Source organism: Brevibacillus sp. FSL K6-6036 (assembly GCF_037964015.1).
Classification (GTDB): domain Bacteria; phylum Bacillota; class Bacilli; order Brevibacillales; family Brevibacillaceae; genus Brevibacillus; species Brevibacillus borstelensis.
Genome location: NZ_CP150173.1, coordinates 3,882,863 through 3,940,533, shown reverse-complemented (window position 1 = coordinate 3,940,533; position 57,671 = coordinate 3,882,863). Strand labels below are relative to the sequence as shown.

Annotated in this window: 35 protein-coding genes and 1 riboswitch (1 of these 36 cut by a window edge); of the genes, 26 read left to right on the top strand and 9 right to left on the bottom strand. The window is 53.8% G+C overall.

Going from position 1 to position 57,671, the window contains the following annotated elements:
* The first annotated feature begins 258 nt into the window (after positions 1 to 258).
* The 7 genes from NST37_RS19580 to NST37_RS19550 all read left to right on the top strand — a co-directional run bounded on the left by NST37_RS19580 (position 259) and on the right by NST37_RS19550 (position 7,292).
* Positions 259 to 1,383, top strand: coding sequence for an MBL fold metallo-hydrolase (locus NST37_RS19580; protein WP_339185676.1), 1,125 nt, complete (start codon positions 259 to 261; stop codon positions 1,381 to 1,383).
* Positions 1,384 to 1,432: 49 nt separating this feature from the next.
* On the top strand, positions 1,433 to 1,663 hold the full coding sequence (locus NST37_RS19575; RefSeq protein ID WP_339185675.1) for a sulfurtransferase TusA family protein: 231 nt from the start codon (positions 1,433 to 1,435) through the stop codon (positions 1,661 to 1,663).
* Positions 1,664 to 1,950: 287 nt separating this feature from the next.
* Positions 1,951 to 2,808 carry a MurR/RpiR family transcriptional regulator gene (locus NST37_RS19570; RefSeq protein WP_003389584.1) on the top strand — a complete coding sequence of 286 codons (858 nt, stop codon included), beginning with the start codon at positions 1,951 to 1,953 and terminating at the stop codon, positions 2,806 to 2,808.
* A 199-nt stretch (positions 2,809 to 3,007) separates the two neighbouring features.
* The gene (locus tag NST37_RS19565) at positions 3,008 to 4,363 is read left to right on the top strand and encodes a sugar ABC transporter substrate-binding protein (protein ID WP_003389583.1); all 1,356 of its coding nucleotides are present in this window, start codon (positions 3,008 to 3,010) and stop codon (positions 4,361 to 4,363) included.
* Between the two features lie 26 nt (positions 4,364 to 4,389).
* Entirely contained in the window at positions 4,390 to 5,355 is a 966-nt protein-coding gene (locus tag NST37_RS19560) for a sugar ABC transporter permease (protein WP_003389582.1), read from the top strand.
* A gap of 19 nt (positions 5,356 to 5,374) precedes the next feature.
* On the top strand, positions 5,375 to 6,193 hold the full coding sequence (locus NST37_RS19555; protein ID WP_003389580.1) for a carbohydrate ABC transporter permease: 819 nt from the start codon (positions 5,375 to 5,377) through the stop codon (positions 6,191 to 6,193).
* 31 nt (positions 6,194 to 6,224) lie between these two features.
* On the top strand, positions 6,225 to 7,292 hold the full coding sequence (locus NST37_RS19550) for a GNAT family N-acetyltransferase (protein WP_171506444.1): 1,068 nt from the start codon (positions 6,225 to 6,227) through the stop codon (positions 7,290 to 7,292).
* Positions 7,293 to 7,399: 107 nt separating this feature from the next.
* Here NST37_RS19550 and NST37_RS19545 read toward each other — a convergent pair whose 3' ends face one another.
* The 8 genes from NST37_RS19545 to NST37_RS19510 form a co-directional block, all read right to left on the bottom strand.
* On the bottom strand, positions 7,400 to 8,134 hold the full coding sequence (locus NST37_RS19545) for an ABC transporter permease (protein ID WP_003389577.1): 735 nt from the start codon (positions 8,132 to 8,134) through the stop codon (positions 7,400 to 7,402).
* Positions 8,135 to 8,137: 3 nt separating this feature from the next.
* A complete protein-coding gene (locus NST37_RS19540) occupies positions 8,138 to 8,851 on the bottom strand; it encodes an ABC transporter permease (protein ID WP_003389576.1) in 714 nt (237 codons plus the stop codon).
* Positions 8,848 to 9,771, bottom strand: a complete 924-nt coding sequence (locus NST37_RS19535) for an ABC transporter ATP-binding protein (RefSeq protein ID WP_024983416.1) — start codon at positions 9,769 to 9,771, stop codon at positions 8,848 to 8,850. The genes NST37_RS19540 and NST37_RS19535 overlap by 4 nt, the downstream gene beginning before the upstream one ends.
* A 64-nt stretch (positions 9,772 to 9,835) precedes the next feature.
* Positions 9,836 to 11,200, bottom strand: a complete 1,365-nt coding sequence (locus NST37_RS19530) for a HAMP domain-containing sensor histidine kinase (protein WP_339185674.1) — start codon at positions 11,198 to 11,200, stop codon at positions 9,836 to 9,838.
* Positions 11,197 to 11,871, bottom strand: a complete 675-nt coding sequence (locus tag NST37_RS19525) for a response regulator transcription factor (protein WP_339186803.1) — start codon at positions 11,869 to 11,871, stop codon at positions 11,197 to 11,199. Before NST37_RS19525 ends, NST37_RS19530 begins: the two co-directional genes overlap by 4 nt.
* 536 nt (positions 11,872 to 12,407) lie before the next feature.
* Positions 12,408 to 13,532, bottom strand: a complete 1,125-nt coding sequence (locus NST37_RS19520) for a M20 family metallopeptidase (protein WP_339185673.1) — start codon at positions 13,530 to 13,532, stop codon at positions 12,408 to 12,410.
* A 24-nt stretch (positions 13,533 to 13,556) separates the two neighbouring features.
* Complete coding sequence (locus NST37_RS19515; RefSeq protein WP_327956316.1) at positions 13,557 to 14,864, bottom strand: hypothetical protein; 1,308 nt, start codon at positions 14,862 to 14,864, stop codon at positions 13,557 to 13,559.
* The gene (locus NST37_RS19510) at positions 14,861 to 16,162 is read right to left on the bottom strand and encodes an amidohydrolase (RefSeq protein WP_327956315.1); all 1,302 of its coding nucleotides are present in this window, start codon (positions 16,160 to 16,162) and stop codon (positions 14,861 to 14,863) included. Before NST37_RS19510 ends, NST37_RS19515 begins: the two co-directional genes overlap by 4 nt.
* 218 nt (positions 16,163 to 16,380) lie before the next feature.
* Between NST37_RS19510 and NST37_RS19505 the strand changes: the two genes are divergently transcribed.
* From NST37_RS19505 to NST37_RS19475, 7 genes are all read left to right on the top strand, one after another.
* Complete coding sequence (locus NST37_RS19505; RefSeq protein WP_339185672.1) at positions 16,381 to 17,730, top strand: M20/M25/M40 family metallo-hydrolase; 1,350 nt, start codon at positions 16,381 to 16,383, stop codon at positions 17,728 to 17,730.
* Between the two features lie 15 nt (positions 17,731 to 17,745).
* Positions 17,746 to 18,948: an amidohydrolase gene (locus tag NST37_RS19500; RefSeq protein ID WP_339185671.1), complete on the top strand. Its 1,203-nt coding sequence runs from the start codon at positions 17,746 to 17,748 to the stop codon at positions 18,946 to 18,948.
* A 41-nt stretch (positions 18,949 to 18,989) separates the two neighbouring features.
* Positions 18,990 to 20,567 carry an ABC transporter substrate-binding protein gene (locus NST37_RS19495; protein WP_339185670.1) on the top strand — a complete coding sequence of 526 codons (1,578 nt, stop codon included), beginning with the start codon at positions 18,990 to 18,992 and terminating at the stop codon, positions 20,565 to 20,567.
* Between the two features lie 110 nt (positions 20,568 to 20,677).
* Entirely contained in the window at positions 20,678 to 21,595 is a 918-nt protein-coding gene (locus NST37_RS19490) for an ABC transporter permease (RefSeq protein ID WP_003389564.1), read from the top strand.
* A gap of 15 nt (positions 21,596 to 21,610) precedes the next feature.
* Positions 21,611 to 22,540 (top strand): ABC transporter permease, encoded by a 930-nt coding sequence (locus NST37_RS19485; protein ID WP_003389563.1) that lies wholly within the window; start codon positions 21,611 to 21,613, stop codon positions 22,538 to 22,540.
* A gap of 16 nt (positions 22,541 to 22,556) precedes the next feature.
* Positions 22,557 to 23,519, top strand: a complete 963-nt coding sequence (locus tag NST37_RS19480; protein ID WP_339185669.1) for an ABC transporter ATP-binding protein — start codon at positions 22,557 to 22,559, stop codon at positions 23,517 to 23,519.
* Between the two features lie 15 nt (positions 23,520 to 23,534).
* Positions 23,535 to 24,515 carry a dipeptide ABC transporter ATP-binding protein gene (locus NST37_RS19475; RefSeq protein ID WP_251237582.1) on the top strand — a complete coding sequence of 327 codons (981 nt, stop codon included), beginning with the start codon at positions 23,535 to 23,537 and terminating at the stop codon, positions 24,513 to 24,515.
* A 272-nt stretch (positions 24,516 to 24,787) separates the two neighbouring features.
* On the opposite strand, the gene NST37_RS19470 is transcribed toward NST37_RS19475, so the two are convergent.
* Complete coding sequence (locus NST37_RS19470) at positions 24,788 to 26,140, bottom strand: hypothetical protein (RefSeq protein ID WP_251237581.1); 1,353 nt, start codon at positions 26,138 to 26,140, stop codon at positions 24,788 to 24,790.
* Positions 26,141 to 26,310: 170 nt separating this feature from the next.
* Positions 26,311 to 26,454, top strand: a riboswitch (cyclic di-AMP (ydaO/yuaA leader).
* A 155-nt stretch (positions 26,455 to 26,609) separates the two neighbouring features.
* Between NST37_RS19470 and NST37_RS19465 the strand changes: the two genes are divergently transcribed.
* The 12 genes from NST37_RS19465 to NST37_RS19410 all read left to right on the top strand — a co-directional run.
* A complete protein-coding gene (locus NST37_RS19465) occupies positions 26,610 to 27,752 on the top strand; it encodes a betaine/proline/choline family ABC transporter ATP-binding protein (RefSeq protein ID WP_039070521.1) in 1,143 nt (380 codons plus the stop codon).
* A complete protein-coding gene (locus tag NST37_RS19460) occupies positions 27,749 to 28,399 on the top strand; it encodes an ABC transporter permease (RefSeq protein WP_003389558.1) in 651 nt (216 codons plus the stop codon). Before NST37_RS19465 ends, NST37_RS19460 begins: the two co-directional genes overlap by 4 nt.
* Positions 28,400 to 28,496: 97 nt before the next feature.
* Positions 28,497 to 29,408, top strand: coding sequence for a glycine betaine ABC transporter substrate-binding protein (locus tag NST37_RS19455; protein WP_197029772.1), 912 nt, complete (start codon positions 28,497 to 28,499; stop codon positions 29,406 to 29,408).
* Positions 29,409 to 30,436: 1,028 nt separating this feature from the next.
* A complete protein-coding gene (gene asnB, locus NST37_RS19450; RefSeq protein WP_024983405.1) occupies positions 30,437 to 32,383 on the top strand; it encodes an asparagine synthase (glutamine-hydrolyzing) in 1,947 nt (648 codons plus the stop codon).
* Positions 32,384 to 32,399: 16 nt separating this feature from the next.
* The gene (locus tag NST37_RS19445; RefSeq protein WP_024983404.1) at positions 32,400 to 33,620 is read left to right on the top strand and encodes an MFS transporter; all 1,221 of its coding nucleotides are present in this window, start codon (positions 32,400 to 32,402) and stop codon (positions 33,618 to 33,620) included.
* A 54-nt stretch (positions 33,621 to 33,674) separates the two neighbouring features.
* Positions 33,675 to 36,053 carry a penicillin acylase family protein gene (locus NST37_RS19440; protein ID WP_339185668.1) on the top strand — a complete coding sequence of 793 codons (2,379 nt, stop codon included), beginning with the start codon at positions 33,675 to 33,677 and terminating at the stop codon, positions 36,051 to 36,053.
* A gap of 85 nt (positions 36,054 to 36,138) precedes the next feature.
* The gene (locus NST37_RS19435) at positions 36,139 to 44,739 is read left to right on the top strand and encodes an amino acid adenylation domain-containing protein (protein WP_339185667.1); all 8,601 of its coding nucleotides are present in this window, start codon (positions 36,139 to 36,141) and stop codon (positions 44,737 to 44,739) included.
* Positions 44,740 to 44,772: 33 nt separating this feature from the next.
* Complete coding sequence (locus tag NST37_RS19430) at positions 44,773 to 55,302, top strand: amino acid adenylation domain-containing protein (protein ID WP_339185666.1); 10,530 nt, start codon at positions 44,773 to 44,775, stop codon at positions 55,300 to 55,302.
* A gap of 46 nt (positions 55,303 to 55,348) precedes the next feature.
* Positions 55,349 to 55,471 (top strand): hypothetical protein, encoded by a 123-nt coding sequence (locus NST37_RS19425; protein WP_265575851.1) that lies wholly within the window; start codon positions 55,349 to 55,351, stop codon positions 55,469 to 55,471.
* A 9-nt stretch (positions 55,472 to 55,480) separates the two neighbouring features.
* Positions 55,481 to 56,431: a kinase gene (locus NST37_RS19420; RefSeq protein WP_227277881.1), complete on the top strand. Its 951-nt coding sequence runs from the start codon at positions 55,481 to 55,483 to the stop codon at positions 56,429 to 56,431.
* Positions 56,409 to 57,461 carry a cysteine synthase family protein gene (locus NST37_RS19415; RefSeq protein WP_243013895.1) on the top strand — a complete coding sequence of 351 codons (1,053 nt, stop codon included), beginning with the start codon at positions 56,409 to 56,411 and terminating at the stop codon, positions 57,459 to 57,461. The genes NST37_RS19420 and NST37_RS19415 overlap by 23 nt, the downstream gene beginning before the upstream one ends.
* Positions 57,436 to 57,671, top strand: partial view of a hypothetical protein gene (locus NST37_RS19410; RefSeq protein ID WP_171506434.1) — the start only. The gene runs 520 nt beyond the window's last position; 236 of the gene's 756 nt are visible here — the first part of the coding sequence; the start codon lies at positions 57,436 to 57,438; its stop codon lies off the right edge, out of view. Before NST37_RS19415 ends, NST37_RS19410 begins: the two co-directional genes overlap by 26 nt.

Here is a 57,671-nt window from a genome sequence, read left to right as displayed (position 1 = left end):
AGCCGTTTCATAGAAGGCTGATTTCCCTGGTGGCTTCTTTCGGCATTTTATATACCTATATGGGTATATGCGTATATAAAGCATGTGATCCTGACCTGCCAAAGCGGGATGAGAAGCAGGCAAGCAGCGAGGATTTTGCTGAAAAACGGGATGAAACAGGCCAGCCATTTGCGCAACAGGCATGTCAGGATGGACAGGAGCAGTGAAAAAGTAGCTTTTGCCTGCATTCAAGCTTAAAACAACCAGGAGGTGATTGATATGTCAGCAGGAGCAATAAACGCAATTCAACTGAACGAAAAGGTGGAGCAGGGTGTTTTCCTGCTCGATGTGCGCAATCCGGAAGATTTTGCGGACTGGAAGATCGAAGGGAAAGAAGTGCGATCTATCAATATCCCGTACTTTGATTTCCTTGACGACAACGAAAATATCTACGGACAGCTTCCCGCTGACGAAGAGATCGTCGTCATTTGCGCCAAGGGCGGAAGCGCCAAAATGGTGGCCGATCTGCTGGACGAGAAAGGCTTTCAGGCGAGCTATCTGGAGCAAGGCATGCAGGAGTGGAGCCAGTTTTACCGCCCGGTGACCGTCATGGAGGAAGACAACCTCAAGCTGATTCAGGTAAATCGGCTGGCAAAGGGCTGCCTGTCCTACATGTTGATCTCAGGAGGCGAAGCGCTGGTCGTCGATCCCAATCGGCATATCGAGGAATACTTGTCGCTAGCCGAGCAGGAAGACGCCGCCATCAAATACGTCCTCGATACGCATCTGCATGCCGACCACATTTCGGGTGGCCATGAGCTGGCCGAAAAAACCGGGGCCGTCTATTACATCTCCTCCAGCGAGATGCAGGGCTCCGAACTCTCTTATGAGCCGCTGGAAAAGCAGGGCATGCTGGAAGTCGGCCGTGCCGAGGCAAAAATTCTCGCTGTTCCTACGCCCGGACATACCCCGGGGAGTGTCTCCGTATTGGTAAACGATCGCTACCTGCTCTCCGGCGATACCATTTTTGTCGGCGGCCTCGGCCGACCCGATCTGGGCGGCAAGGCGGCAGAGTGGGCGCAAGCCTTGTACGACACGGTGTTTACCACAATCGCTTCCCTGCCGGACGACGTGCTGGTGCTGCCGGCTCATTATGCCGAAGCAAGCGAGATTCAGCGGGAGGGATATGTGGGAGCGCCGCTCGGAGAGATCCGCGGAAACAATGAAGTGATGCGGACGGCAAACCGTGATCGATTTGCGGAAAAAGTCGCTCATGCCGTCGGAGCAACGCCTCCCAACTACGAGGAGATCGTCGAAATCAACCGCGGAGCTGCCAGTGCATCTCCGGAAAAGGCGACAGAGCTGGAGATCGGGCCCAATCGCTGCGCCCTTCACCACGGTTAAACCATTGTCAAGAGAACAAAACCAGGAGGCTGCCAAGGAGGTCATATTCATGATAAACGTAGACGTATTTGTAGATGCAAAAGGATTGTCCTGCCCGATGCCAATCGTCAAGGCGAAGAAAGCGATGGATGCGATGGAAAGCGGGCAGGTCATGCAGGTGGAATCCACCGACAAGGGCTCCGTCAACGACTTTCAGGGCTGGGCTCGTTCCAACAGCCATGAGCTGTTGAAAACGGAAGAGGAGGGTGGAGTATATCGGATATTTGTGAGGAAAGGCTGAGGCGAATAAACAATTCGGGGGCCGACTTCCGCCATAGTGGTCGGGGGAAGCCGGCTTTTTGCAGCCTGTTTGTTTCATCGTTGCCGATCCATATTTTCTGTTGATAGCGGAAGTCTGAAAATTATTTTTATGGAGAATAGTTTGTATTGATTTTTTGTTTCAAAGTCGTATAATGATTGTAAAATGGCAAAAGATACCTGCGATGCTCATGATTGGATGAGCTGATTCATACTGGCTGAAATAGGTATCGCTTACAACAACCACTTGTGATAAAGGGTGATGAAGCCGTGCTGAGCGGAGGATTGCTGCGAATCCGTGAATACTTGCAAGATATAAAGCCGTCCGAGCGGAGCGTGGCAGAGTACATCCTGGAGCATCCGCGGGAGGTCATCCGCATGTCGGTCAAGGAGTTGGCGGAGCGGAGCAACGCCAGTCCAGCCGCGATTATCCGCATGTGCAAAAGCATGGGCCTGGAAGGCTTCCCGGAGCTGAAAATACGCATCGCGGCCGATCTGCAGTCCCCTTCCGCCGGAGAGGACGAGTACAAGGAAATCCGTCCTACCGACGACATTCCCACCCTGATCGAATCCGTCACTGCCAATCACATTTTCTCCCTGCGCGAGACGATCAAGGTTCTGGATCCAACTGCCGTCGAGCAGGCGGTTCGGGCCATGTATCGGGCACGCCGGATCGACTTTTTCGGAGTGGGCGCATCCCAGTTGGTCGCTCAGGACGCGCAGCAAAAATTTTTGCGCATCAATAAAATGTCGACGGCACACGCCGATGCCCATCTGCAGATTACTTCCGCTGTCACGCTGACGGACAAAGACGTGGCTGTCGGCATCTCCTATTCCGGGGAGACCCGCCAGGTTTTATCCGCGATCAAAAGGGCGAGGGAAGCGGGAGCAGTCACGATCGGCATTACGAAGTTCGGGCAAAATTCGATGTCGGCGCTGGCAGACATTCACCTGGCCACGGTTTCATCGGAGGCAGACATGCGCAGTGCCGCCACTTCGTCCCGCATTGCCCAACTGGCTGTCATCGACATGCTGTTCATGGGGGTAGCCGCGCAAAGCTATGACAAGGCTGTATCCTCATTGCGAAAGACCCGTCAGGCAGTGCTTGCCGAGTTTCGCACCGATTAGGCAAATCCTATTCAGAATATTGAGACTATATTACCCTGCATATCCGCCGTTCTTTGACTAGCAGATCTGCCGCATTGGCGCTTGTTCAGTCAGCCAGCATACCGTACCCGTGATCCCACTCTATTCGCACTACAGACCGCAGGCAATACCCATACCTTATTGGCAATACATTTTTAATAGATAAATGGAGGGGTCTGCATTGAAACGAAAGAGGAGCTTTTCACTTTTTTTGTCGGCACTCTTGTCTGCCGCCCTGCTGATTACGGCCTGTACCGGTCAGCAGGCAAACACTGGCGATCCGCAGAATGCGAAGAACGATTCTGAGCAGATCGTACTGAAAATGGGGTACTACTCCGATCCTCCCACGCAGAAAAAAATGGAGGAGCTGCTCGCGAAGTTCATGGAGAAGCACCCGAATATCAAGATCACGACAGAAACAGGGCCTCATGCGCAATTTTTCCAAAAGCTGAATACGCAGATAGCAGGCGGCAATGCTCCCGATCTGTGGCTGAGCGACGGGGTGAAGGTGTTTGAATTCGCCGAGCGCGGCGCTGTCAAGGACTTGCGCGAACTGATCGAAAAGGACCTCAGCAAAGAGGAGTACTACGGCATGGACGCCAACAAAGGCCCAGGCGGCGAGGTTTGGGGCGTTCCGCAGGGAATCCAGATCGGGGTGCTCTACTACAACAAAGCCCTTTTTGACAAGGCGGGCCTCAAATACCCGGATGCCAACTGGACGTGGGATCAGGTGAAGGAAGCGGCCGAACTGATGACCATTGACGCTTCCGGAAAAAATGCCAAAGATCCTTCCTTTGATCCAAACAAGGTTTCGGAGTACGGCTTCACCATCTTCAGCAGTCCGGTCGGGGTGAGCCGAGGCTGGTTCCCGCTGATGAAAACGTTCGGCGGCGGCGTGCTGGACAGCAGCCTGCAGAAGGCCGTTCTCGACACGCCTGAAAACAAACAGGCGATCGAGTGGATGGTAGACGGCATGAAGCGGGGGATTTTCCCCGATCCGGTCGACCTGCAAAGCTTCCAGGACCCGTTCAAGCCTTTCCTGAGCGGCGTGTCCGGAATGCAGATCGACATCTACGCCGCGCGGGTAAAAATGCGCGAAGCCGGACTGAACTTCGATGTGGCGCCGATTCCGGCAGGACCTGGGGGCAAACGCTTTGCACCGAGCATCGTCAACTCCTGGGTGATCAGCAAAACGGCCGACGAGAAAAAGACCCAGGCAGCCTGGGAGTGGATCAAGTACTGGGCGACGGACGACGAGGCGCAGAGGGAGTGGGCGTCGCTTGGCGAAGCCATTCCGGTCAAGAAAAAAGTGGCCGAGGAGGTCCTCACTTCCGATACTTCGCTGAACGCGAAGGTTTTCTTGGACAGCATGGAATTCGCCGGTTCCCTCGATGCCAACGCTGTATTTGGCGAATGGCGCAAAGCGTTTGACGAGTCCATGTTCCCAGCGTTTTCCGGCGAGGAGAGCGTCGAGCAAGGCTTGAAAAAGGCCAATGAGGCCGTGCAAAAGGTTCTGGATGGATTCTACAAGAAATAAAAAACGCTTACGGGGGATAGGCAGACATGAATCAAAATACACAACTCACTGGTGAATGGAAAACCGATGAGCGGCCTGTACCAAAGCCCCGAAAACGAAAGCGGCTCGACAGTGAGGGGAGATGGGGGATTTTACTCATCTCCCCGTATCTGATTCACCTGATCGTCTTTGTCGCGTTCACTTCCATCGCATCGCTGTACATCAGCTTTACGGACTATGACATGCTGAATCCTCCCGAGTGGACGGGACTGGCCAACTACAGCAAGATGATCGACGATCCGCTCTTCTGGAAGGCGCTGAAGAACACGCTCTACTTCACGATCCTGCTCGTTCCGATCAAGACAGCGCTCGCTCTGGTGCTGGCTGTCGCGCTGAATCAAAAGCTGAAAGGCTTGAAGCTGTACCGGATCGCTCACTTCATCCCGGTCATCTCGTCCTGGACGGTTATCGCCTACGTAGCCGACTCGATTTTCAATCCGCGCTTCGGCTGGGCCAACAGCCTGCTCGTCAGCCTGGGACTGGAGCCGAAAAACTGGCTGGCCGATGAGCAGCTGGTCATTCCCGTTCTCGTCGCGGTGGCGATATGGAAGGGCGTCGGCTACATGATGGTGCTGTTTCTGGCCGGTTTGCAAAACGTGCCGGGCGACCTCTACGAGGCAGCGGAGATCGACGGAGCCGGACCCTTGCAAAAGTTCTGGCGCATCACAGTGCCCCTGATCTCGGGGACGACCTTTCTCGTGCTGATCCTGAGCACGATCAGCTCGTTCCAGAGCTTTGAACAGATTTACGTCATGACGGCAGGAGCGGTCGATGGCGTGGCAGGCGGTCCCAACAATGCCAGCCTGGTGCTGATGCTGCACCTGTACCGCGAAGGCTTCACCTTCTTCCACATGGGCTACGCATCCGCGATTGCCTGGGTGCTGTTCCTGATCCTGTTTGTCTTTACATTTATGCAAATGAGACTGCAAAAACGCTGGGTCCACTACGATTGAGGAAAGGGGGCAGCCACATATGAGCATACGTAAAATACTCGCCTATGCCGCTATCGGAATCAGTTCGGCCATCATGTTCATTCCCTTCCTGACAGCACTGTTCAACTCCTTGAAAACAGTGGGCCAATTCAACAAGTATCCGCCGGAGCTGTTCCCCGATCCGATCAAGTGGAGCAACTATTCGGAAGTATGGGAACTGGCCAATTTCAGCACCTATACGTTGAACAGTCTGACGGTGTCGGTGCTCTCCATCCTGGGGGCGATCCTGTCCAGCTCGATGGTAGCGTACGCTTTTGCCCGGCTTCAGTTTCCATTCCGGGATACGCTCTTTATGATCGTGCTCGGAACGATGATGATTCCCGGCGTCGTCACGATTATCCCGCAGTTCATCATCTTCAAGCAGCTCGGCATGCTGGATACGCTGATGCCGCTCTGGGTGCTGGAATGGCTGGGACAGCCCTTTGGCATTTTCCTGATGAGGCAGGCGTTTTTGGGAATTCCCCGGGAGTACGAAGAAGCGGCCAAGATCGACGGCTGCAATCCGTTCCAGATTTACTGGCGGGTCGCCCTGCCGATGTGCAAGCCGTCGCTGGCTACGCTCGCGATTTTCACCTTCATGGCGAAATGGAACGAAATCCTCGCTCCCGTCATCTACATCACGACCCGGGAAAAATACACCCTGCCGGTCGGCATTCTGTCGTTAAAGGGGCAGTGGACAGGGGGGAACGACCAGTACCTGGTGGCTGGGGCGTTGATCAGCCTGATCCCGATCCTGATCGTATTTCTGATCGCCGAGAAGTATTTTGTGGAAGGAGCCAGAAGCTCCGGGCTGAAGTAAAAGCTGGCTTCCAAATGAACGGAGGAGCAATATGGAATATCATCCGTGGTCGTCAAAATGGCTGGACGCCGTATGTCAGCTTTGGAATGAGCAGTGCGGCGACCGTTTTCCGATGAGACCCGAGCTGCTTCGGCAGAACAGCCTGGATGATCCGCATCTGCTGCCGGAGGGCTCATGGGTTGCCGTAGAGAAGGAAAACCAGCGCCCGGTCGGCGTCGTCATCGCCAAGAAATGGAGCGAAGCAGATCCTGTCACATGGGGAAAAGGCTCGGGCTGGATACAGGCTCTCCTGGTGGACCGGGCTTGCCGCAGGCAGGGGATTGGCGCAGAGCTGCTGAAGCGGGCGGAGAGTGCGCTCTTTCAGCAGAACGTCGAGAAAATCAGCCTGGGGAGCGATTGGTGGCACTATTTCCCGGGTGTTCCCGACGAGGAACAGGAGACGATGCGCTGGGCAGAGAAACGGGGGTACATCGCCGGGAAGCAGCTGTTTGATTTGATCTCCTCGCCGGAGGAAACAGCGGGTAACCGGTCAGCATCCGGCGTCGGGCAGCCTGCGACAGGCAAGGAACGGCCAGCATCCGGCGTCGAGCAGTCTGTGTCCGGCAAAGAACGGCCTGCGTTCGGCACCGAGCTGCCCACCTTTGCGGAAGTCACGTTTCGGGAAGGCAAGCCCGAGGACCGCGACGCGCTGATGGCCTTTTTCAACAGATGCTTTCCCGGACGGTGGGAATACGAAGCGCTCTGCTATTTCGAAAAAGGGGGGACCGGACGGGAATTTGTCCTCGCGGAGAAAAACGGGGCGATCATCGGCTTTTGCCGGATCAATGATGCCCGTTCGCCCATTATCGCCCAAAATGTGTACTGGGCTCCGCTCTTTGCCGACGAACTGGGCGGGATCGGCCCGCTCGGCATTGATCCGCAGGAGCGAAAGTTCGGATACGGGCGGGCGGTTGTCGAGGCGGGCATATTCTTCCTTCGGCAGCGCGGAATTGAGCGGATTTGCATCGACTGGACCGACCTGGTGGACTTTTACAGAAAGCTGGGCTTTGAGGTGTGGAAGGGGTATCGCAGCTACTCCAAAATCTTGAACGTGGGGTAAAAGAAATCAAGGGGACACTTCCACCCAAGACTCTGCAAGGAAGCCAAGCTGCAGCAAAGCTGCCTCAACAACGGTTGAGGCAGCTTCTTTTTTCTGCGGCACGGTACTCAGATCATTTTACGCTGAAAATAAACGAATCCGGACAGGAAAAACGCGATGAAGCTGCCCAAAATGACGATGAACAGCGTTTCTGGCGGCACGCCCAACACCCCAGGTTCGGCTTGTTGCGCCCCCGAGAGCATGGCAATCATTGGCTGCGCCCACGGGTACCACGGGCCGTATTTCTCGGAGTTGACCAGCAGGATGTTCGGCAGCGTGAAGATGGCGCTTACCGCCATCGGTGCAGCGAAGCTTGACCAGGCCACGGAGACGGCGAGCTGCAGCGCAGCCAGCGGCATGCAAGCCACCCACCCCCCGACGAGGCTGCTGACAAGAATATCCCAGGGAACAGCTGCCGAGTAACCCTTGACCGTTCCGACCGCCAGCAATCCTGCGAGCAGAAGGCATTGGGTCAAGAGCAGCAACCCCATCACCCAAACGAATTTCACCACATAGACGGTACCGCGGGAAACGGGCAGCGCAAGCATCTGCTTCCATCCGCCGCCGACATGCTCGTAGCGGCAGACGAACGCAGACAGTACCCCGGTCAGCAGCGGCAGAAACAACAGGCCGTGAGGGGCCGCCATCATAGTGTACGTCATTCCCCATGCCATCTCTTCCATCTCTGGAGTGATTCGCATCCCCAATCCAAAGATCGTGGACAATGCAGGACTGACGAATACCAGCAGCCAGATCGGCGATTTCCGCAATTTCAGCAGCTCAGATCGGAAAAACCTCCACATGGCCTAACTCACGTCCTTTCGGATGAAATGGATGAGACCGATAACGTAAATGACCAGCCCCAGGAGCAGGCCCGGTCCAGCCGAATAGAAGGGTTCGTTCCACTGATTTTCAAGGTAGAGCCATTTCAGCGGAACCCAATCACCCACCGCTGTCCCGAACAGGCAGAGGACAGAGAAAAGAACGCCTGTCGTCAACGGAATCGCCTGATTTTTGATCGTGATCGAAAGCCAGGTTTGCAGTGCGGCAAAGGGCATCGCCGCAAGGAATGGCAAATACGACTTGACCAGCAGCGTGACAAGCGGAATATCGGTGCCGTATCCGAGGGCGATGCCGAGAACCACTGTGCCGGCTGCCAGCAATGTGCAGGCGCACACCAGAAGCGTGCAGAGCAGGGTGAACTTGCAGGCAAAGACGCACCACTTCGATACGGGCAAGGCCAATGTCTGTTTCCAGGCGTTCGTCTGGTGCTCGATGCCCGCAATCATGGAGGCGACAATCGCAATCCCCATCAGCAGGGTCGGCACCGAAAGCTGGTGCACGTTTCCGATAACCGCCCCCCACAGATCGTCGGCATACCGCTTGGTCAAGTAATCGTACCGGAGGAAAAAATTTAGTGCCTGCAACCCCACAACGCCGAGCGGGCCGAGCGCGATCAGAAGCCAGATCCCTTTGCGGCGGATTTTGAGCCATTCGGATGCCATCACTCCCCGCATCATAAGCTGTCGCCTCCACCGGTCAGCTCGAGGAACATGTCTTCCAGAGAACGCTTCTCCTCTTCCACCCGATACACGGAAATATCGTTGTGCACAAGAAGTTTGACCAGCCGGGCCAGCTGCTCGTCGGATTCGTGAGGCAGCAGCAGCCGATTTGCATCGGTCAGCTCCCATTCCGCCTGGATTCCACTGGCAAGCAGCATCTTCCATGCGGCCTCGCCTTGATCGACGCTTATTCGGATACGGGAGCCCGAGTGCTGCCTGAGCGCTTCGATCGAATCCTGAAAAATCAGCTTGCCCTGGGCGATAATGCCGACCTGCGTGGCCATCTGCTCTACCTCGGACAATAGGTGGCTTGATACCAGAACGGTCATGCCAAGCTGCTTCGGCATGCTCTTGATCAATTCGCGCATCTCCAAAATGCCGGAGGGGTCCAGGCCATTCGTCGGCTCATCCAAAATGAGCAGCTCCGGCGAGCCAAGCAGCGCCGTCGCGATGCCGAGCCGCTGCTTCATCCCGAGGGAAAAGCCCTTGACCGGCCGCTTCGCTTCCTTCGTAAGCCGCACGACCGACAACACCTCGTCGATCCGGGATCGCGGCACATCCAGGATGCAGCGTACCGCCTCCAAATTTTCATAGGCCGTCAGGTGTCCGTAGTAGGACGGATATTCGACCAGCGATCCGACGCGCCGCAGCACCGACAGCCTGTCCTTTTGCAGATCGCGTCCAAAGATCCGCACGGTGCCGCGAGTCGGCCGGATCAGGCCGAGCAGCATCCGGATCGTCGTTGTCTTTCCCGCGCCGTTCGGCCCGAGAAAGCCGTAGATTTCACCTTGGCCGATCCGCAGGTCCAGCCGATCGACGGCCATTTTATTTCCCAGCTTCTTTGTCAATTGATTGGTTTCGATTACGGCTTCGCTCATGACAGTTCATCACCTCAATACCGGATTGTAGCGGTGCGAGGTTAAATCCAGGGGAGAGCGAAGGTTAAATTTCGTTTAAGCGCAAGCCGGCAATGGCCATTCGAGTTCCACCACAGTCGCTTTTGACCTCCCACTTGAGCTGCATTTCTTTCAGCATCAGCTGCACGATCGTCAGGCCGATCCCGGCTCCCTGGTTCAGCGACTTGCCGTTCATGCCAGGCCCCCGGTCCTCAAGGCGAATGGCTGCCTGTCCGCCCTCCGGCTCGAGCCTGACGGAAAGATAGCGGCCGGTCCGTGCATGCCGGAGTACATTTTGCAGGAGATTGTCCAGAATGCGTTCGATCCACATCGGGTCGACCCGGTATACGACAGCCGATTCCGGAAGCTCCAGCTCCACGGTAAAGCCCTTTCTTTCAAAGGCGGGGTACCAATGAGCCAATATCGTCCGCAGCAGCCGGACCATGTCGGTTGGCTCCGGACGATACGGGTATTTGCCGGCTGACAGCAGCGTATAGGAGAGCAGGTTGTCGATCAGCTCAGCCAAATAACCGATCTTGTGGTCGATCAGCTCGACTGATTGCATCCCTTGCTCACTGAGGTTTTCTTGTTTGAGACTGTAGGCATGGCTTCGGATGGATGTCAGCGGCGTACGCAAATCGTGCGACAGGTTGGCGATGAGCTGTCGCCGCAGCTGCTCTTCTTCCTGCTCCCGTTTCCGGCCGAGCTCAAGCTGCCTGATCATCGCGTTGAACGCCTGCTCCAGCCTCCCGATTTCGTCCGGATTGTTCACCTCGATCGACTTCGGAATCCCGTTTTCGGTCGGAGACGTCATTGCTACCTCCAATCCGAGCAACCGTTTGCGCAGCCGATAGATAAAGATCCAGGAAATGAACAAAAACAGGCAGAGAATGACCAGAGCGACGGCGATAAAGAGATGGTCCCGTTTTTCCGAGAGCTGCTCGCTGCTCGTCTGGATCACGGAACGGTCGACCTGAAAAACCATAAAGCCTTTGTCCCGACTGTTTCCGATAAAGGCCACCGTCGTGAATGGATCGGCATCGTAGTGCTCCTTCATGAACTGAATCGTATAGGACGGTGTCCACTGATTGGGGATTCCCAAGTCCTTTGGAAGCGCAAGCCGCGTCTTTCCCTGCGCATCGACCCAGAACACGGAAGCCTGCTCGTATTTTTCCTTCAGCTCGGTCAGTCTCCGGCTGATTGCTTCGTCATCGGCACCGGCAAGCTGCTTGGCTTCCTGATGCCACATCTGCTCCAGCCAGACCCCGTTTCGATACATGTTCGGCTCGTCATCGCCCAAAAGCACCGTATTTAGCGCAATTGACAGCAGCGGAAACAGTATCGGCAGAAGCAGTATCGCCAGCAAAACAATCAGCAAGTATTTAAACAGCAGCGAATTGCGGAATTTCATAGCTTCACCCGGTAGCCGATGCCTCGAATCGTCTCGATCAGGACGGGAGCGCTCGGATCGAGCTCGATTTTTTCGCGGAGGTGGCGGATGTGCACGTTCAGCGTTTTGTCTCCTTCGATGTACGGTTCGCCCCAGACCGCCTCATAGATTTGCTCCTTGGTCAAAATTCGGTTTGCATGCTTCAAAAGGTACATAAAAATCTGCAATTGCTTCCCGGTCAGTGCGATCTCCTCGCTCGAACGACTGTCAATGATGAGGTTCCCGCCGATATCGACAGTGATATGACCGAGCTGCAGAGCTTGCGAAGCCGCCGAACCGTAGCGCCGCAGCAGCACCTCGACTCGTGCTGCCAACTCGTCGGGGTGAAACGGCTTCGTCAAGTAATCGTCGGCGAACTGCAGCCCTTGCAGCTTGTCGTCTACCGCCGTGCGAGCCGAAAGCATCAGGATCGGGAGGTGCGGCGCTGTCTTCTTCAGTCGCTGTCCGACGGTAAAGCCGTCCAGGCCGGGCAGCATCACGTCAAGAATAACCAGATCGGCAGCTTCGGCGTATTGCGCCGCACGGTCCCCCGACGTCAACCAGTTGACCGCATATCCCCTTCTGGACAAATCTTCTTTGACCCAGGCACCGATGTCGGCATCGTCTTCGATATATAAAATGCGTTTGTTCAGCATAGTAGCTTCCCCCGTCCTTTATCCGTTTGCGGTTTCTCATTTCATTTCCTTGAGGCATGTTATCTGACGACGTTAGGATCGCTCCTTTCGTTCGTCCTAAGATGCTGTTGCATTCTTTTAAAAAGTACCAAAAAAACAGACGGACGTCATATCTCTCGTACGCATGGTTGCGCCGTATACAAACCGTCCCTGCCTACCAGTCGGCGCTTCCTTCATGTACAGGCAGCGGGAGTTTTGCGAGATTGCCCAACTTCTATCATAGCAAGTACGGTTCAGCTAGTAGAAGGGGCAGGCCTGAAACACGGCAGCGATTTGCTTTCATACCGGAAAGCGGATTGTTTGACGCAAATTTGTTTCGGAATAGGGGGTGTAGCCTGTGAAAACGTCCAGGGGAGCGGATGAAATGCCGAGAACAAGGGGAAGGGCTTTGGAAGACAAAGAAGGCAGTTGCACAGCAAAGGACGAGTAGCAAGGAGAAGGCCGACGAGGATGGGTCCCGTCAGCCGTTTCCGTTTCTATCGGCAGTGCTGCCTCTAGATTTTCGTGAGCAGCAGTGCTAGCAGGGCGCTTCTTTGCGCAAGGTGGTCAATGACGACATGCTCGTACTCGGCGTGGGGGCCGTCACCGACCGCGCCCAATCCATCCAGTGTCGGAATGCCGAGAGCCGCAGTAAAATTGCCGTCGCTGCCTCCGCCTACGGAAGCTTCTGTCAGGGTGAAGCCAAGCTCATCTGCACATTGATTGGCAAGCGCGAACAAGCGGGCCGTTTGTACCGTCCGCTCCATCGGAGGACGGTTCAGTCCGCCGTCTGTTTCCAGCTTGATTCCCGGCAGTTTTGGCTTGGCCCCGTTGATGGCTGCCTGCACCCGCTCTGCCTCTGCCATGCTGGAAATGCGGACATCGATGTCCAGCCGCGCTTGTTCGGCGACGACGTTGGACCGGCTGCCCCCTGAGGCGATCCCGACGTTGACGGTTGTGCCTTTGGCGTAGTCCGTAAGGGCGTGCAGGTTCAAAATCTGATGAGCCATTTCCTCAACCGCACTGATGCCGTCCTCGTGATGGTTTCCGGCGTGGGCGGCTTTGCCTGTAATCGTCATCGTAAACTGACCGACGCCTTTTCGCGCTGTCTTCAGTGCGCCCGAGACCGCGACGGCAGGCTCGGGCACAAGTGCCGCAGCGCTTCTTGCGGCTTCTTCCTCGATCAGCGAGCGGGAGGTGTCGCTGCCGGTCTCTTCGTCGCTGGTCAGCAGAAAGACGACCTTCTTGTTCAGGGCTATGCCCAGATCCTTGCAAGCCTTCAGGGCCCAGAGAGCTTGAATGATGCCGCCCTTCATGTCAAAGATGCCGGGGCCGTACGCCTTGTTGCCCTCCAGCCGGTACCTGAGCCTGCCGATGTCCCAGACCGTATCGATATGGCCCATGATGAGGATTTGCTCGCTCCCGTCGCCGTATTGATAACGTAAATGATTGCCGGTTTTCTCCATCGGGATGACCTCGGCGGACAGCCCCAGATGCTGGCGGAACAGCTCCTGGAAAACCTCGCCGCAGCGGTCTACCGCCGCTTTGTCGTGCGTGGGCGACTCTGCCTGGACGACTCGCTCCAGATCGGATAAAATCAAGTGTTCTCGCTCTTTCAGATAGGACTGGATGGATGGCATGACATTCTCCTCCTTTAGGTTTGTTTAGCTAGGCGCGATCAGCCGGTACACTTTTCGCGGCCGTCCGCGGCTGGCCGGCGCTTCTTCTCCGGTAAGCTCGGCGAGGCCGTTTTTCTCCAGATCGCTTAAAATGCGGCGGGCATTGCGCTGCGTCATCCCCAGCCATTCCGCCGCCTCAACGGCACTGATGCAATTCTGGCCCAAATTTTTTTGTACGGAGAGGAGCTTGTTGTAGGTCGTGATCGTGACGCCGGCCTTGCGCAGCAGCTGGTTCATTTCCTTGTTCTCCGTCCGGTATTGATAAGTGATGCTGTCCGGGGTGTAGAGGGGGCCTTCCATCACTCCCTCGTCATTGACGAGGATCGCGTTGGAGACACCTGTCTGTTTGGCGTGGAGCAGCGCGAGCTGGGCATTTTTTTCCGCGGCAAGAGCAGTGGCGCCGAAGCCGACACCGATGTGCGTAGGCAGATCGGCGATGAGCCAGATTCGCTCCATCAGGGCAGACGGGGGATATGTCCGGTTGTCTTCAAACGAGCCCCGGGTAGAGAAGACCAGATGCTTTCCGTTCCCCAGAGGCACGACGGCACCCGCCTGCGCTTCGACGTAATCGAGAATGGTTTCCTGCAGCTTCAGCTCCAGGCGATGAACCTCGTAAATTCCTTTGTTCTCGCCGATCAGCTTGTCCAGGCCGTCGACCACCACCATTTGAACGGCGATTTGCGACTTTTTGAAGTGCAGCGCTTCTCCTTCCTGGCTGGCCATGTCCAGCATCGTGCGGATCGCCACCCGGTCGTGAGTGATCCGGTACACAGGGATTTCCCTTGCCTTTAATTCATCATAGACAGAGCTGATGCAGGTAGCGCAGGCGTCGACCTTTCCTTGGGAATAAAGTCCCGTATGAAAGGCGATCAGCTCCATGGAAGGCATGAAGCCGGAATAGGAGAGCAGATGCAGCTGGTCACAGGGAAGGCCGAGATCGGCGCACATTTCCCGGAACGCCTCTGCTGAAATAGTATCAAAGCTGACGCGCTCCAGACGTCGATGGTCCCGGTACACCAGCTCAAGCAAGACTCTCGTCAGACTCGAGCCCTGGAGCTGGGGAAAGAACGCCTTTTGCTTGCGGATCTGCTCTTTGGCGATCGCGTAAGGGGCCTGGCCCGAAAACAGCCAAATATCGACCGAGTCAGCCGCAGCATGGACGATTCCGCTCGCTTCTGCGGCATTTTGATAGACATAAGGAATGAACTGCATGCGGTCCTTGTACTCTTCACCGACTTCGCAGATGAGTCGGACGGAATCCCGGGGGCCGACAACCCCGACTCGGCTCATCATGACTCATGGGCGCACAGGGCGCAAAGCGCAAGCGTTTTCACGGCGATGGGCAAAACCTTCTCGTCGATGTCGAAGCGCTCGTTGTGATGGCCGGCAGCCAGCGTCGTTCCGAATGCCAGATAGGAAGCGAGACCGCCTTTTGCCTGGACTCGTTCCATCATGTAGGTGGCGTCCTCCGAACCGGATGTCTGGAACTGATCTACTACAGATACAACCTCGGCTACTTTTTCGGCCTGGCTGCGGATAAACGGGAGCAGCTCGGGACTGGGGGCACATTGGTTTGCTTTCCCTACGATCCGGACATTCGACTCGACTCCGTACATCGCGGCGGCACCCTCGATGATCTCCATCGCGCGGGCGAGCGTATATTCATTCACCTCGCTCGTCTCTCCGCGCGTTTCCAGCTTGAAGAAGGCGTGATGGGGAATGATGTTGCGGCCGCTGCCGGCATGCAGGACGCCCACGTTGACACGTGAGTTGCCGCCGCTGTGCCTCGCGATCGAGTGAAGGTTCAGGACGGCAGAGGCGGCAGCGAGCAGGGCGTTTTTCCCGTCTTCGGGATGGCCTCCGGCATGCGATGCCACTCCGGTATAGGTGACATCAACCTTCGTCGTAGCCAGGTAGCCGCTGGTTCCGCAGGCTACCTCGCCGAGCGGCACGCCGATGCCGATATGGCAGGCAAAAAAGCGGTCGACATCGTCGACAACGCCTGCATCCACCATCGATTTGGCTCCCCGGACGCCTTCTTCCGCCGGCTGGAAGATCAGCTTGATTTTGCCTTGAAGCTCATCCTTTAGCTGACTGAGAACATAGGCCAGCCCCAGCCCGATGGTCGTGTGGGCATCATGACCGCAGGCGTGCATCATGACAGGGTTGACCGAAGCGAAGCCTTCTGCCGCAGGAATGTGATCGGGCGCATCCGATTCCTGCAGGTCCAGCGCGTCCATATCGACGCGAAAAGCGACCGTGGGCCCGGGGCGGCCTGTGTCGAGAATGCCGACGACTCCGGTGAACCCCCCGGAAAACCTCGGCAGCCATTTGGCGATGGCCCCTTGCTCTCGGGCACGCTGTTCCTGCTGAGCCAAAAATGACTCGTCAGGTACGCCCATTCTTCCTTCTGGATGGATGACTTCCCGACCGGCTTTCACTTCATAGCCCCAACTGGACAAGCGGTCGGCAACGATGCTGGCCGTGCGGAACTCCACCCAGCCCGATTCAGCGTACTTGTGAAAGTCGCGGCGCCAGCTCAAGAGTGTGGGAAATAACTCTTCTACCAGTCTGTTTACACCTTCAACCATATGCGTCTCCTTTTTGCGGCGTGCTATTTTAGGAATAATTTAGGAATTACTTCTTAATTCAAATGAATTTCTCTGCTGGAAATGAAAATCCTTCCAGTAAATTTTATTTTATTAGAACAATTTAGAATATTTTGAGTTGACACAAAACTGAACCGACCCTATAGTTTTTAATTAAGGAATCTTAAAGGAATATTTCCAAAAAGAAGGAGGAGAGATAGGTGCAGGACGTCTTTTCCTACATCGAACAAAACCGGGAGACTTACATTGGCTGGCTGCAAGACATCTGCAAGCAACCGAGCGTGGCGGCGCAAAACCGCGGCATGAAGGAAACCGCTGATATGGTGGAACGTTTCGTCCGCGAGATCGGCGGAGAGGCGGAGCAATTGGAAACGTCCGGCTATCCGGTCGTCTTTGGACAATTCAAGGGCGAGAGCGAACGGATTTTGTCCTTTTACAACCATTACGATGTCCAGCCGGAAGATCCGCTCGATTTGTGGCATTCACCGCCTTTTGGCGCGGAAATCCGGGATGGGTACATGTATGCGCGGGGAGTGGCGGACAACAAGGGCAATCTGATGGCCCGCCTGGCTGCCGTCCACGCTTGCCTCCAGGTACGGGGCAAGCTGCCTGTAGGAGTCAAGTTCATCGTCGAGGGCGAGGAAGAGATCGGCAGCGTGCATCTGGAGGAATTCGTGGAAAAGTACGCGGACCGGATCGGAGCCGACGGTTGCGTCTGGGAGTTTGGCTATAAAAACGCTGACGGACGGCCGCAGATCAGCCTCGGGGTAAAAGGGATGTGCTATGTGGAGCTGATTTGCCGGGGAGCCAACACCGACCTGCACTCCGCCAATGCGGCGATAATCGAAAACCCCGCCTGGCGCCTGCTCTGGGCCTTGAACACGCTGAAGGGACCGGATGAGCGTATCCGCATCGAAGGCTTTTATGACAAGGTTGCGAGTCTGAGCGATGACGACCAGCTCATGCTGGAGCAAATGATTTACAACGAGGAAGACACGCTGGAAAAGCTGGGGCTGAAGTCCTTCCTGCTGGACCTGAAAGGAATTCCGCTCAAGGAAAAGCTGATCTTCCAGCCTACTTGTACCGTTTGCGGCATCGTCTCCGGCTATATCGGCCAAGGCTCCAAGACGGTCCTGCCGGCAGAGGCGAGGGTAAAGCTCGATTTCCGGCTCGTACCCGATCAGGACCCGCACGAAATACTCGCACTTTTGCGCAAGCATTTGGATGAGCACGGATTTTCGGACATCGAGATCCAGTCGTTCACGCTGGAGCATCCGGCCCGTACGCCGCTGAACAATCCGCTGACCCGCGCTGTCGTGAATACCTCCAAGCAGATTTACGGAATGGAACCGACCATCATGCCGATGTCGCCGGGAACAGGCCCGATGTACATTCTCTGCCAGCATCTCGGCATTCCCGCCGTATCAGTCGGCGTCGGCCACTTCGCCTCCAACAACCACGCTCCAAACGAAAATATCAGCATCGATGACTACATACAGGGGATCAAGCATATCGCCGCGATCATGGAAGAGTTCGCGAAGGAAGCGTAAGGAGGCGTTCGTCATATGGGCCAAACACGTGCCTTGTACCAAACCTCCGAGATTCTTGCCAAAGCAAGCGTCTTGAGAGAGCAAATCGTGGCGTGGCGGCGAGACTTTCATCAAAATCCCGAGCTCAGCTTTGAAGAGAATCGCACTTCGGACATTGTCGCAGGCCACCTGGAGAAGCTGGGTCTGGAAGTAAAGCGGGGCCTTGGCAGGACAGGCGTTGTCGGAATTTTGCGAGGAAAGCAGCCGGGACTGACGATTGGCCTGCGGGCTGATATGGACGCCTTGCCGATACACGATCAGAAAGACGTCGCGTACCGCTCCACGGTAGACGGCAAAATGCACGCCTGCGGCCATGACGCTCACACCAGCATGTTGATGGGAGCAGCGCAGTTCCTCAGTCAGGTAGAGCGGCCGGAAAAGGGAAATGTCGTCTTCGTTTTCCAGCCGGCTGAAGAGGGAGGCGGCGGCGCCCAGGTCATGATCGAGGACGGCTTGCTTCGGGAGACAGGCATTCAGGCGATGGCCGGACTGCACGTCTTTCCGGGTGTGCCTGTAGGACGAGTGACTGCCGTGCGAGGCGTAGGCTGTGCCGCTGCTGACACGATTCACATCCGGGTCATTGGCCGCGGCGGCCACGCGGCGCATCCGCATCTGGCAGTCGATTCCGTCGCTGTTGCAGCGGAGGTCATCTCGGCGCTGCAGCAGATCGCCAGCCGCCATGTGGACCCGCTCGATCCGATTGTCATTACAATCGGCAAAATTCAGGGAGGGACGGCGAGCAATGTGATCGCCCCCGAGGTAGAGCTTTTCGGAACAGTCCGCACCCTGAATCCGGCACTCCGCGAGCAGATGCCGGAGCGGATAGAGAAAGTGATCGCCGGCGTTACCCAAGCCTTTGGAGCGACCTACGCGTTTGATTACGAATTAGGGTACCCGTCGATTTTAAATGACGACGGCATGGTGGACCTTTTGCTGAAAACGTCCGATGACGTTTTGGGCGAGGGCAAGTACCAGCTCGTGAAGCCGTCCATGGGTGGAGAGGACTTTTCCTACTACACCCATCATGTGCCGGGCGTATTCTTCCGCCTGGGTGTGGGCAACGAAGACAAGCGCACTCAATATCCACTGCATCACCCGCTGTTCGACATCGATGAAGACGCGCTTCCGATCGGCGTCGCCATGCTGTCGGCGTTTGCCTTGAATTACTTGAGGCAATAGGCGGGAGCCACTTCAGTGTATCCATAAGGGGGAAACCAGACATGAAAAAACGGATTGCAGGCTTTGGCCTCGCAGCGATCCTTGCTCTGTCAGCGGCCCTGGTCGGCTGCAGCAGCCAATCTGGCGCGCCGGCTCAACCGTCCGGGAACAAGGAAACGGCACAGCCCGCTGGACAGAACGGAGAAAAAGTGCTGACGATTGCCAGCGGCAGCGACATCGTCACTTTTGATATCCACGATCACAACAACACGTCGACGGAAGCTGTGCACGTCAATATGTTTGATTATTTGGTGCGAAAGGATGCCCAGCAAAAGGTGCAGCCCGACCTTGCAACCGAGTGGGAGACGGTAAACGACACGACCTGGCGCTTCAAGCTGCGTGAAGGCGTAAAATTCCACAACGGCGACGAGTTCACCGCCGAGGACGTCAAGTTCACGCTGGAGCGTGTAGCCACGGACAACAAGCTGCTGGAATACGGAAACTACAAGCAAATCAAAGAAGTGAAAGTAATCGACCCGCATACGGTTGAAATCATCACCCACGCTCCGGAACCGGTCCTGCTGAACCGTCTGTCAAGGCTCGGCTCCGGCATCCTCCCATCCAAGTACATCAAGGAAAAGGGCTGGGACGAATTCCTGAAAAACCCGGTGGGAACAGGCCCGTACAAGCTGGAAAAATGGGTGCGTGACGATCGCCTGACGCTGGTGAAAAACGATGAGTACTTCGGCGAAAAGCCGAAATGGGACAAGGTCGTTTTTCGTTCCATTCCGGAAGATGCGACCCGTGTCGCGGAACTGCTGACAGGCGGCGTCGATATTGCCGTAAACATCCCGCCGAGCGATCTGCAGCGCGTCAAGGACAACGACGGCACCGACACGAAGCAAGGACCGACCCAGCGCGTCATGCAGCTCACCCTGCGGCTGACGCCGGGAACGGTCACCGAGAATCCGAAGGTGCGTGAAGCTATTGATTTGGCTATCGACAAGCAGGCGATCGTCGACAACATCCTCGCCGGCGGAGGCGTGCCGACCCGCACCCGCGTGACTCCGGGCAACTTTGGCACCAATCTCGACCTGTACAACAAGACGCTCTACGATCCGGAAAAGGCGAAGCAGCTTTTGGCGGAAGCCGGCTATCCAAACGGTCTGGAGCTGACGCTGAATGCGACGAGCGGCCGTTACCTGAAAGACAAGGAAACGGCAGAGCTGATCCAGGCGATGCTGGCCGAGGTGGGAATCAACGCCAAGCTGGAGCTGCTGGAGTGGAGCAAGTTCAACGAAAAGTACAAAGCGAAAAAATTTGATGAAGTGTTCATGATCGCCTACGGAAACTCCATGTTTGACGCGTCTCTGGCGTTTGACCGTTTGACTACGGAGCGGTCCAAGGGCGAGTCGGATTACAGCAACCCGGAGCTGGACAAGCTTCTGGCGGACGCCGAAAAGAACATGAACATGGAAGAGCGTGAAAAGCAGTATAAACAAGCGCAGGAAATCATCGCGGAAGAACGCCCGCACATTTATTTGTACCAAATGAATGCCAACTACGGTGTGAGCGACCGCATCAACTTTGAACCGCGTTTGGACGAAATGCTGTTCGTCGATGAAATTACACTGAAATAAGAAAAAGGTGCAGCGAATGGGGTCTCCACTGGCGAGGCCCCTTCCTGTTCCATGACCGATAGCTTGATGAACCTGTTTAGCAACTCGCAAATGTTTCGGGAGGTGACACCGTGAGACAGTATTTGTTGAAGTCGATTCTGCAGATTGTTCCCGTGCTTTTTCTGATCTCGATCATCGTCTTCGTGCTGGTGTACGTTACCGGAGACCCGGTGTCTCTGATGCTGTCCGATACGGCGACGGACGAGGATCGGGAAATCCTGATCGCTGCGCTGGGGTTGGATCAGCCGATGCACATCCAGTATTTCCGCTTTCTCGGCAACATGCTGCAGGGGGACTTCGGCACATCTTTCCGCTATGACATGCCCGCCCTGCCGATTGTTTTGGAGCGTCTGCCGGCAACCTTTGAACTGGCAATTGCAGCCATGATCGTCGCCACGGTGATCTCGATTCCGCTGGGCATTCTGTCCGCGACCAAGCGAAATTCCTTTTTGGACATTTTCGTTTCAGGCGCTTCCGTATTGGGCAAGGCAATGCCGCATTTTTGGCTGGGAATCATGCTGATCCTGTTGTTCGCCGTCGAGTGGAAGACCTTGCCGGTATCGGGAAGGGGTTCATGGGACCATTTGATCCTGCCTGCCTTTACACTCGGGACGGGAATTGCTGCGGAGATGACCCGCCTGATTCGTTCCAGCATGCTGGAAATTTTGGGGCAGGACTACATTCGCACAGCGAGAAGCAAGGGGCTGATCGAAACCATTGTCGTGTACAAGCACGCCCTGCGAAATTCGCTTATCCCCGTAGTGACCATCATGGCTTTGCAAACCTCTACCCTGATCGGCGGCACGCTGATTACGGAGACGATCTTTTCCTGGCCGGGAATGGGACAGCTAATCATTCAGGCAGTGAATACCCGCGATATGGCCATCGTCCAGGCCGCTGTTTTTGTCGTCGCCTTTTTGGTCATCGTCAGCAACATCCTGGCAGACATTTTATACCGCGTGTTGGACCCGCGCATCAAGTACAACTAAACGGAGGTGAGCCGTATGTCTCTTCCCCTGGAATCGCAAACAGCACAAGCAGGCAGCGTCGGCCAGGCGGTCAAAAAGCCGGGGCAGCTCCGCCGTTTGGCCCGCATGCTGTTGAAAAGCAAAACAGGAACAATCGGACTTTTGATCGTCATCGTCGTCGTATTTATGGCCGTCTTCGCCAGTGCGATCGCTCCTCATGATCCGGCCAAAACCCAGGCAGCGCAGCGCCTCAAGCCTCCCATGTGGATGGAGGGAGGCTCGCCGGCAAATCCGCTCGGAACCGACAATCTGGGGCGCGATGTGCTCAGCCGCATCATCTACGGCTCGCAGGTTTCCCTGATGGTCGGGGTGTGTGCCGTCGCCGTAGCGGGCGCGATCGGGGTCGTACTGGGACTCGTCTCCGGCTACTTCGGCGGGATCGTGGATAATCTCATCATGCGGACGGTCGATTCGTTTCTCGCCATTCCGAATATTTTGTTCATGCTGGTGATTTTGACCGTCCTCGGGCCCAGTCTGACGACCCTGATCCTCGTCCTCGGCTTTACCAACTGGGTCAAGTACGCCCGCATCATCCGCGGTGAAGTGCTCAGCGTCAAGGAACGCGACTTCGTCAGAGCCGCCCGCACTGTCGGCGCAAGCGACGGGCGAATCATTTTTACACACATTTTGCCCAACGTTATTTCCTCCTTTATCGTCGTCTCTACGTTGAGCGTAGCCACGACGATCATCGCGGAGGCCTCACTCAGCTTTCTCGGCTTGGGGATTCAGCCGCCAACTGTCTCCTGGGGCGGCATGCTGAGCGACGGCAGGCAGTACCTCGCTACGAGCTGGTGGGTGGCGACCTTCCCCGGTGTAGCGATTACGATCACGGTTTTGGGCATTATGTTTCTCGGAGACTGGCTGCGCGACATTCTGGACCCTCGCATGAAGGCTAGAGCGAAGTAAGGAGGGGAGACTCGATATGGAAGCAAACTTGCTGGAAGTGAAACATTTGCGGACGCATTTCAAAACTGAGGACGGCGTCGTTCCCTCCGTAAACGGCGTCTCGTTTTCCGTAGCCAAGGGCGAGACACTTGCCATCGTCGGCGAATCGGGCTGCGGCAAAAGCGTTACCTCCCTCTCGATCATGGGATTGGTCGCCCCGCCTGGCGAAGTGGTGGGCGGAGAAATCTGGCTGGAGGGCCAAAACCTGCTCGCTTTAAGCAAAAAAGAGCTTCGCAAGCTGCGCGGCAACAAGCTGTCGATGATCTTCCAGGAGCCGATGACCTCGCTCAATCCCGTGTTTACAATCGGGAACCAGCTCGGAGAGGTATTTCGCCAGCACAGACAGATGGACAAAAAGGAAGCCCGGGCACACAGCGTCGAAATGCTGGAGCATGTCGGCATCCCCAATGCGGAAAAGATCGTCGATTCCTTTCCCCATCAGATTTCAGGGGGTATGCGGCAGCGCGTCATGATCGCCATGGCGCTGGCCTGCAATCCGGCCCTGCTGATCGCGGACGAGCCGACGACCGCCTTGGACGTGACGATCCAGGCACAAATTCTCGAGCTGCTGAAAAAGCTGAACAAGGAGTTTCAAACCGGAGTCATTCTGATTACGCACGATCTCGGTGTCGTAGCCGAGATGGCGGACCGGGTCGTGGTGATGTACGCGGGAGAAGTGGTGGAGCAGGCTGACGTCTTTTCCCTTTTTGCGGAGCCGAAGCATCCGTATACAAAAGGGCTGCTCGGTTCGCTGCCGAAGCTGGACGAAAATCGGGAGGAGCTGGACTCGATCCCCGGCTCGGTACCGAATCCGCTCGACATGCCGGGCGGCTGTGCGTTTCACCCGCGCTGCCCTGCCGCCACAGAAGAGTGCAAGCAAAACAAGCCGCAGCTTCAAGAGGTGGCCCTGAACCATCTGGCACGCTGCTTCTACGCGTAAAGGAGGCACATAGCAATGGACCAGACGAAAGAACCGCTGTTGGTGGTTAAAGGGTTAAAAAAGCATTTTCCCTTCAAGAAAGGCATGTTTTCCAAAGAGACAGGCTACGTACGGGCCGTAGATGGCGTCGACTTTACCGTGTACCGCGGAGAAACGCTGGGAATCGTCGGAGAATCCGGCTGCGGCAAGTCGACCACCGGCCAGATGATTTTGCAGCTGCTGGAGCCGACCGAAGGGGAGATTTGGTTTGAGGGAAAAAATCTGTCCACTCTCGGCAAAGCCGAGGTCCGCACTTTGCGGCAGCACCTGCAAATGATTTTTCAGGACCCGTATTCCTCGCTCAATCCGCGGATGCGGGTGGAAGAAATCGTGGCCGAGCCGCTGCGCGTACACGGCACCCACAAAGGAAGCGAGCTGAAGGAAAAGGTTGTGGAGCTGCTGCGCCTTGTCGGGCTGGATGCCCACCATATGAGCCGCCACCCGCATGAATTCAGCGGCGGGCAGAGACAGCGGATCGGTATCGCGCGCGCCCTCGCCTTGAATCCGAGCCTGATCGTCTGCGACGAGCCGGTATCGGCGCTCGACGTGTCGATCCAGTCGCAGGTGCTGAACCTGCTCAAGAAGCTGCAAAAGGAGCTAAAGCTGACCTACATTTTCATCGCCCACGGCTTGCCTGCCGTCAAGCATATCAGCGACCGGATCGCGGTCATGTACCTGGGCAAAATCGTGGAGCTGGCAGAGCGCGACGAGCTGTTTGCAAACCCGCGCCACCCCTACACGGAAGCGCTTCTGTCGGCTGTCCCGATTCCTGATCCGACGCAGCGAAAGGAACGGATTGTCCTGCAGGGCGATCTGCCGAATCCGGCCAATCCTCCGTCCGGCTGCCATTTTCACACCAGATGTCCGTATGTGCAGGATGTGTGCAGACAGACTGCGCCGACACTGACCGAAGGCACTGCAGGGCACTTTGTCTCCTGCCATTTTCCGCTCGGTTAAAGCTGAGGCAGGAGTTCTTTTGACGAACTGACATCCCTTGCTTTGCGCCGGTTTGATCATGCAAAGACACGATTGCGAAAGATTGCCCTTCTGGCGGCGTAAAGGAAGTGTCGCCAAATCCGAAAGCAGATGTTCGAATGTTCGAAAGCAGATGGAATCGCGATACGTCCCCAAACAGGCAGCGGCAAAAAAAGAAGGTGCCTCAAGGTCCAAGGCAGACCAAAGAGGCACCTTTTTCAGATATGGTTGCTCGTTCGCCAAAAATACGCGAGTTAAGGAGTGGTGAGGGTGACCTTGACGTTGACGATTTTTCCTGCGTTTGGCAAGGAAAGCTGGTAGTTCCCTACCTCATTGCGCGGGATAAAGGTCTTTGCGCTTTTGGAGGCAATCGCTTTTCCTTTCGCATCGTATCCGACAGCCGTCACGCCGATGTTCTTCCCGTCTCCGCCGTTTTCTGCCACAGCCGTGACCAGCATGGTGCCATTGACCGGGGTAAAGGCACTGCTGCTCAGCTTGGCTGCAGGATTGGACAGATCAGCGAGGAACACCTTTGCCGAGGCGATTTTGGCTCCTTGATTCAGCACGATATTGTAGTTGCCAACCTCATTGCGCGGGATAAACGTATCTTGTCCTGCCGTTTCTACGGGCTTTCCTTTGGCGTCATAGCCTACCGCGAAAACGCCGATGCTCCTGCCGTCACCACCATTCTCCACGACGGCGGTCACCACCATTTTTCCATTCACTTGGGTATAGGCGGAACTGCTTAATTTGCCGGTTGGATTGGATAAGTCGGCGAGATATACCTTGACCCCGGAAATGGCGGCTCCATGATCGAGCATGATTTGGTAGCTGCCCACTTCGTTGCGGGGGATGAACGAGTCCTGACCTTTGGTTTCTACAGCTTTTCCTTTGGCATCATAGCCGACAGCAAAAACCCCGATGTTTCGGCCATCTCCGCCATTTTCCACGACAGCTGTCACCAGCGTTTTTCCGTTTACCTGCAAAAAGGCTTCACTGCTCAGCTTGCCGGTCGGGTTGGATAAGTCGGCGAGAAGGACGTTGACGTTTGCAATTTTTGCCCCCTGGTCCAGCAGAATCTGGTAGTTGCCCACTTCGTTGCGGGGGATGAAGGTGTCGAGGCCTTTTGTCTCGATCGCTTTTCCGTTTGCGTCGTATCCGATCGCGATGACCCCGATATTCCGGCCGTCACCGCCATTCTCCACAACGGCGGTCACCACCATTTTTCCATTTACAAGACTATAGGCGGAGCTGCTCAATTTGCCTGTCGGATTGGACAGATCAGCCGGGATCACCTCGACCTTGGCAATTTGGGCGCCTCGATCCATGACGATCTGGTATTTCCCAGTCTGGCCGCGAGGGATGAATACGTCTGCTCCTTTGGTTTCAATCGCTTTTCCATTGGCGTCATAGCCGACGGCGATGACCCCGATGCTGCGTCCATCGCCTGGATTTTTCAGGGAAGCAGAAACGACCAGCTTGCCGTTTTGCACGCTGGAGCTGTAATCTAGACTCTCAGCCGATGCCGTTGAATGCTGGGCGGGAGAGAAGAAGAAGACAAGAGCCAACAGCGCTGCTTGCCACGCCTGTTTCCACTGCTTGGTCATATAGAAGTCCTCCTTGCAAGAAAAAATATGGAATATTTAGATAGATTCGCAATAAGTTAGACAAATACCTACAAATTTTCACAAATAATTACTTTTGTTACCAATGACCTATGACATTCGGACCTCATATCCGGGAAGGCGAATTTGACTTGATGATCGAGTTCATGCATAATAGCCATAAGCTTAATTTCCGATTTGCATAATCGGAAAGCGGGGGAACCACTTTTTCCGGGGCGAATCGGCAGCATATCTGCCGTAGGGAACCATCTTTCCCGAGTCCGTCAGCTAACCTCGTCAGCCTCAAGATGGGTCAAAACAAGCATTCCGTGTCAGATCATTCCGACGTGGAAAACAATTCGGTTTTTTGACCCTATGCTTTTGCAGGGTCTTTTTGTATTTTTACAGGTACAGACCCTGCATTGGCGGGGTCTTTTTATTTTCAAAAATACAGCGAAAAGAGGGGATGCGAATGGCAAATGCGGTTGTCTTTGAACGCGTGCGCAAATCGTACGGCTCGACGACTGTGATCCCGAATCTCAATCTGGAGATTCCCGAGGGGAGCATCACAGTGCTGGTCGGGCCATCCGGCTGCGGCAAGACCACGACGATGAAGATGATCAACCGGTTGATTTCGCCAACATCGGGGACGATTACCGTCGGCGGAAGGAATTCGGCGGAGGTCGATCCGGTCGCGCTGAGGCGGAGCATCGGCTATGTGATTCAGCAGGTCGGCCTGTTTCCCCACCTGACAATCGCGGAAAATATTTCGCTGGTGCCACGGCTTCAGGGGGGAAAAGGGTCGATTGATCACAAAAAGGTCGATCGCCTGCTCCATATGGTCGGCCTGGCCCCCGACCGGTACCGGGACAGATACCCGTCCGAGCTCTCCGGAGGCCAGCAGCAGCGGGTAGGGGTAGCCCGGGCGCTGATGAGCGATCCGCCGATCATTCTGATGGATGAGCCTTTTTCGGCACTCGATCCGGTTACCCGGGAGCAGCTGCAGGATGAGCTGATCCGGCTGAACCAGGAGCTGAACAAAACAGTCGTTTTTGTCACCCACGACATGGATGAAGCGTTGAAAATCGCCGACCAGATCGTGGTCATGCAAAACGGGAATGTGATCCAGCAGGGGACGCCCGATCACATTTTGCGCCATCCGGCCAATGATTTTGTCCGGGAGTTCATCGGGGAAAAACGGCTGCAGTCCCACCTCGGGCAGCTTGTCCAGGATGTCATGGTCACGCAGCCGGTTACCGTCTCCCCGGGCCGAGGGCTGGCGGAGGCTGTACAGATCATGCACCGCAAGCGGGTAACCGGGCTGATCGTTGTCGACAAGCATGGGAAGTACTTGGGCATGGCGGATACGGCGGATATTCACAAGCGGTACCCGGATGAATCGCTGGCCATCCGCGATGTGATGCGGACAGACACCATGACGCTTTCACCCGACACCCCGCTCGCGGATGCCATCGGCTTCGTGCAGGAAGCGCCGTACGGGTACGTGCCGGTCGTCCGCCAAGACGGGACGTTGGCAGGCTTGTTGACAAGGGCCAGTCTGGTCGATGTGCTTGCACGGCCATACTTGGATCAGGAGAGGAGCGTGGCGCAATGAGTGAAGTGATTTCCGTAATGGCAGACCGCTGGCCGGATATTGTGCAGGCGAGCTGGGAGCATATCGTTCTGTCTGTCGTCGCGTTGTTCTGGGCGATTGTAGTTGCGGTGCCGACAGGCATTCTGCTGACCCGGTACCGGAAGCTTGCCGGTCCGGTGCTGGCCGTGATCTCGGTCTTCCAGACGATTCCCAGTCTGGCGCTGCTCGGATTTATGATTCCGCTGTTTGGCATCGGACCGATCCCGGCTGTCATCGCGATGGTCATTTACGCGCTTCTGCCCATCGTCCGCAATACGTACACCGGCATTTTGGACGTCGATTCCTCGCTGCTGGAAGCAGGGCGCGGCATGGGGATGACCAAAGGCCAGATGCTGCGGATCGTAGAGCTTCCACTGGCCCGCCCCGTCATATTTGCCGGGATTCGCACGGCTACGGTCATGACGATCGGAGTGGCGACGCTCGCGGCGTTTATCGGGGCAGGCGGCTTGGGCGACCTGATCCTTCGCGGGATTGCCATGGTGGACACGGGCATCATCCTGGCAGGTGCGGTGCCGGCTGCGCTGCTGGCGGTCTTGTTTGACCTGATTCTGGCCTGGGTAGATTGGCGAGTGACGCCAAAAGGATTGCGCATTCGCCACTCGCGTTAGGCCGCTTTATCCAAAAAGCTGATTTTTGAAGACTTGAACACATCAGGCTTTTTGGGGTTTTTCAAATAAACGGTTAATGATGAAAGGGGAGGATCTTGTGAGAGCAGGATGGCTGAGGAAAGTTGGAATGGGCGTGTTGGCATTGTCGATGATGGCTGTGACGGGCTGCTCGGTTCTGACCGGTACAAAAGCGTCTGATCAGGTGACTGTGGTGGGGAAAAATTTCACGGAACAAGATATATTGACGAATCTCGTAGGTATCATGCTGGAGAAAAATACGGACTTAAAAGTCGAGACAAAGCCGTTTTTAGGCGGGACCGATGTAGCTTTTAACGCCGTCAAAGGCGGCAGTGCAGACCTGTATGTAGAGTATACGGGAACGGGTCTGGTCAACATCATGGGACAGGAAGCGATGAAGGACCCTCAAGAGGTGTACGACAAGGTAAAGGCAGATTTTGCAGAGAAATACAAAATGGAATGGCTGGAGCCGATCGGGTTTAACAACACCTATGCCCTGGCGGTGACAAAAGAGACGGCCGATAAATATAAGCTGAAGACAATCTCTGATCTGATCCCGCATGCGCAACAGCTCACGTTCGGAACCGAACAGGAGTTTCTCGAGCGCTCGGACGGCTTGAAAGGCCTGGAAAAATCATACGGCCTGAAATTCAAAGGTACGAAATCAATGGACGCCGGTCTTAAATATAAAGCAATCAGCGAAGGGAACGTCGATATCATCGATGCCTTCTCGACAGACGGTCAGCTCGTGAAGCACGATTTGGTCATTTTGGAGGACGACAAGCATTTCTTCCCGCCGTACTTTGCCGCGCCGCTCGTCCGTCAGGAAACGCTGCAGAAGCATCCGCAGATCAAGGAAGTGCTGAGCAAGCTCGCCGGGAAGATTGACGACAAGCAAATGGCGGTGCTCAACGCGCAGGTGGATGTAGACAAGAAGAAGTCGCGGGATGTTGCGGAAGCTTGGCTGAAGGAGCAGGGGCTGATTCCTTAAAATGAGGAAGTCGGCATTGGCTAGATATAGTGTTGGTTAGAGATGGGTAGCCGGGAGCTGTTCTCCTGGCAGAATAAAATGAAGTAGACCCGGAGCAAAAAGGTTTTGAGTAAGCCGGTTTTCACCACATTGCGTGTGAAGCCGGCTATTTTTTTGTATGAGGCGAAAGCGCACTTCATTCGTAACCGTTTCAAAGGGGTTTTTCCAATAAACTGTAAACTGTATAGACTGTTATCGGGTTGAATAGACAGGATATTGCCCAAGCGATGGGATAAATGTCATTTTTTGTCCGCGATTATGGTATAATCAAAACCGGAACATACATTCTCAAAGAAGGAGGAATCGACTTGTTGATCTCTGTTGAATCGATCACTGTGATTCGAAGCGGCAAAGCTGCCATTTCTCGGCCATCCTCACACGGGCGAAGGCAGTTGTCATAGGAATACGCAGACGGCAGGGGCATTAGGCCGACATACGTCCAAACGCAAGGTTAGAGGAAGCTCATCTCTCGCTGGAGGGAGTGTTCATAGCTCTTTCGTAAATCGATTTTTTCGTTAGTCCGTAAATCCATATCGGGTGACTTGCAAGAAATCACACACGTCAGCTTCTGTTCAGCTCCGGAACGTTTCCATATACAATCCCCAACATAAACCCCACTCGATGTTTGCATAGGTAGAGTTGTTCGTCTTCCCTGTTTCCTGATCGATGATAGGAACCTCTGATTTTGAAATAGTAGGGTACCAGCTTTACGGTATCAAAAGGAAAATGGATCGCTGCCCGGTTTCCCATATGCATAGGGAATGTATGTCTATGGCGGTGAAAGCCATTAGGCGTTTGGGTGCCAAAATACCTTGTTGAAATTTGGCGAATTGAAAAAAGTTATATTTTTGGTTAAATATGGTATACTGAAATGGTCTGATATGCTGATCTGCAATACACATTCTATCAATATTACTGTTTTTATTCTTCCAAAGAGTGATCTTCGTACGGCAGCACTATCAAAATTATGTAGGGAAAGGTTGGTTTATATGTGTGGAATTGTCGCAATGTTTTCGAAACAGGCTCCCATCACTGCGATTGCTGTCGAACGTGCTACTCGTCAACTCTCCCATCGCGGACCTGACCGGCAAAGTATCTGGCTGTCCGAAAGCAAGCGAGTCGGATTGGGTCACGCTCGCCTCAGCATTATTGACCTAGAGACTGGAGACCAGCCTATTGCGAATGAAGATGAACGGCTTCACGTTGTCGTAAACGGTGAATTCTACGATTACGAGCGAATTCAGAGAGAGTTAGTCAAACGGGGGCACCGGTTGCGAACACGCTCTGACAGTGAGATCGCGTTGCATCTGTACGAAGAGAATGGACTCGGATTTCTTGAATACCTGCGCGGTGAATTTGCCCTGGTGCTTTGGGATGAAACCGAGCAACGCCTGTTGGCTGTGCGAGACCGTTTTGGGATCAAGCCGCTTTTTTACACAGTACAAGATGGGGTTCTATACGTCGCGTCGGAGATGAAGGCGCTGTTTGCAGCAGGAGTACCCGCGAAGTGGGATCATGAATCCTACTACCAGCACTTGTTGTTTTACAAGCATCTGGATCGTACGTTATTTGAAGGTGTTAACCAGGTTCCACCCGGCCACTACCTGCTTGCTACGGCTGATGGAATACAAATCAAACAGTATTGGGATCATCACTATCCGCTGGCAGACGCGAATTCTCTGCCACGCAGCGAAGAAGAGTACATCAGTGAAGTAAGGCATGCACTGGACGAGAGCATCAAGACACGGATGCGGGCCGACGTACCCGTTGGATTTCATCTCAGCGGAGGCGTTGATTCTTCAACGGTACTTGGGATGGCTGCCAGGCATCGGACGGACCCGCTGCAAGCATTTACCGTTTCGTTTTCGGATCATGCCTATGATGAAAGTGAAGTAGCGCGTGAGACGGCGGCCCATGTAGGGGCGGATTTTCATCTGATTCCGCTTGATCATACCGATTTTGCCGATCACGTAATAAAGGCCGTTTGGCATGCGGAAACGATTGGGATCAACATGAACGGCGTTGCCCGCTATTTGAAAAGCAAGGTACTCCACGAGCGGGGGATTCGCGTCGTGTTGTCGGGGGACGGCGCTGATGAATTGTTTGCCGGATACATATTTTCCCGATTGGATTTGCTGCTCGCCGGACTGGAAGGCCTGAGCGAAGAGGAGAAGCTTCGCAAACTGGACGAATTTTTGCAACATAATCCCTCTTTTAACCACGTTTCGATTCGCAGCTATCTCAACCAGTCATTGGATTGTTTCAACCAGACACTTGGATACACACCCGCCTGGATCCAGGCTGTGCATGCAAGTCGCATGCCGTTAAAACAGCTGCTCTCGCCCGATTTCGGAGCGCGCTTTGCCGAGTACGATCCGTATCGTGAATTTGTGAAAAAGCTGGATGTAGAAGGACAGTTGGCAGGGCGAGATCGCGTCACTCAAGTTCTTTATACGTGGAACAAGTCGATTCTGCCTAACCAGATCCTGTTTGCCGACCGTCTGGATATGTCTCATGGAGTAGAAGTGCGAATGCCCCTGCTTGATCACAAATTGTTTGAAGTGGTACGAAACCTTCCTGTATCGATGCTGATAAATCGGTTCAAAGAAAAGTATGCTCTTCGTGAAGCGGCGAAGCCCTACCTCACCCAGACCGTCTACTCCCGCCCCAAACAGCCGTTTAATGCTCCTCCTTCCACATTGGAAACGGACAACAAGTTGTTTCAGTTGACTCAGGATATGTTGAGAAGCAAGGTCATGGACGATGTTCCTTTCTTTGAGAAAAAACTGATGATCAAGCTGCTCGACCAACTCCCGCACATGGATAAAAGCCAACGCGTAAATGCAGATACCGTTCTGCTTCTGGTGCTCACCACATGCATTCTCCAAGACCAATACGTAAATAGCAGCAGTGAATCTTTGTCAAGAAAATCATAGAAACAAGGAGACGCGAATGGGGAAACTACGAGAGTTTTACAAGTCTTTTCATCCAATTGTCCACACGTTGTTACTAGGGATCATCCTGGTATCTGTAGCAAGAGGCATGAGTATCCCCTTCCTAGCTATCTATCTCGCCAAAACGACTGATCTGGATCCGGCACAGATTGGATTGATCATAGGGGTCGGTGCGATCGCCGGTACCTTTGGCGGCTTTATCGGAGGCACACTTTCCGATTTTATCGGCCGTAAAAAAGTGTTAATCGGCACGCTCTATGTCTTTGCTCTGGTTTTCTTCGGGTTTGTTTTAACCACGAATGTCCTGTTGATTTTTGTTTTGAACATTTTGCTGAATCTATGCATTTCGTTTTTCGATCCTGTGTCCAAGGCATTGATGGGCGATGTCACTCCACCGGAAAAACGGCTGCGACTATTCTCGTTCCGTTATACTTCGGTGAACATCGGTTTTGCCATTGGTCCGCTTCTCGGTACCGCTTTGTCCACCATCGATGACCGGGTGCCGTTTTTTGTGGGGGCGATTCTTTACCTGCTATACGTCCTCATTCTGCAATTCAGCTTCAAATACTTTGCCTATGAAGATATTCAAACAAAAGCGGAAGAGAAGATAACCATTCGGAGTGCTGTTCATGTCATCCGCCACGATAAGGTGCTGGGATTTTTCATCCTGGGCAGCATCCTGACGATGGCGGTAATGGGCGAGATGTCTGTTACGCTCTCTCAATATTTGAAAAATAGCTTTATCGACGGGGTCCGGTTATTTGCGATCTTGATGAGTATCAATTCAGTAGTCGTTATTTTGTTCCAATATTCGCTGACAAAATGGGCGGAACGGTTTACGCCGTTGATCAACATCGTGATGGGAAGCATTCTTCTGGCCATATCCGAGGCAGGCTTTGCGTATTCCGGCAGCTGGACGTTTTTTATCATATCCATGATCGTTTTCACGCTTGGAGAAATATTGATCGTCCCGTCTGAATACATTATCGTCGACCGCATTACGCCCGAAGGAATGCGTGGCACGTATTACGGAGCGCATACCTTTAACGGATTTGGCAACTTTATCGGCCCGTGGTTTGGCGGAATTCTGCTGGCAGAATACGGCGGCATTGCGATGTTCAACACGTTTGGACTGATTGCATTATTGAGTATTTTCTTCTTTTGGCGTGGACAAAAAATGTATGAAGTCAGAAGGGGCAATTCCGTCACTTCGATGTAAGGCCTGTTGAAAAGAAGCGCATTTCAAACGTCTTCAATAGGAGGTTGTTCCGCCATGCACGATCAAAATGTGGATGTGTCAGTCCACCTGCAATCGGTTGTCCGCCATGGTATTCCGAAAACATCCGGGGAGCTGAAAGTAGCAGCTTTGCACAAACCTGTTCACGTGTATCGGGACCACAGAGGCGTGCCTCATATTGAGGCCCGGACAGTAGCCGATCTGTATCTGGCACAAGGGTTTGTGACTGCTCAAGAACGCATGTGGCAGATGGATATGTCGCGCAGGCTAACAAGCGGGCGGTTGTCGGAAGTAATGGGCTCCTCGACGGTAAACTCGGATAAACTGTATCGCAAGCTTCAACTAAAAAGAGCCGCCGAGGATTCCCTGACCCAGTGTTCGCCAGCGACCAGAAAGATCCTGGACAGTTTTTCCCAGGGCGTGAACGCCTACCTGCGTCAAGCTGTTGAAGAAAACACGCTTCCGCTCGAATGCAATCTGCTGGGGTATCAGCCGGAGTTCTGGACGCCGATTGATACGCTGTTGATCGGCAAGCTGCTGGCAGCGAGCCTGAGCGAAAATATGAAAGCGGAAGTGTATCGCCATCTTTTGCGAAATCAAGTAGGCGATGAGTTGGCCAAACAACTTTGGCCTGTCTATCCAGCTGACGGCTTTATCACGATTTCCAGTCAACACACCGGGGGGAGCACTGTTTCCGAAAAGGAAGCTGATTTGCCCATAAACATTCAGATGGAATTGAGGAGTTTATTGCAATTTTTCACGGGATCAGGCGCCGTTGCCGGTTCGAACGGGTGGGTCGTTTCCGGAAAGCTGACGAAGAGCGGAAAGCCGCTCTTGGCGAACGATCCGCATCTCGGTATGGATACGCCGTCCATCTGGTTTCAAACTCATTTGCATCTGCACACTGAAGAAAAAACGTTGAATGTGATCGGGGTGACACTGCCCGGGGTACCCGGTGTCGTGTTGGGGCACAACGACTCCATCGCCTGGGGGGTAACGAATGCAATCGCGGATACACAGGATTTATACATAGAAAAGTTTAACAGCGACAATCCGCATCAAGTGTACCAGGAGGGCAAGTGGGAGGACGTTACCGTTGTTCGCGAAGTGATAGAGGTAAAAGGTGAGGCAAGCATACCCATGGAAGTGCGAATTACCCGTCACGGCCCTGTTTTGACAGACCACACTCCAGAAGTCTCAAAACGGGAAGAATACGGATTGTCTTTGCGATGGACGGCGTACTCTCCGGGCAGAGAGATCGAGGCGTTTTTGGAGATGAACAGAGCGGAGAACTGGGAGCAATTCAAACAAGGTCTGCAAAAAATCGTCTCTCCGGCACTAAATGTGTTGTTTGCCTCCAATGACGGCACGATCGCATTCAAAACCGTTGGAGCAATACCGATTCGTGCCAAAGGGGACGGACTGGTTCCCGTGCCCGGTTGGACGAATGAATTTGAGTGGAACGGGTTTATCCCTTTTGAGAAGTGTCCCGAAGTGGTAAATCCCGAGGAAGGATTTATCGTCGCGGCTAACAACAAAATCCTCAATGACTCCTATCCGTATCTGATCGCCCATTCATGGGATGCACCGTATCGGGCCAACCGGATTGCCAAGGTCCTTCGCGGCAGCAAAGAGTTTTCATCAGAAGATATGCGTCGTCTTCAAGCGGACCTTTTCAACGAACAAGCGACAACCTTGCTGCCTGCCTTGCTTGCATTGTTCAATCAGGTGCAGCTCACAGACGTGGAGCAGAAAGCGTTGCAATTATTGCAAGAATGGAATTATCAAGACGAGGCCGAGCAGGCAGCCCCCCTTATGTATCACTTGTGGTTCGATCTGTTGCGAAAACGATTGTACGAACCGAAATTGGGACCTGCGCTGTATCAACTCATGGCAGATGGCACCAATGTGACAGACGCCATGCTGCTCGAAGCGGCAGCGGGTCGCGAAAACGACTGGATCAAACAGGTGGGGGGAATCAAAGAACTTGCCATCAGTAGCTTTATCAGCGCTGTGCAGCAAGCGGTTGACTTGCAGGGCGAGAACCCTCAAGCGTGGAGGTGGGGCGAATACCATCGAATCCGCTACACCCACCCGTTGGCAGCTGTCATGAAATCTCTCGGGATTCCGGTAGAGGAACCGGATATTCCCATGGGCGGCAGCAGACAAACCGTGTGTCTGATGGGTTTTGACGGATCGGGAGTTGTGGGATACGGCGCTCCGTGGCGTCAGGTTGTCGATCTGTCCGATCTTGCCGGCAATTCCTTTGATATTGTCGCACCGGGGCAATCGGGCCATGTTTTTAGCTGCTGGTATTCCGATCAGGCAGTCCCCCATGCCGCTGGAGAACTGTGCAAGCAATGGTTCGCACCAGAAGAGTACCGAAAAGGAGACCTGCTGGTCCTTCATCCATAATCGTGAGGAGAGAAGGGCCAGGGTCTGGCTGTGCGATCAATTACCAAATTTTGCATAAAATTATAAAATTTGGAGGTCATCTGCAATGCGGCCATTCATGTCCGAAGAAACGCTTATGTATTCTACCATGGTAGAGATGCTGCAATCGAGAGCAAACGAGCGACCCAACCAGGAGGCTTACCGCTTTTTGCTCGATGGGGAATTGAACGAAGAGAGCATGACTTTCGCAGAATTGGACCGGCGGGCAAGAGTAATTGGAGCCAAGCTGCAGTACATGCAGGCGGTTGGGGAGCGCGTTCTGCTGCTTTATCAACCGGGGCTTGAGTATATCGCTGCCTTTTTCGGTTGTCTCTATGCAGGAAGTATAGCTGTACCTGCATACCCCCCGACTTCTCCTCGTCTCATACCGAGGATTCATGCCATTGCCATGGATTGTCAGGCAAAAATCGCACTCACGACTTCAAAATTGGCAGCGAATTTCAAAGAGAGTTTTGCCGCGCTCCCGGAAATGAACGGGGTAACGTGGCTGGCTACCGATCAAATAAGCGAGATCAGTGAAAATGATTGGAAGACCCCTGATCTGAATGGGCAATCTCTCGCATTCTTGCAGTATACCTCGGGTTCTACCTCTACTCCAAAAGGAGTGATGGTTCGACACGGAAACCTGCTGCACAATTTATCTGCAATAAAAGAAAGTTTCGGAATTACCCCGGAGGACCGTGGCGTTATCTGGCTGCCGCCTTATCACGATATGGGACTGATTGGTGGAATTCTTGAGCCGTTATACGCAGGCTTCCACACAACACTCATGTCTCCGTTTGACATGATGCAGCGGCCTCTGCGCTGGCTGCAAGCCATTTCCCGTACGGCCGCTTCTGTAAGCGGCGGTCCCAATTTTGCTTACGAACTATGCGTCAAGAGGATTACAGATGAACAGAAAGCCGAACTGGACTTGAGCAGCTGGGAAGTGGCCTTTAACGGCGCGGAACCGATTCGCGAAGAGACGATTGAACGTTTTGCGGAGGCTTTCGCATCTTGCGGATTTAAAAAAGAGGCTTTTTACACGTGCTACGGATTGGCTGAAGGTACGCTGTTCGTCTCCGGTGGAAACCGGTTAACACTTCCGGCCATCCAAAGGTTCGACAAGGAGGCGCTGACGGACAATCGGGTGCTTGAGCAGCCATCATCATCTGACACCGCTACCAGTCAGGCTCTGGTCGGATGCGGACAATCGGTTTCCGATCAAACCGTGTGCATCGTTCATCCGCAGACGCTCAGAAAGTGCGAGGCTGATGAAATCGGCGAGATATGGGTAGCCGGGCGAAGTGTTGCCGGCGGTTACTGGGGGAATGAAGAGCAGACGGCTGCTACGTTCAACGCATATGTGGCGGACAGCGGAGAAGGGCCTTTCCTCCGTACAGGTGACCTCGGGTTTTTGCAAAACGGCGAGCTGTTCGTAACCGGACGATTGAAGGATTTGATCATTATTCGCGGTCGCAACTACTATCCGCAGGACATCGAATTGTCAGCACAGAAGAGCCATTTTGCCTTGCGACCGGAATGCGCGGCATTTTCCGTCCAAGTAAACGGGGAAGAAAGGCTCGTCATTGTTTCCGAGATCGATCGTCATCACCGACAGGTTGACGTCGAAGAAGTAACCAGCTGCATCCGTCAGGCCGTCGCACAGGATCACGGGGTGCAGGTTTACGCGATCCAGCTTGTCCGTTATGGCAGCATTCCGAAAACATCAAGCGGAAAAATACAGCGCCGCTTATGCCGTGAAATTTACCTCCAAGACCGATTCCATGTCATCGGCAGCCACGTATTGGATGACGAACCATTCGAAGAAACGATAGACCCGACGGTGAATCGCGATGCTTTGTTGAGGATGGGACCGGAAGAACTCCAGACGGAACTGAAAGCGTATCTGGGCAATATCATACCGCGCGTCTTGCAAATCTCGTCCTCCCAATACGATGCCGGTCAGCATTTGAGCACGCTGGGAATGGACTCGGCGCGAGCGATGCAGCTCCAGTATACGATTGAAACAGATCTCGGGATCGTCCTGAATCCGACAGAATTGTTTGAGGTGGAAAGCTCGACCAAACTTTCAAAGCTGTTGGCGGAACGCTTGAATGGACATCACCAAGTGATCGCGAATGCGAGCAAGGGTGAAGAGGAGGAGTATTACGTGCCTCTCTCGCGCGGTCAGCAGGCACTTTGGTTTATGCATAAGCTGGCGCCGCACAGCAGTGCGTACAACATCAGCAAAGCGGTCCGCATAAAGGGGCAGATGAATGTTCCCGTACTGATCGAATCGTTCAACGAACTGGTGAGCCGGCATGACGTACTGCGAACAGCGTATCCCGCACTGGAGAACGGACTGCCGCTTGGATACGTGCGCAAAAACATCGAAGCGAACGTGAAAATTGAGGATGCATCCACTTGGGATACGATCACCCTGCATCAACGCATGGAAGAAGAGGCGCACCGACCGTTTGATCTGGAGAAAGGGCCGCTCATGCGCGTGCAGCTCTTTCAAACAGCTCCGGAGGATCACGTTTTGTTGTGGTCGTTCCATCATATTGTGATAGATCTGTGGTCATTTGACCTGTTGTTTTCAGAATGGAGCCAGTTGTATACGAAAAAAGCCGCAGGAGAAAAATCGTACCTCGAGCCGGTATCCGTACGGTTTGCCGATTATGTGCTCTGGCAAGAGAACATGCTTACTGATCGCGAGGGAGCAGATCAATTCGCGTACTGGGAAAAAAGGCTGTCAGGAGAACTTCCGATCCTGAACATGCCAACCGATCATCCGCGGCCGCTTGTTCAGACGTACAATGGGGCTGCCAAAACCATTCGACTGAATGGGCAAACGACAGTTGCATTGAAGCAGCTCAGCAAAACGTACAAAACTACCTTGTATACGGCGCTGTTGGCCAGCTACGCTGTGCTGTTGCACCGTTACGCTGGTCAGGATGACTTGATCATCGGCTCCCCGATGGCAGCCAGATCCCGGTCGGAGCTGGTAAAACTGGTTGGCTATGTAACGAACCCTGTACCGATCAGAGTTGATTTGTCAGGAAATCCGGACTTTGTCACCTTGTTGAAAAAAGTGCGCGGGATCGTATTAGAGGCGTATGCGCACCAGGATTATCCGTTTGAAGTGCTGGTAGAAAAACTGCAGCAGGAACGGGACGCCAGCCGTTCACCGATCTTCCAGACCGCGTTTGTCATGCAAAATGTGGGCGGCAGTTACAGGAGACTGGCTCCATTGATCGCTGGCGGTCAAAAGGAAGGAATCGAGCTGGGCAACCTTCTTCTGGAACCAGTAGAGCTCAACGAACAGGCAGCTCCATTTGATCTGACGATGACGGTCGTCGAAGTAGGTGATGATCTCTCGATTGAGCTGAAATACAATACCGACCTGTATGAGGAACCAACGATCGATCGTCTGTTAAACAGCTATGCGACGCTGTTGACCGAGATCGCAAATGATCCGACCCAGCAAGTCTCCACGCTTCCGATTCTGTCGGCGGAAGGAAAAACACATCTCCTGGAAATGCACCATCCAGCGGCTGCCTTTCCGAAAGAGCAGTGCATCCATCAATGGTTTGAACGCCAAGCAGCGCTTCATAAAGGAGAAACTGCGGTTGTTTGCGGAGACGAACGGATTACCTACGGTGAATTAAACAGCCGGGCAAACCAATTAGCCCATCATTTGCAACAGGAGGGGATCGGTCCGGATGATCTTGTCGGGATCTCCGTAGAGCGGTCCATCGAGATGATCGTGTGCATTCTCGGTGTGTTAAAAGCTGGCGGAGCATATGTGCCTCTTGATCCGGCCTATCCAAAAGAGCGCTTGGAGTTCATGCTGAAAGATTCGGCAGTCCGTATTTTGCTGACCCAGAAGCGACTGTTATCCGATTTGCCAAAGAGCGATGTAAAGACTTTGTGCGTAGATTCCGATTGGGACGCAATCGCTCAAAACAGCAGCGAAAATCCGGCAAGCGGCACAACACCCGATCACCTGGCCTACGTCATCTATACGTCCGGATCGACCGGGAAGCCAAAAGGCGTGCTGATTCCTCATTACCAAGTCATCCGCCTGTTCCAAGCAACAGAACCGTGGTATTCGTTTACGGAGCAGGACGTGTGGACGATGTTCCATTCCTATGCCTTTGATTTCTCCGTTTGGGAAATTTGGGGAGCATTGCTTTACGGCGGACGCCTGGTGATCGTTCCTTATTGGATCAGCCGCTCGCCAGAAGAATTCTATCGAGTGCTTGTCAAAGAAAGAGTGACGGTTCTGAACCAAACACCTTCGGCCTTCTCGCAATTGATGAAGGCGGAAGAGACGATCGGCATGTCAGACGATCTCGCTCTGCGCCTGGTGATCTTCGGCGGTGAGGCGCTTGACATTCCGTCGCTTGGTCCCTGGTTTGATCGTCACGGCGACAAACGTCCGCAGTTGGTGAATATGTACGGGATCACGGAAACAACCGTTCACGTCACGTATCGCCCGCTCTCGAAGGCGGACGTGGATAAACAGGCGAGCTTCATCGGGCAGCCGATCCCGGACCTGCGAATCTACATCCTTGATCAGCAGCTTCAGCCTGTGCCGATTGGGGTGGCAGGAGAGATGTTTGTAGGAGGGGCGGGTGTAGCACGGGGGTACCTGAATCGCCCGGAATTGACGAAATCAAGATTTATTGCGAATCCGCACAACGAATCGGAAATCCTGTATCGAACAGGTGATTTGGTTCGTTTCCATGCCAACGGAGACATCGAGTATTTGGGTCGCATCGATCACCAGGTAAAAATCAGGGGATTCCGAATCGAGCTGAATGAAATCGAAGCGGTGATCGCAAAGCATCCCGAGGTACGGGACAATATCGTACTTGCCCGAAATGATTTGCACGGGGAAAAGCATCTGGCAGCGTATGCAGTGGTCGCGCCAGGCAGCTCCCTCGGTTCAGCGGATTTGCGCCGTTTTCTCCAGGAGAGACTTCCCGCTTTTATGGTGCCGTCCTCTTTCTATCTGCTTGATGCACTGCCGATGACAGAGAACGGCAAGGTAGATCGCAAGGCACTGCTTGCTATTTCACCATCAAAACCGGAATCGGAAGCAGTCTATGTGCCGCCTGCCACCGCGGAAGAAGAGATTTTGGTTTCCGTATGGGAAAACATCCTTCACGTACAGAAAATCGGCATCGACGATAACTTCTTTAATCTGGGCGGCGACTCGATCCGCAGCATTGCCATCCTGTCTCAGGCGAGGGAACGCGGGTTGGATTTATCCATACAGGATCTCTTTCAGTATCAAACGATTCGTGAATTGGCTGCAGTTGCGAAACGGGTTCAACAACATGAAGAAAGTACAGGTGGAAAAGAGCCGTTCGGACTGATTTCTGCGGAAGACCGCCTGTTGATTCCGCAACAGGTGGAGGACGCTTATCCGCTGAGCATGACACAAGCGGCATTCGTCTATCACAGCGAGATGTCGTCCGATTATCAGGTCTATCTTTCCAGTTATCGCGTACGCTGCCTATTCGACCAAGCCGCTTTGGAAGAGACCCTGCAGCAAATGGTTCAGCGCCATCACATCTTGCGCACGTCATTTGACATCAGCCATTTCAGTCAGCCGCTTCAATTGGTATACAGAGAAGCTGCCATATCTTTGCACGTAGAAGACCTGCGGCACTTGTCCCATGAGCAGCAGCAGGAACACTTGTCTGCCAGACTGGAGCAAGAGCGGAAAACACCGTTTGATTGGCAGAAACCGGGATTATGCCGTTTTTATGTCTGCCGTTATTCTGATGAAGAGTTCCAGTTGGTGCTGATTGAGCCGTTCCTGGACGGTTGGAGCGTCGTGTCCCTGATCACCGAGCTGCTCACCGATTACGCTGCATGGGTTACGAATGGACAGCGACCCGAGAAAGCGCCTTTGCAGAGCTCCTATCGCGATTTTGTGGAGCTGGAGCAGAAGACGCTGCAATCGGAAAAAGCGCGCCGTTTCTGGAACGAAAAGTTGAGTGACTGCGTAATCACACCTTTATACCGTTGGCCTAAATCTGAAGCCAAACAGGACAACAGCAAAGGCCGCATCTGGGTTCCGCTTTCTGCCAAAGTGAGCGAGGGATTAAGAAATCTGGCCAATACCACAGCCATCCCGTTGAAAAATGTCTTGCTCGCCGGGCACCTCAAGGTGTTGAGCATGCTGACAGGACAGACGGACGTGATCTCCGGTTTGATCGCAAACGGGCGTCTGGAGCATACTGACGGCGATAAAGTGCTCGGAATTTTTCTAAACACACTGCCGCTTCGGGCGGAGCTGTCGCCAGGCACCTGGATCGATCTGGTGAAGACGGCGTTTGATTCTGAACGGGAAATACTGCCCTATCGGCGATATCCGCTTGTTCAGCTGCAAAAAGAACACAGCTCGGGTCAGCCGTTGTTTGATGTAGTGTTCAACTACACCCATTTCCATATCGCAGAGAGCTTGCACAGCGTGCCAAATGTTGAAATCATCAATGCCGCGCAGTCCGATTACACCTATGTTCCGCTGACAGCGCAATTTACGGTAGACATCAACACGTCACAGGTTTTGTTCGCGCTTGATTTTGAAACGGATGAATTAACCGAAGATCAGGTGGAAACAATCGGACGCTATTATCAAAACGTCCTGGAGGCAATGGCGGAGAATCCGTTAGGCCGTCACGAGATACAATCCTTCCTGACAAAAGAAGAGACGGATAAGCTGTTGGTCGAATGGAACAGCAGGCGTGCGGACTACCCGGTGGACCAACTCTTTCATGCGCTTTTTGCAAAACAGGCAGGAAAGACGCCAGAGAAGCCCGCTGTTGTTTTCGACGGCAAGGAATTGTCTTACGCGGAATTGGAGCGGAAATCCAATCAACTCGCTCGCTTTTTGCAAGCCCGCGGAGTCGAACGTGACGTCTTTGTCGGTTACTTTGGGGAACGCAACCTGGAGTGGGTGATCTCGATCATGGCAATATGGAAGGCCGGTGGCATTTATGTTCCGCTCGATCCTGCCTATCCGAAAGAACGCTTGACGCACATGATCGAAGATGCAGATTTGAAGGTACTGCTTACGTACGATCGCTTGCTTGGCGTGTTTCCAGAGAAGAACAACATTTCCCTATGCTTGGACAGAGACTGGGAGACAATCGCACAAGAGAGCAGCGAGCCGGTAAGCGCGAACGTGAAGCCGGAAGATGTCGCCTACGTCATTTACACATCAGGTTCTACCGGAAAACCAAAAGGCGCGATGGTAGAACACCGAGGAATGGTAAACCATCTCTATGCAAAAATCGATGACCTGGGCATGACAGAGGCGGATCGTGTAGCGCAAAACTCGTCCCAGTGCGTCGACATCTCCGTGTGGCAGTTGTTTGCCGTGATGTTGACCGGAGGCCGTGTTGTGATTTTGAAAGACGAAGTTGCCTTTGACCCGTCACGACAGCTCGATGCAATGGCACACCTCCAATTGACGATTGTGGAAACGGTCCCTTCATTGCTGCGGGCGATGCTGGAAGAGATCGCGTTGCGCGATTTTAAACAACCTGATTTGTCTTCGCTTCGCTGGATGATTCCAAACGGCGAGGTGTTGCCGCCTGAATTGTGCAAAAGATGGCTTGGTTATTACCCGAATGCCTATCTCATCAATGCATACGGACCTACGGAGTGTTCCGATGATGTGTTGCATCACTTTATCAAAGAACCTCCGGGAGAAGAGGTGGCGACAATTCCGATCGGCCGACCCATCGCCAATATGCAGATGTACGTCCTGGATAAAAATAGGCAGCCGGTACCAATTGGGGTAGCTGGAGAGCTGTACATCGGTGGAATTGGGGTGGGGAGGGGCTATCTGAATGCTCCCGAGAAAAACGCCCAGACGTTCCTGGAAAATCCGTTTACGCAGGACGACAACCCTCGACTGTATAAAACCGGTGACCTCGTTCGTTACCGTCCGGATCGTTCTTTGGAGTTTCTGGGACGGATCGACTATCAAGTGAAAATACGCGGTTTCCGTATTGAACTCGGAGAGATAGAGACACTGCTCGGCAAACATCCGGCAATCGAGCATGTAACCGTGGTTGCACGTGAAGACGAACGAGGCGAGAAGCAATTGGTTGCCTATTTCGTTGCCGCAGCGGGCATGAAACCGACGAAAGCGGAGCTGCGCGATTTCCTCTCGCAAGAAATTCCGGAATATATGATCCCGTCGTCGTTTATGCAGCTCGAAGAGTTCCCGCTGACGCTCAATGGAAAAATTGACCGGAAAGCGCTGCCGTCCCCTCTGACAGATGTCGAGGAAGAGCAATTTGTCGCACCGCGTTCAGAACTGGAACAACAGCTTGCTTCGATTTGGGGAGAGGTGCTGGGATATAAGCGAGTGGGTATCCGTGATCACTTCTTTGAGCACGGTGGCCATTCCTTGTTGGCCACACAGTTAATTTCCCGGATTCGCAAAGCGTTTCAGATTGAATTGCCACTCCGGGCATTGTTTGAAGCTCCGACTGTAGAGCAACTGGCCGAGCTGGTTCAACAGGCGCTGGCTCCTCAGAGCGTTCAAACCGAGCTGGCTGATTTGCTCGAGCAGATTGAAAATCTATCAGATGAAGAAGCAGAGGCTTTGTTGAGCCAGTTGAAAGAAAAGTAAATCCATTGCGTATGCGATGCCGGAGGTGCCAGGATGCGTTTGGAATCAAAAGGCAATGATCGCTTGGCTGAACTATCCCCAGCTAAACGAGCTCTACTCGAAAAAATGTTGGAAAGCAAACAACGTGAAAATTCTGCGGGCGAACGAATTCCTGTTCGCCCGCAGGAAAACGCCATTCCGCTATCATTTGCCCAGCAGCGGCTGTGGTTTCTGGATCAATATGAACCGGAAAGTCCAGTCTATAATCTTTGCTACGCGATCCGTCTGACAGGCAACCTTTGGATACCGATTCTGGAGCGATGCTTTCAGGAGATTCTTGATCGTCATGAGGTATTGCGGACGACTTATTCCGTTGTGGATGGAGAGCCGATACAGGTGATCAATCCGCCTGTTCCGGTGAAGATACCGGTGAAATCCCTTGGAGCCTTGTCCGAACAGGAAAAAGAAGCAGAAGTACAGCGGCTGGCTCGGGAGGAAGCGCAAAAGTGCTTTCACCTGACGGAAGATTCCATGCTGCGAACGACCCTTCTGCGCCTTCATGAGACGGAGCACATTCTGCTTGTTACCATTCATCATATCGCTGCAGACGGGTGGTCTCTGGGTGTTCTCGTTCATGAGATGATGCAGCTCTACACTGCCTTTTATCATGAGCAGGCTTCACCTTTAACACCTTTGCCGATTCAATATGCCGACTTCGCCCATTGGCAACGGGAGTGGGCAAACAGGCAGGAATTTCAAAGACAACTGGATTTCTGGAAACAAAAACTGTCGGGAAGCTTGCCCGTTTTGCAACTTCCGACAGACAGACCACGCCCGACCATACAGACGTTTCGAGGTGCTGTTGAACGCTTTTCCCTGTCGCACGAGCTTGCCCACTCTCTCCGGGATATAAGCGCGCAGTCGGGGACGACGTTGTTTATGACATTGCTCGCGGCGTTTAAGACTTTGTTATTCCGCTATACGCAACAGGACGACATCCTGGTCGGCACTCCGATCGCCAATCGAAACAGGAGTGACATCGAAGGATTGATCGGCTTTTTTGTAAACACGCTTGTCATGCGGAGTCAACCGTCCGGAACAGCAACCTTTCGCGAATACCTTGCCCAGATACGCGACGTCGCTCTGGAAGCGTATGCCCATCAGGACGTGCCGTTTGAGAAGCTGGTAGCGGACATTTTACCCAGCCGCCTTTTGAGTCATTCTCCCTTGTTTCAAGTGATGTTCATCTTGCAAAACGCGCCGATGTCCGAGATGAAGCTGCCCGAGCTTGACGTGGAACACTTCATTCTGGATAGCGGAACGACGAAGTTCGATTTGACTTTTTCCTTTACAGAAACAGCAAACGGATTGAACGGATCAGTTGAATACAATGTCGACTTGTTTGAAAAGAAGACCATTGAGCGAATGATCCGTCATTTTGAAACACTGCTGATAAGTATCGCAAGCAACCCGGAGCAAACGTTATCCCAGTTGGGCATCCTGCCGGATTCAGAGCGGCGAACAGTGCTGGAGGAGTGGAATCGGACAGAGAACCGAGAGCTACAAGATCCGGGGTGCACCCATGAAATGGTTGAGCGGCAGGCGGTGAAAACGCCAGATGCGATTGCCGTGGAGGACGAAACGAGACAGCTCACCTACGACGAGGTGAACCAGCGTGCCAATCAACTGGCCCATTACCTGCAAAAGTCGGGTGTTCGGCCGGATTCACTCGTAGGGATATGCTTGAATCGCTCAGTCGATACGGTTGTGGCCGTGCTTGCGGTGCTGAAGGCCGGGGGAGCCTATGTCCCGATCGACCCTGCCTATCCCGCTGACCGAATTGCCTACATGCTGGAAGACAGCCGGGTGTCTATCCTCATCTCGCAACACAGAATTGCGCATGAGCTGCCGGCCTATGACGGCCAATGCGTTCTCATCGATACGGACTGGGCAGCAATCGCACAACAGAGTGATTCCAATCCGCACTGCTTGGTGAAGCCTGAAAACCTGGCTTATGTGATTTACACATCGGGTTCGACCGGCAAGCCAAAAGGTGTGATGATGGCACATAAACCGCTCGTCAACCTGTTGTTGTGGCAGATGAAATCGTTCCAAGACCCGAAGCCGGCCAGAACGCTGCAGTTTGCTCCCCTCAGTTTTGACGTCTCTTTTCAGGAAATCTTCTCAACGTTATGCTCGGGCGGCACCCTTCTGATGTCGGAAGAAGTGCGGCAGGATCCGGTAAAGCTGTTGAAGTTTTTATCCGGGCAGAAAGTGGAGCGGCTGTTTCTTCCCTTTGTCGCACTGCAACAACTGGCAGAGTCGGCCAATGTCCGAGAGACGGTACCTGAGCGGCTCCGCGAAATCATCACCGCTGGCGAGCAATTGCAAATCACCCGGCATATTAGCGGCTGGCTTGGAAAAATGAAAGGGTGCCGTTTGTACAACCACTACGGACCATCGGAAAGCCATGTGGTAACCAGCTACACCTTGCAGGGAGAACCGGAGGAGTGGCCTGTCCTGCCGCCAATTGGACGGCCGATTGACAACGTACAAATTTACCTGCTCGACCAGCATCTGCAGCCTGTGCCGATTGGCGTGCAGGGAGAGCTGTATATCGGTGGCACGGCACTCGCCCGTGGCTATTTGAACAGACCCGATCTAACCCTTGAAAAATTTGTTCCACACCCGTTTTCTACCGATCAGACGGAGCGCTTGTATCGCACAGGCGATGTAGCCCGCTTTTTGCCGGATGGGACGATTGAGTATATCGGCCGGATCGATCACCAGGTAAAGGTGCGCGGCTTCCGAATTGAGCTGGGAGAAATTGAAGCAACGCTTGGACAGCATCCGCAGATCAGGGAGACAGCCGTGGTTGTACGAGAGGATGTTCCAGGCGACAGGCGTCTGGTCGCTTATGTCGTGACCGAAGCAGGTGCTTCCTATTCCACCAAGGAACTTCGCGGATTTCTGCAAAAGCGGCTGCCGGAATACATGATTCCCGGCACTTATGTGCAGTTGGAGGCTCTTCCACTGTCGCCAAACGGAAAGATCGACCGGCGTGCACTGCCTGTTCCTGATTACGCAAATAGGAGCATGGAGCGAGAGTACGTACCCCCTTCGACACCGGAAGAAGCATGCGTGGCCAAGATCTGGAGCGAAGTGCTGCGTACAGAGCCGATCGGTCTTGGCGATAACTTTTTTGAATTGGGCGGTCACTCGCTGCTCGCCACACAAGTGATCTCAAGACTAAACCATGCATTCCGGATGGAAATTCCGCTGAAGACATTGTTTGAAGCTCCTACCGTCCGCGCCTTGGCTGAGTCCATTGCCCACGCCCGGCAAAAACGGCAGGAAAATGATGCACCCCCGATCCAGCCGGCGCCGCGTGAACAGGAAATGCCGCTTTCGTTTGCCCAGGAGAGGCTATGGTTTTTTGAGCAGTTTGAGCCGGGGACGGCCACGTACAACATTCCGGGAGCAATTCGCTTGGTTGGTGTGCTCGATGTTCATGCATTGGAGCGCAGCTTTGCAGAAATCGTGCGCAGACATGAATCACTTCGTACCGTTTTTTCGGCATCAAATGGCAGACCGATTCAAACCGTCCTCCGGGAAATGAAAATTCCATTGGTGACAGTCGACTTGCAACAGCTTCCGGCCGACCGTCGGGAGAGTGCCTTGCGTGAGCTGATCAAAACAGAAGCGGCGCTGCCATTTGACATCACGCAGGGGCCACTGCTTCGTACCACTCTTGCAAAGCTGGGGGAGACCGAGCACGTTCTGCTGATCACCATGCATCACATCATTTCCGACGGGTGGTCGCTCGGTGTATTCATTCGTGAAATGGCGGTACTCTATGACGCGTTTTGCAATCAGGCCTCTTCACCGCTGCCAGACCTCGATCTGCACTACGCCGATTTTGCCTATTGGCAGCGGCAGTATCTGCAGGGAGAAGAATTGGAAAAACAACTTGCCTATTGGAAAGGAGTCTTCCAACAGGAGCCTCCCGTCCTGCAGCTTCCGACCGACCGGCCTCGCCCGGCATCGCAAACATTTAACGGAGACGCCCAGCGCTTCGTTTTGGGAAAACAACTGACCGATGCACTCAAGACACTGTCTGTCCAGTCCGGAGCGACCTTGTACATGACCCTTCTTGCCGGTTTTAAAACGTTGCTGCACCGCTACAGCGGGCAGGAAGACATTGCAGTGGGTTCTCCGATCGCAAACCGGAATCGGAGCGAGTTGGAAGGGATGATTGGTTTTTTTGTCAATACACTGGTGATTCGCAGTCAGCCGAACAGTGTGATGTCGTTCCGTGAATACCTGGACCAGGTGCGTGAGGCAGCCGTCGGTGCTTTCGCCCACCAGGACCTCCCGTTCGAGCGGTTGGTAGCGGAGCTCGTACCGCAACGAAACAGGAGTGCCTCCCCGCTGTTTCAGGTGCTGTTCGTATTGCAAAATACGCTTGCATCAGACTTGGCATTGCCGGGACTGACAATGGAGCAACTAGATGCTGAAAGCGGAACTGCAAAATTTGACCTGACCCTCTCCATGCGGGAATCAGGTGATGAACTGATCGGCTATCTCGAATACAACACTGACCTGTTCAACCCAGATACAATTGCTCGCTTGATTGGACATTTTGAAACGCTGCTCGGGTCTATTGTCCAAAATCCGGACTACAAGCTTCACGAGCTGCCGCTGCTTACAGACAAGGAACGCCACCAATTGTTAATGGAGTGGAATCAGACACAGACGGACTATCCATCTCTTAGTTCGATCCAGCAGGTATTTGCCGAGCAGGTTGCCAAGGCTCCTGACGCAATCGCACTTGTCTGTCAAACAGAACAAGTAACTTATGATGAGACAAACCGCCGTGCCAATCAACTCGCCCGCCACCTCGTGAAGCTGGGTGTCAGAAGGGGAGAGTTGGTCGCGGTCTGCATGGATCGTTCCACAGATCTGATCGTCGCATTTTTGGCTATTCTCAAAGCGGGAGCAGCTTTCTTGCCGCTAGACCCTACTTATCCGAAAGAACGTCTGGCCTACATGCTGGAGGACGCACGCGCATCCGTTTTGATCACGGGTGGGAAAAGGGAGGATGTTCTGCCTTGGCAGCATCTTCGCGTGATTGACCTTGATCGAGACAGGCAGCAGATTGCCAGCGAAAGAGAGGAAGACATCGATACCGGCACAACTGCTGACGATCTAGCCTACGTCATGTATACGTCGGGCTCTACGGGCAAACCGAAAGGAGTTTGCATCCCTCATCGCGGAGTCATTCGCTTGGTGAAGGGGAACGGCTATGCCTCTTTTTCGCCGGAAGAAGTCTTTCTGCAATTTTCTCCCGTTTCATTTGATGCGTCCACGTTTGAAATCTGGGGCAGTCTCTTGAACGGCGCCCGCCTGGTCCTGTACCCAGGCAGCAAAGCGTCTCTGGAGGAATTGGGAAAAACGCTGCGGGAGCATCGGGTTACGACCTTATGGCTGACGGCGGGGCTGTTTCACCAGATGGTTGACCAGCGTCTGGATGATCTCATCCATGTAAAACAACTGTTGGCCGGAGGAGACGTCTTGTCCGTCTCTCACGTGAAAAAGGTACTGGAACACCTGCCCGGCATTAAGCTGATCAATGGATATGGACCTACGGAAAACACGACGTTTACCTGCTGCTATCCAGTGACAGACGGGAGTTTGGTTCAAGGATCGGTTTCGATTGGAAGGCCGATCGCCAATACGCGCGTATACATTTTGGATTCGTATCTTCAGCCGGTTCCGGTGGGAGTAACAGGCGAGCTCTACATCGGCGGAGACGGCTTGGCCAAAGGGTACCTCAATCAACCGGAGCTTACCTCAGAGCGATTTGTTTCCCATTCGTTCGATGCAAATATGGATACCCGTTTATACAAAACGGGCGATCTTGCTTGCTATCGCCCGGACGGAAACATCGAATTTCTCGGGCGGGCAGACCAGCAAGTGAAAATTCGGGGGTTCCGAATTGAATTGGGAGAAATAGAAGCTGTCTTGGATCAACACCCCGCTGTGCAGGAGAGTGTCGTCCAGGTATGGCAGGGAGAGAATGCCGATAAGCGACTGGTGGCTTATTTGGCTATTCCGCAAGAACCAAAGCCGGGCGTTGGCGAACTGCGTGCCTATCTCCAGAGCAGAGTGCCTGAACATATGATTCCTTCCTTGTTTGTTCTACTGGACGCTTTTCCGCTAACGTCAAACGGCAAAGTGGACAGAAAATCACTGCCGGCCCCTGATGAATCACAATTCGCACGGGATCGGGAATGGGTTGGTCCGCGTACACCTGCCGAACAGTCCCTGGCGGAGATTTGGTCGGAAGTGCTGGGCGTCCAACGAATAGGGGTTCATGACAATTTCTTTGAAATCGGCGGCCACTCCCTTTTGGCGACGCAAGTCATTTCGCGGATATCCTCCCATTTTGGGGTTGAGGTCTCTCTGCGAACGTTTTTTGAACAACCCATCATCGAACATCTCGCTGCCCTTGTCGATAACCGTGATCGTTCAGATCGACGGATTCCACTGAGGCCGCTGCACTCACCCGCAAGGGAACTGGCCCCGCTTTCCTTTACCCAGGAGAGGGTATGGTTTTTTGAACAGATGGAACCGGGAACCGGCGTTTATCACATTCCAGGGGCGATTCGGCTGAGTGGGCAGCTTGACATTTTTGCATTGCAACGGGCCTTTGGGGAAATTGTTCAACGTCATGAAGCGCTGCGGACGACATTTGTCGAGGCAGATGGTCACCCGATGCAGAAGATTCATCCCACGATGAATATTTCTGTACCATTTTCCGATTTGCGAAACCTTCCGGAGGAGTTGCGAAATAGGGAAGTGGAGCGGCTGGCCAGTGAGGAAGCGGAACGTCCATTTGACCTGGCTGCCGGGCCGCTGGCACGGTTTCGACTGCTCCAGCTAGAGGATCGGGAATACGTGCTGTTGTTTGCCTTGCACCATATCATTTCCGACGGCTGGTCCATCGACATCCTTTTCCGTGAATTCGGTGCACTGTACGAATCTTGCGTAACGCGCAAAAAACATGCTCTTCCCGAGATGACGATGCAATACGCCGATTATTCCGAATGGCAGCGGGATTGGCTGCAAAGCGAAGAACGCAAACGGCAGCTCCACTACTGGAAAGGCAAGCTGGGCGGGCATCTTCCGGTCCTGCAGCTCCCGACAGATCGGCCGCGGCCGGCGGTGCAGACGTTCCAGGGGGCATCTGAATCATTTACATTGTCAAAAGAGTTCACGGATACACTCAGTGCGATCAGCCAACGGGAAGGTGCGACTCTGTTCATGACACTGTTGGCGGCATTCAAGACGCTGCTCTATCGTTACTCGGGCCAGCATGACATCCTGGTAGGGACGCCAATTGCCAACAGGATGAATCGCGATTGCGAGAGTGTTATCGGATTTTTTGCCAATACGCTTGTATTGCGATCGGATTTGTCCCATGAATTGTCCTTCACACAGTTGCTGGCCCAAGTCAAACAAACGTCCATCGATGCCTACGCCAATCAAGAATTGCCGTTTGAGAAACTGGTGGAGGAGCTCCAACCGGAGCGTACTTTGAGCCACTCGCCTCTGTTCCAGGTGATGTTTGTGCTGCAGAACACGCCGAAGACGGATGTCGTCCTGCCAAACCTTGCGTTTGTTCCTGTTCAGGCGGAGACGCGGGTCAGCAAGTTTGACATCACCTTGTTCATGGAACAGACGGATCAGGGATTGACCGGCAGCTTCGAATACAATACCGATCTCTTTGACGCAAGCACGATTCAACGCATGATCGGCCACTACCAAACACTGTTGGAAGGTATTGCTATGGAACCTGGCTGCCAGATTTCCAAATTGCCGCTTTTGACCGCGACAGAGCGTCATCAGCTGTTGGTTGAGTGGAACGATACAAAGGCGGAGTATCCGGAAGACATGTGTTTTCACCAGCTGTTTGAAGAACAGGTGGAAAAGACGCCCGACGAGGTAGCAGTCGTCTGCGGAGATGTGCGGTGGACGTACAGGGAATTGAATCGGCGGGCCAATATGCTAGCCCGCTATTTGCAAAAAAACGGTGTTGGACCGGAGCAGCTCGTTGGGATCTGCCTGGAACGCTCCGCGGAGCTGGTCTTGGCCATCCTTGGCATTCACAAGGCGGGAGGCGCCTATGTACCGATTGATCCGGGGTATCCGAAGGAGAGAATCTCGTTTATCGTGAGCGATGCGAAACCGTCGCTGTTGTTGACACAAGAGCGGTTGTGCAGCGTTCTGGAGCCGGGAGAAACAACCGTGATCAATCTGGATGCGGATTGGGACATCGTGCAGCAAGAGAGCGACAGCAACCCGGTTTGCATCGCAACGCCGGAAAATCTGGCCTATGTGATTTATACTTCGGGTTCAACGGGAACGCCGAAGGGAGCCTTAATCATTCATCGGGGACTGGTCAATTACTTGCACTGGTGCAAAAAGGCATATCCGGCAGAAGAGGGCACGGGTGCTCCTGTTCACTCGTCCGTTGCCTTCGATTTGACCATCACGAGCATGTTTGTGCCACTGATCGCGGGAAGAACCGTGATGATGCTCCCCGAGACGGAGGGAGTTGAGGGATTAGGGAATCTCCTGAAGGAATCGGAAAACTTCAGTTTGGTGAAAATCACACCGGCTCATATTCAGCTCCTCAATCAACAGCTATCGCCTGACCATGTAAAAACATGCACCAGATCGCTCGTCATCGGGGGAGAGAACTTATTGGCAGAGACAGTTGCCTTGTGGCGCAGGCATGCCCCGGGGACCGCACTGTTTAACGAATACGGTCCGACAGAAACCGTAGTAGGTTGTATCGTTTATCAAATACCGGAGAATATGGCGGCTACCGAATCGGTTCCGATCGGTCGTCCGATCGACAACATGCGCGTGTATTTGTTGGATTCAAACATGCAGCCCGTACCCATTGGCGTTCCAGGAGAAATTTATATCGGTGGAGCGGGCGTGGCACGTGGGTACCTCAATCGCCCCGAGTTGACGGCTGAGCGATTCATCGAGGACCCGTTCTACCCAGAACAAGGTTCGCGTCTTTACAAGACAGGGGACTTGGCTCGCTATCTGCCGGATGGCACTCTGGAATATTTGGGTCGTACGGACCACCAGGTGAAAGTGCGCGGATATCGGATAGAACTCGGAGAAATTGAAGGGGTGCTGAGTCAGCATCCCGCTGTAAAAGACAACGTCATTGCCGTGATGGCTGACGGCAGCGGAGAGAAAAGCTTGGTTGCCTACGTGGTGATGAACCCGGACACCCGATCTGCCCATGTGGAACTGCGGGCGTATTTACAGGAAAAACTGCCTGTGTACATGGTTCCCTCCCATTTTGTCACGCTGGATGAATTGCCGTTGACGAGCAACGGAAAAGTTGATCGGAATGCCTTGCCTTTACCGGAAAGAAGCGGGACGGAGCTGGAGAGCAGCTACATGGCTCCACGAAATCCGGTGGAAGCAAAACTGGTCACGATCTGGGAAGAGCTGCTGTCGGTAAGCCCGATTGGCGTGTACGACAACTTCTTCCGCCTGGGAGGCCATTCGTTATTGGCGGTCAGGTTGTTTGCGCGAATAAAGGAGGAGTTCCATCAGAACGTCCCGTTGTCCGTTCTTTTTAAAGATCCTACGATCGCCCACCTGGCGCAAATGATCAGCCAGTCAAAAACAGAAATAGGCCATTCTTCGCTTGTTACCATACAGCCCAACGGTTCGCATCTGCCTTTCTTCTGCGTCCATCCGATTGGCGGAGGTGTCTTCTGCTATCAGCGTTTATCCGGTTTGCTAGGCAGTGAACAGCCGTTTTACGGATTACAGTCCAGGGGCCTTGCAGATGATCAGGAGCCGTTAAGCAGTGTGGAAGAGATGGCGATCCATTATCTGGAACAGATTCGATCGGTTCAAAAAAGCGGGCCGTACGTTCTCGCAGGCTGGTCATTTGGTGGAATTGTTGCGTATGAGATGGCGTATCAACTGCGGGAGGCGGGAGAACAAATCGCTGCCTTGATCTTGATGGACAGCTTTGCCCAAGCATACCGCAAAGACGCTGTACATGATCAGGTTACCGTGCTTGCAATGTTTGTCCAAGATTTGCTGGGCATAACAGCAAAAGAGATCCCCGGCTGGTTCCAATCGTTGCGCGATATTCCGATAGAACAGGCGATCCATACGTTGATGAACACCCTGATTGAACAGGAACTGCTGGGACAAAGCACATCATTTGAAGAGTTCGCGAGACTTTTCCGAGTATTCCAAGCCAACTGGACGGCCTACCGCCACTACGTGCCGAAGTCTTCCGGGCAGCCTATCATTCTCTTTACATCAGGCGACCGGGATGAGGGAGTCACCGGTATTTACAGCAGCCCGTCGAACGGGTGGGAAGAGGTGACAAACGGTGAAATAGAGATTCACGAACTCCCCGGCAATCATTTCACCATCCTGCAATCGCCCGGCGTTGAACAGATTGCCCAATCCATTGCAACTACAATGCGGAGAATCCATGATCGGAACTGGCTGCCAATGAACAGGTGATCGCCGTTGTCCATTCTTTCCCTCGTCGGGAGGAGGTAAGTGCACGATGAAGCAAAATCTTTCAGAAGAAATGACGCTCACCGGAAGAATCGGATGGTTGGAACGAAAATTACGAATACAGTCCAGTTATAAACAGGTGGAAGCCTTGCTAATTTCGGTGGGGGGGTAAATCGTCCATATGAGTTTTTACGCGCAAAGCAATCCAGTCAAACATTCACTGGAACCCAAGATGTTAGGGAGAGGCAGTTCATATGGTACGTTCGGCGAGTTATTGCAGGGCGTTTTGGAGGAAGACAATTCAGATTTTCTCGTTACCTTTCCGATCAATCGTTATGCCCATGCATTGTTTGTTCCCGAGCCGGAAAGCGACACCGTATCTGTTTATCCGTCACACAAGCAGAAATCACGCAGACTGGCAGAGATTATTCTGGACCATTTTTCATTGCCAAAGGGAGCCACATTAAAAATCTCCGGCAACATTCCAGTCGGCAAAGGATTGGCCAGCTCTTCTGCTGATCTGGTGGCGACGGCCAGAGCGATAACCGACTGCTATTCCCTCCATCTGCCTGTGACACTCCTCGAAATGCTCATTCGGCAGATCGAACCCACCGACGGTGTGATGTATCCGGGAGTGGTTTCCTTTTACCACCGGAGGGTACAGCTTCGCGAGTCAATCGGTGAGCTTTCGCCGCTTACCATCGTCAGCATTGACGAGGGGGGCGAAGTGGATACCGTTGAGTTTAACAAGCTGCCAAAACCGTTTACAGCAGCAGAAAGACAGAAGTATCAAAGCCTTCTGGATACCATCACCATCGCCATTCGGCAAAATGATCTGGCTTCCGTGGGGAAAGTATCGACAGAAAGTGCGCTTCTTAACCAGAAACTTCGGCCCAAGAGGACGCTTGATGCCATGCTGAGCATCTGCGAAGAAATCGATGCGCTTGGCGTTTGTGTAGCGCATAGTGGTACCTGCCTCGGACTTCTGCTGTCACCTGAGAGCAGCCGCTATCAGGAGCAATTGACAGCGGCCGGCGCACTTCTGGAGAAAGTGGCCGGCGAAGTGGTGATTTATCAGTCGTGGTCTTATAAGGAAGGATGGGACAATCATGCTGCGTTCAACGATTATTGATGCTATCGGACAAACGCCGTTAGTGAAACTTCGCCTGGACGAAAATGCGATAGGCCCGGTATACGCAAAGCTGGAAATGATGAACCTGTTCGGGATGAAGGACCGGGTGGCAAAAAAGATTATTTTGGAGGCAAAACGGGACGGAATTCTGCCTGACGGGGCTCCGATTATTGAAAGCTCCTCCGGAACAATGGCCTTGGGTGTCGCTCTCGTAGGAACGTATCTGGGACACCCCGTTCATATCGTGACCGATCCGCGAATCGATTTGATCACCCTTCGAAAACTGGAATCGCTCGGATGCCAGATTCATGTTGTGGAAAAGATGACCGGCCGGGGTTGGCAAAGTGCCCGCCTGGAACGGCTGCATGACCTGTTGGAACAATATCCGGGAGCCTTTTGGCCCCGCCAGTACGAAAATCCCAACAATCCGCTGGCGTACGCGGCATTGGCGAAGGAATTGCTTGATGACATTGGCAGAGTGGACATTCTCGTCGCCTCCGTTGGCAGCGGCGGTTCCTTGTGCGGAACTGCCCAAGAGCTGCTCAAGTACAATCCGGAACTGCGGGTAGTGGCCGTCGATTCCGTCGGCAGCGTCATTTTCGGTCAGCCGGATAATCCGAAGCGGCTGCAGAGCGGATTGGGCAACAGTCTGGTGGCGCCCAATGTTAATCACGAACTGGTTGACGAAGTTCACTGGCTCAGCGACGAGCAGGCCTTCACTGCGACGCTGGAGCTGGCCAAACACGAAAAGGTCTTTGCCGGAAACAGCTCTGGTTCCGTATATGCGGTGGCCCGCTGGCTGAGCAGCCAAGTATCGCCGGAAACAAACATCGTGGGGATATTCCCCGATCGGGGAGACCGTTACTTTCAAACCATTTACGATGAACAATATCGTCGGGATAAGGACATCAACTCATCCGTACCGCTTTCTCAACCGGCCAAGGTATCGTATGAGAGCGTGGTGACCTCCTGGTCGTACGCAGCGGTCAAAAGGGGGAACAGACGTGAAAAAGCTCCTGCTCTTCGTTGAGTCAAATACGACAGGTACGGGCATGATTGCTCTGAAAAAGGCGCAAGAGCGGGGCTTTTCCCCCGTTTTTTTAACAAGCAAGCCGGAGAGGTATGCGGGTCTGGCGGAAACGGGATGCAGGGTTCTCGTATGTGACACCAATTCCTTGGACGCATTGCGAACCACGATTAAAAAAGAGCTTCCCGCAGACCAGATAGCCGGGATTATGAC

Excerpts from the sequence above, each read along its gene's own strand:
- NST37_RS19580 (WP_339185676.1), top strand. The coding sequence starts at position 259 with ATGTCAGCAGGAGCAATAAACGCAATTCAACTGAACGAAAAGGTGGAG.
- NST37_RS19575 (WP_339185675.1), top strand. The coding sequence starts at position 1,433 with ATGATAAACGTAGACGTATTTGTAGATGCAAAAGGATTGTCCTGCCCG.
- NST37_RS19560 (WP_003389582.1), top strand. The coding sequence starts at position 4,390 with ATGAATCAAAATACACAACTCACTGGTGAATGGAAAACCGATGAGCGG.
- NST37_RS19555 (WP_003389580.1), top strand. The coding sequence starts at position 5,375 with ATGAGCATACGTAAAATACTCGCCTATGCCGCTATCGGAATCAGTTCG.
- NST37_RS19550 (WP_171506444.1), top strand. The coding sequence starts at position 6,225 with ATGGAATATCATCCGTGGTCGTCAAAATGGCTGGACGCCGTATGTCAG.
- NST37_RS19545 (WP_003389577.1), bottom strand. The coding sequence starts at position 8,134 with ATGTGGAGGTTTTTCCGATCTGAGCTGCTGAAATTGCGGAAATCGCCG.
- NST37_RS19540 (WP_003389576.1), bottom strand. The coding sequence starts at position 8,851 with ATGATGCGGGGAGTGATGGCATCCGAATGGCTCAAAATCCGCCGCAAA.
- NST37_RS19535 (WP_024983416.1), bottom strand. The coding sequence starts at position 9,771 with ATGAGCGAAGCCGTAATCGAAACCAATCAATTGACAAAGAAGCTGGGA.
- NST37_RS19530 (WP_339185674.1), bottom strand. The coding sequence starts at position 11,200 with ATGAAATTCCGCAATTCGCTGCTGTTTAAATACTTGCTGATTGTTTTG.
- NST37_RS19520 (WP_339185673.1), bottom strand. The coding sequence starts at position 13,532 with ATGCCATCCATCCAGTCCTATCTGAAAGAGCGAGAACACTTGATTTTA.
- NST37_RS19515 (WP_327956316.1), bottom strand. The coding sequence starts at position 14,864 with ATGATGAGCCGAGTCGGGGTTGTCGGCCCCCGGGATTCCGTCCGACTC.
- NST37_RS19510 (WP_327956315.1), bottom strand. The coding sequence starts at position 16,162 with ATGGTTGAAGGTGTAAACAGACTGGTAGAAGAGTTATTTCCCACACTC.
- NST37_RS19500 (WP_339185671.1), top strand. The coding sequence starts at position 17,746 with ATGGGCCAAACACGTGCCTTGTACCAAACCTCCGAGATTCTTGCCAAA.
- NST37_RS19495 (WP_339185670.1), top strand. The coding sequence starts at position 18,990 with ATGAAAAAACGGATTGCAGGCTTTGGCCTCGCAGCGATCCTTGCTCTG.
- NST37_RS19485 (WP_003389563.1), top strand. The coding sequence starts at position 21,611 with ATGTCTCTTCCCCTGGAATCGCAAACAGCACAAGCAGGCAGCGTCGGC.
- NST37_RS19480 (WP_339185669.1), top strand. The coding sequence starts at position 22,557 with ATGGAAGCAAACTTGCTGGAAGTGAAACATTTGCGGACGCATTTCAAA.
- NST37_RS19475 (WP_251237582.1), top strand. The coding sequence starts at position 23,535 with ATGGACCAGACGAAAGAACCGCTGTTGGTGGTTAAAGGGTTAAAAAAG.
- NST37_RS19470 (WP_251237581.1), bottom strand. The coding sequence starts at position 26,140 with ATGACCAAGCAGTGGAAACAGGCGTGGCAAGCAGCGCTGTTGGCTCTT.
- NST37_RS19465 (WP_039070521.1), top strand. The coding sequence starts at position 26,610 with ATGGCAAATGCGGTTGTCTTTGAACGCGTGCGCAAATCGTACGGCTCG.
- NST37_RS19460 (WP_003389558.1), top strand. The coding sequence starts at position 27,749 with ATGAGTGAAGTGATTTCCGTAATGGCAGACCGCTGGCCGGATATTGTG.
- asnB (WP_024983405.1), top strand. The coding sequence starts at position 30,437 with ATGTGTGGAATTGTCGCAATGTTTTCGAAACAGGCTCCCATCACTGCG.
- NST37_RS19445 (WP_024983404.1), top strand. The coding sequence starts at position 32,400 with ATGGGGAAACTACGAGAGTTTTACAAGTCTTTTCATCCAATTGTCCAC.
- NST37_RS19440 (WP_339185668.1), top strand. The coding sequence starts at position 33,675 with ATGCACGATCAAAATGTGGATGTGTCAGTCCACCTGCAATCGGTTGTC.
- NST37_RS19435 (WP_339185667.1), top strand. The coding sequence starts at position 36,139 with ATGCGGCCATTCATGTCCGAAGAAACGCTTATGTATTCTACCATGGTA.
- NST37_RS19430 (WP_339185666.1), top strand. The coding sequence starts at position 44,773 with ATGCGTTTGGAATCAAAAGGCAATGATCGCTTGGCTGAACTATCCCCA.
- NST37_RS19425 (WP_265575851.1), top strand. The coding sequence starts at position 55,349 with ATGAAGCAAAATCTTTCAGAAGAAATGACGCTCACCGGAAGAATCGGA.
- NST37_RS19420 (WP_227277881.1), top strand. The coding sequence starts at position 55,481 with ATGAGTTTTTACGCGCAAAGCAATCCAGTCAAACATTCACTGGAACCC.
- NST37_RS19415 (WP_243013895.1), top strand. The coding sequence starts at position 56,409 with ATGCTGCGTTCAACGATTATTGATGCTATCGGACAAACGCCGTTAGTG.